Origin of the sequence: Streptomyces bicolor (genome assembly GCF_000719285.1) — a bacterium.
In the GTDB taxonomy this organism is placed as follows: Bacteria; Actinomycetota; Actinomycetes; order Streptomycetales; family Streptomycetaceae; genus Streptomyces; species Streptomyces bicolor.
This window is the reverse complement of record NZ_JOFS01000007.1, coordinates 173,015-230,685: the sequence shown is the minus strand read 5'-3', so window position 1 is coordinate 230,685 and position 57,671 is coordinate 173,015. Positions and strand designations below refer to the sequence as shown.

The 57,671-nt window shown below is 71.3% G+C and carries 39 protein-coding genes and 2 pseudogenes (2 of these 41 running past the window's edge); 17 read left to right on the top strand and 24 right to left on the bottom strand.

Going from position 1 to position 57,671, the window contains the following annotated elements:
- The 7 genes from IF78_RS43535 to IF78_RS0111360 form a co-directional block, all read right to left on the bottom strand.
- Window positions 1–459, bottom strand: partial view of a non-ribosomal peptide synthetase gene (locus tag IF78_RS43535; protein ID WP_078662402.1) — the 5' end (the start) only. Its footprint begins 2,040 nt before the window's first position; 459 of the gene's 2,499 nt are visible here — the first part of the coding sequence; it begins with the start codon at window positions 457–459; its stop codon lies off the left edge, out of view.
- A complete protein-coding gene (locus IF78_RS45395; protein WP_063762162.1) occupies window positions 456–8,456 on the bottom strand; it encodes a non-ribosomal peptide synthetase in 8,001 nt (2,666 codons plus the stop codon). The genes IF78_RS43535 and IF78_RS45395 overlap by 4 nt, the downstream gene beginning before the upstream one ends.
- Window positions 8,457–8,599: 143 nt before the next feature.
- A complete protein-coding gene (locus IF78_RS0111380) occupies window positions 8,600–10,744 on the bottom strand; it encodes an ABC transporter ATP-binding protein (RefSeq protein WP_063762163.1) in 2,145 nt (714 codons plus the stop codon).
- A gap of 316 nt (window positions 10,745–11,060) precedes the next feature.
- Window positions 11,061–12,002, bottom strand: coding sequence for a ParB/RepB/Spo0J family partition protein (locus IF78_RS0111375; protein ID WP_031480377.1), 942 nt, complete (start codon window positions 12,000–12,002; stop codon window positions 11,061–11,063).
- Window positions 12,003–12,296: 294 nt separating this feature from the next.
- Window positions 12,297–13,574: a sensor histidine kinase gene (locus IF78_RS0111370; RefSeq protein WP_051827700.1), complete on the bottom strand. Its 1,278-nt coding sequence runs from the start codon at window positions 13,572–13,574 to the stop codon at window positions 12,297–12,299.
- A 6-nt stretch (window positions 13,575–13,580) separates the two neighbouring features.
- Window positions 13,581–14,234, bottom strand: a complete 654-nt coding sequence (locus IF78_RS0111365; RefSeq protein WP_031480381.1) for a response regulator transcription factor — start codon at window positions 14,232–14,234, stop codon at window positions 13,581–13,583.
- A 384-nt stretch (window positions 14,235–14,618) separates the two neighbouring features.
- Window positions 14,619–17,444: an AAA family ATPase gene (locus tag IF78_RS0111360; RefSeq protein WP_051827698.1), complete on the bottom strand. Its 2,826-nt coding sequence runs from the start codon at window positions 17,442–17,444 to the stop codon at window positions 14,619–14,621.
- Window positions 17,445–18,067: 623 nt separating this feature from the next.
- On the opposite strand from IF78_RS0111360, the gene IF78_RS0111355 reads away from it, so the two are divergent.
- Window positions 18,068–19,444, top strand: a complete 1,377-nt coding sequence (locus IF78_RS0111355; RefSeq protein ID WP_031480385.1) for an MbnB/TglH/ChrH family RiPP precursor modification enzyme — start codon at window positions 18,068–18,070, stop codon at window positions 19,442–19,444.
- 53 nt (window positions 19,445–19,497) lie between these two features.
- Here IF78_RS0111355 and IF78_RS0111350 read toward each other — a convergent pair whose 3' ends face one another.
- Window positions 19,498–19,896, bottom strand: a complete 399-nt coding sequence (locus IF78_RS0111350; RefSeq protein ID WP_031480387.1) for a winged helix-turn-helix transcriptional regulator — start codon at window positions 19,894–19,896, stop codon at window positions 19,498–19,500.
- Window positions 19,897–19,973: 77 nt separating this feature from the next.
- Here IF78_RS0111350 and IF78_RS0111345 point away from each other — a divergent pair, with 77 nt between their 5' ends.
- From IF78_RS0111345 to IF78_RS0111330, 4 genes are all read left to right on the top strand, one after another.
- Window positions 19,974–20,909 carry a zinc-binding dehydrogenase gene (locus tag IF78_RS0111345; protein WP_031480389.1) on the top strand — a complete coding sequence of 312 codons (936 nt, stop codon included), beginning with the start codon at window positions 19,974–19,976 and terminating at the stop codon, window positions 20,907–20,909.
- A 317-nt stretch (window positions 20,910–21,226) separates the two neighbouring features.
- Window positions 21,227–22,021 (top strand): DUF4142 domain-containing protein, encoded by a 795-nt coding sequence (locus IF78_RS0111340; RefSeq protein WP_031480391.1) that lies wholly within the window; start codon window positions 21,227–21,229, stop codon window positions 22,019–22,021.
- 96 nt (window positions 22,022–22,117) lie between these two features.
- On the top strand, window positions 22,118–22,915 hold the full coding sequence (locus IF78_RS0111335; RefSeq protein WP_031480393.1) for a TIGR04222 domain-containing membrane protein: 798 nt from the start codon (window positions 22,118–22,120) through the stop codon (window positions 22,913–22,915).
- A 123-nt stretch (window positions 22,916–23,038) separates the two neighbouring features.
- Complete coding sequence (locus IF78_RS0111330) at window positions 23,039–24,721, top strand: alpha/beta hydrolase (RefSeq protein WP_031480395.1); 1,683 nt, start codon at window positions 23,039–23,041, stop codon at window positions 24,719–24,721.
- A 116-nt stretch (window positions 24,722–24,837) separates the two neighbouring features.
- On the opposite strand, the gene hemQ is transcribed toward IF78_RS0111330, so the two are convergent.
- Window positions 24,838–25,569, bottom strand: a complete 732-nt coding sequence (gene hemQ, locus IF78_RS0111325) for a hydrogen peroxide-dependent heme synthase (RefSeq protein WP_031480397.1) — start codon at window positions 25,567–25,569, stop codon at window positions 24,838–24,840.
- Window positions 25,570–25,574: 5 nt separating this feature from the next.
- Window positions 25,575–27,035 carry a protoporphyrinogen oxidase gene (gene hemG / locus IF78_RS0111320; RefSeq protein WP_031480399.1) on the bottom strand — a complete coding sequence of 487 codons (1,461 nt, stop codon included), beginning with the start codon at window positions 27,033–27,035 and terminating at the stop codon, window positions 25,575–25,577.
- A 161-nt stretch (window positions 27,036–27,196) separates the two neighbouring features.
- On the opposite strand from hemG, the gene IF78_RS0111315 reads away from it, so the two are divergent.
- A complete protein-coding gene (locus IF78_RS0111315; protein ID WP_031480401.1) occupies window positions 27,197–28,207 on the top strand; it encodes a DUF4349 domain-containing protein in 1,011 nt (336 codons plus the stop codon).
- A gap of 27 nt (window positions 28,208–28,234) precedes the next feature.
- Window positions 28,235–29,656: an FAD-dependent oxidoreductase gene (locus IF78_RS0111310; protein ID WP_031480403.1), complete on the top strand. Its 1,422-nt coding sequence runs from the start codon at window positions 28,235–28,237 to the stop codon at window positions 29,654–29,656.
- Window positions 29,657–29,770: 114 nt separating this feature from the next.
- Here the strand turns inward: IF78_RS0111310 and IF78_RS0111305 are convergent, their stop codons facing one another.
- Window positions 29,771–30,100, bottom strand: a complete 330-nt coding sequence (locus IF78_RS0111305) for a hypothetical protein (RefSeq protein ID WP_031480405.1) — start codon at window positions 30,098–30,100, stop codon at window positions 29,771–29,773.
- Window positions 30,101–30,238: 138 nt separating this feature from the next.
- Here IF78_RS0111305 and IF78_RS0111300 point away from each other — a divergent pair, with 138 nt between their 5' ends.
- Window positions 30,239–31,057 carry a rhomboid family intramembrane serine protease gene (locus tag IF78_RS0111300; protein WP_031480407.1) on the top strand — a complete coding sequence of 273 codons (819 nt, stop codon included), beginning with the start codon at window positions 30,239–30,241 and terminating at the stop codon, window positions 31,055–31,057.
- A gap of 7 nt (window positions 31,058–31,064) precedes the next feature.
- Here IF78_RS0111300 and hemE read toward each other — a convergent pair whose 3' ends face one another.
- Window positions 31,065–32,126: a uroporphyrinogen decarboxylase gene (hemE, locus tag IF78_RS0111295; RefSeq protein ID WP_031480409.1), complete on the bottom strand. Its 1,062-nt coding sequence runs from the start codon at window positions 32,124–32,126 to the stop codon at window positions 31,065–31,067.
- A gap of 135 nt (window positions 32,127–32,261) precedes the next feature.
- Here hemE and IF78_RS0111290 point away from each other — a divergent pair, with 135 nt between their 5' ends.
- The 3 genes from IF78_RS0111290 (at window position 32,262) to IF78_RS0111280 (ending at window position 35,386) form a co-directional block, all read left to right on the top strand.
- Window positions 32,262–32,939: a DUF3000 domain-containing protein gene (locus IF78_RS0111290; protein WP_078662400.1), complete on the top strand. Its 678-nt coding sequence runs from the start codon at window positions 32,262–32,264 to the stop codon at window positions 32,937–32,939.
- A 212-nt stretch (window positions 32,940–33,151) separates the two neighbouring features.
- Complete coding sequence (locus IF78_RS0111285) at window positions 33,152–33,814, top strand: response regulator transcription factor (RefSeq protein WP_003997051.1); 663 nt, start codon at window positions 33,152–33,154, stop codon at window positions 33,812–33,814.
- Between the two features lie 291 nt (window positions 33,815–34,105).
- Window positions 34,106–35,386: a ribonuclease D gene (locus tag IF78_RS0111280; RefSeq protein WP_078662399.1), complete on the top strand. Its 1,281-nt coding sequence runs from the start codon at window positions 34,106–34,108 to the stop codon at window positions 35,384–35,386.
- A gap of 21 nt (window positions 35,387–35,407) precedes the next feature.
- Here IF78_RS0111280 and IF78_RS0111275 read toward each other — a convergent pair whose 3' ends face one another.
- From IF78_RS0111275 to IF78_RS0111265, 3 genes and pseudogenes are all read right to left on the bottom strand, one after another.
- On the bottom strand, window positions 35,408–36,238 hold the full coding sequence (locus IF78_RS0111275) for a carbohydrate ABC transporter permease (protein WP_031480416.1): 831 nt from the start codon (window positions 36,236–36,238) through the stop codon (window positions 35,408–35,410).
- Window positions 36,235–37,182 (bottom strand): carbohydrate ABC transporter permease, encoded by a 948-nt coding sequence (locus IF78_RS0111270; protein WP_031480418.1) that lies wholly within the window; start codon window positions 37,180–37,182, stop codon window positions 36,235–36,237. Before IF78_RS0111270 ends, IF78_RS0111275 begins: the two co-directional genes overlap by 4 nt.
- Window positions 37,182–37,916 (bottom strand): annotated as a pseudogene (locus tag IF78_RS0111265) (extracellular solute-binding protein); the annotation flags it as partial. The gene IF78_RS0111270 and the pseudogene IF78_RS0111265, both read right to left, overlap by 1 nt.
- A gap of 2 nt (window positions 37,917–37,918) precedes the next feature.
- On the opposite strand from IF78_RS0111265, the pseudogene IF78_RS0111260 reads away from it, so the two are divergent.
- The 4 genes and pseudogenes from IF78_RS0111260 to IF78_RS0111245 form a co-directional block, all read left to right on the top strand.
- Window positions 37,919–39,331, top strand: a pseudogene (locus IF78_RS0111260) (glycoside hydrolase family 2 protein); the annotation flags it as partial.
- Window positions 39,328–40,353, top strand: coding sequence for a LacI family DNA-binding transcriptional regulator (locus IF78_RS0111255; protein WP_031480422.1), 1,026 nt, complete (start codon window positions 39,328–39,330; stop codon window positions 40,351–40,353). The pseudogene IF78_RS0111260 and the gene IF78_RS0111255, both read left to right, overlap by 4 nt.
- A 135-nt stretch (window positions 40,354–40,488) precedes the next feature.
- Window positions 40,489–41,715 carry a thiolase family protein gene (locus tag IF78_RS0111250; protein ID WP_031480424.1) on the top strand — a complete coding sequence of 409 codons (1,227 nt, stop codon included), beginning with the start codon at window positions 40,489–40,491 and terminating at the stop codon, window positions 41,713–41,715.
- Entirely contained in the window at window positions 41,712–43,841 is a 2,130-nt protein-coding gene (locus tag IF78_RS0111245; protein ID WP_031480426.1) for a 3-hydroxyacyl-CoA dehydrogenase NAD-binding domain-containing protein, read from the top strand. Before IF78_RS0111250 ends, IF78_RS0111245 begins: the two co-directional genes overlap by 4 nt.
- A 65-nt stretch (window positions 43,842–43,906) precedes the next feature.
- Here IF78_RS0111245 and IF78_RS0111240 read toward each other — a convergent pair whose 3' ends face one another.
- Window positions 43,907–44,923, bottom strand: a complete 1,017-nt coding sequence (locus tag IF78_RS0111240) for a PLL family lectin (RefSeq protein ID WP_031480429.1) — start codon at window positions 44,921–44,923, stop codon at window positions 43,907–43,909.
- Between the two features lie 95 nt (window positions 44,924–45,018).
- On the opposite strand from IF78_RS0111240, the gene IF78_RS0111235 reads away from it, so the two are divergent.
- Both IF78_RS0111235 and IF78_RS0111230 read left to right on the top strand, forming a co-directional pair.
- Window positions 45,019–45,915 carry an NAD(P)-dependent oxidoreductase gene (locus IF78_RS0111235; RefSeq protein ID WP_031480431.1) on the top strand — a complete coding sequence of 299 codons (897 nt, stop codon included), beginning with the start codon at window positions 45,019–45,021 and terminating at the stop codon, window positions 45,913–45,915.
- A gap of 126 nt (window positions 45,916–46,041) precedes the next feature.
- Complete coding sequence (locus tag IF78_RS0111230) at window positions 46,042–46,413, top strand: PIN domain-containing protein (protein WP_031480433.1); 372 nt, start codon at window positions 46,042–46,044, stop codon at window positions 46,411–46,413.
- 59 nt (window positions 46,414–46,472) lie between these two features.
- On the opposite strand, the gene IF78_RS0111225 is transcribed toward IF78_RS0111230, so the two are convergent.
- The 8 genes from IF78_RS0111225 to IF78_RS0111190 form a co-directional block, all read right to left on the bottom strand.
- A complete protein-coding gene (locus IF78_RS0111225) occupies window positions 46,473–47,933 on the bottom strand; it encodes a glycosyltransferase family 39 protein (protein WP_031480435.1) in 1,461 nt (486 codons plus the stop codon).
- 94 nt (window positions 47,934–48,027) lie between these two features.
- Complete coding sequence (locus IF78_RS0111220; RefSeq protein ID WP_031480437.1) at window positions 48,028–49,551, bottom strand: amino acid permease; 1,524 nt, start codon at window positions 49,549–49,551, stop codon at window positions 48,028–48,030.
- Window positions 49,552–49,712: 161 nt separating this feature from the next.
- Entirely contained in the window at window positions 49,713–51,641 is a 1,929-nt protein-coding gene (gene dxs, locus IF78_RS0111215) for a 1-deoxy-D-xylulose-5-phosphate synthase (RefSeq protein WP_031480439.1), read from the bottom strand.
- Between the two features lie 231 nt (window positions 51,642–51,872).
- Complete coding sequence (locus IF78_RS0111210) at window positions 51,873–53,165, bottom strand: sugar ABC transporter permease (RefSeq protein WP_031480441.1); 1,293 nt, start codon at window positions 53,163–53,165, stop codon at window positions 51,873–51,875.
- Window positions 53,162–53,953, bottom strand: coding sequence for an ATP-binding cassette domain-containing protein (locus IF78_RS0111205; protein ID WP_031480443.1), 792 nt, complete (start codon window positions 53,951–53,953; stop codon window positions 53,162–53,164). Before IF78_RS0111205 ends, IF78_RS0111210 begins: the two co-directional genes overlap by 4 nt.
- Window positions 53,954–54,159: 206 nt before the next feature.
- Complete coding sequence (locus tag IF78_RS0111200; protein WP_031480445.1) at window positions 54,160–55,260, bottom strand: sugar ABC transporter substrate-binding protein; 1,101 nt, start codon at window positions 55,258–55,260, stop codon at window positions 54,160–54,162.
- A 133-nt stretch (window positions 55,261–55,393) separates the two neighbouring features.
- Window positions 55,394–56,593: an ROK family transcriptional regulator gene (locus IF78_RS0111195; RefSeq protein WP_031480447.1), complete on the bottom strand. Its 1,200-nt coding sequence runs from the start codon at window positions 56,591–56,593 to the stop codon at window positions 55,394–55,396.
- Between the two features lie 208 nt (window positions 56,594–56,801).
- Window positions 56,802–57,671 carry the 3' portion of a carbohydrate ABC transporter permease gene (locus IF78_RS0111190; protein ID WP_031480449.1) on the bottom strand. Its footprint extends 57 nt past the window's final position, so 870 of the gene's 927 nt are visible here — the last part of the coding sequence; its start codon lies beyond the right edge, outside the window — the gene reads right to left on this strand; the stop codon is at window positions 56,802–56,804.

The window sequence follows — 57,671 nt, the reverse complement described above, 5'->3', positions numbered from 1 at the left end:
CAGGACAAGGCGGTGCCGGCGGGTGCCGAGGCGTACGAGGAGCAGCCGCAGCAGCGGTGCGACCGCCGGGTCGATCCGTCGGGCCCGCTCGCCGCGCACGAGGCGGTCCAGCTCGGCGTCCGCGGCGGCTTCCGTGTGGTCCGACAGGTCGGCCTCGGTCCACGGCAGTGTCACCTCCCGCATGACGAGCTGCACGGCTTCGCCTGAGGCGCGCCGGTGGAAGCTCGCTCGGAGGGCGGGGTGGCGGGCGATGAGCGCCTGCCACGATGCCCGCAGCAGGGTCGCGTCCAGTGGGCCGTCGACGGACAGGACGGACTGCACGGTGTAGATGTCGGGGTGGTCCTGTCCGTCGAAGTCGGCGTGGAAGAGCAGGCCCTGCTGCAACGGCGACAGTGGCCATACCTCCGCGAGGGCGGACCTGGGGGCAGCGGCTCCTTGACCGGCCGTGGGTGCCTTCACAGCGACCGTCCTCCTTCGAGTCCTTCGAGTCCTTGGATTCCTTCAAGTCCGTCGAGCGGGCCGGGCTGGCCGCCGGGCCCGGCCAGTCGTGCCGCGATCGCCTCGAACTCCTCGACCTCGTCCTGGGCGAGGTCGAGGAGGGTGAAGTCGGACGGGGTGTGTCCGCCCGCGGTGGGGTCCGCGGTGTGGCCGGCCAGGGCGGTGAGCAGGTCCAGCCAGGTCCGGCCGAGCCGGTCGGCCGTCGCCTCGTCGAGGACCGAGCCGGGCCAGCTGAGTGTGAGACCGAGCTCGGGTCCCTCCGGGGTGTCGCGGACGGCGGCGGCGGCTTCGACGATGTGGGCCGCGGGCAGGTCGGGGGCGGCCGAGCCGCCGATCGGTGTGCGTCCCGCCAGCTGCCAGGGGGCCACGGCCCCGGTGCTGGGGGCGGTGGAGAATCGTCCCAGGTAGTTGAAGCCCACCTGAGGGGTGGGCAGTGCGGCCAGGACCGGGGCGGTCTCGGGGCCCAGGTGGCGCAGCAGGCCGTAGCCGAGGCCGTCGCCGGGTATCGCCCGGGCCTGTTCCTTGACCGTCTTCAGAAGGGCGCCGACGGCCGGTCCGCCGGCCAGTGCCTGGTCGAGGTCGACGCGGGCGAGGTCGAGGCGTACGGGGTGCACGCTGGTGAACCAGCCCACGGTGCGCAGCAGGTCGGCGCCGCCGAGCGAGTGGCGTCCGTGGCCTTCCACGTCGACGAGGACGATGCCGGTCCCGTCGCCGGGGTGCCGTGCGGCGTCCGCGGGCGCGTCGGCGGCGGGGCGGGGGCGGACGAGGCGGACCGCGCCCGCCAGGGTGGACAGGAGCACCTCGTGGACACCGCAGTGGAACAGGAGCGGGGTCTCGCCGACCAGGGTGCGGGCCTGCCGCGCGGGCACCGTCCACCTCGCGCGGCGCACGGTGGCCGCGGTGTCGCGGAGCGGGTCGAGGTTCCGCCTGCCCAAGGGGGGTTCCGCGTGGGCCACCACAGCGCCCCAGCCCTCGAGTTCGGCGGTGCGTTCCGGTTCGCTGGCCTGTCCGGCGAGCAGGCTCGCCCAGCGCCGGAACGACGTTCCCACCGGGTCCAGGGCGGGCTCGCGGCCGGCCGCGGCGGCCTCGCAGGCGGACCGCAGATCGGGGACGAGGATCCGCCAGGACACCCCGTCCACGGCCAAGTGGTGCACGGCCAGGACCAGCCGGCCGGTGCGTGCGGGCCCCGCGTCCAGCCAGACCGCCCGGACCATGACGCCGGACGACGGGTCCAGGCGCCGTACCGCCTCGCGTGCGGCCCGGTCCGCGGCCTCGTCCAGGTCCGGCTCGGCCACCTGGGCCGCGTCGGTCCTGGTGACCAGTTCCGCCGCGGACACCGCGCCCTTCTCGCGTACGACGAGGCGTGTCTGCGGCCCGGTTTCTTCGGTCCGGGCGCGCAGCATGTCGTGGGTGTCGAGCAGGGCGCGCAGGCCTGCCGCCAGCGTCTCGGTGCCCAGTCCGGCCGGTGCGCCCAGGGTCACCCACTGGGCGAAGCCCGCGCCGGTGACGCGCTCGCCGAGGGCCCGCATCACCGGGGTCCACGGCACCTCGCCCACGCCGATGTCCCAGGCGGCCTCCGTTCCGGTGCCGAGCCGGGCGACGGGTGCGAGGTCCGCGGCCGTCGGGCGCTCGAAGACGTCCTGCGCGGTGAACGACACCCCGGCGCCGCGCGCCCGGCTGACCAGTTGCATGGAGGTGATGGAGTCGCCGCCGAGGCGGAAGAAGTTGTCGTCGGCGCCGACCCGTCCCAGGCCGAGCACCTCGGCGAACAGGGCGCAGAGGATCTCCTCCGCGGCGCCCTCGGGGGCACGCCCCACGGCGCGTTCGGCGAAGTCGGGGGCGGGCAGGGCCGGGAGGTCGGTCTTGCCGTTGGGGGTGACCGGCAGGGTGTCCAGCACCATGACCGCCGCGGGCACCATGTGGGCGGGCAGGATGTCGGCGACGGCCTCGCGGACCGACTCGCCGTCCAGGAGCCGTCGTTGGGGCGTCGTGGAGGCGCTTTCGTCCGCGGCGGCCGGGGTCACGTAGCCGACCAGGCGCCGCTCGCCCCTGCCGTCCCGCCTCAACGCCACCACCGCGCGGCCGACCCGGGGATGTGCGGTGAGGGCCGCCTCGATCTCGCCGGGTTCCACGCGGAAGCCGCGCACCTTCACCTGTGCGTCGGCGCGCCCCTCGTACACGAGGTCTCCCGCCCGGGTCCGGCGCACGAGGTCGCCGGTGCGGTACATGCGCTCGCCGGGTGCGAACGGGCAGGCCACGAACCGCTGGGCGGTGAGCCCGGGCCGGTCCAGGTAACCGCGGGCCAGACCGGCACCGGCGAGATACAGCTCGCCGACCGTGTCGGGGCCCACCGGGTGCAGGAAGCCGTCCAGCACGTAGGCGGCGGTGCGGGCGATCGGGCGGCCCGTGGTGGGGCGGTCCTCGGCGTGCAGCGGGCGGCTCGCCGTCGACGTGACCGCCGCCTCGGTGACGCCGTACTCGCTGTGCACGTCCCGTCCGGCGACGGTCCAGCGGCGACGCAGGTCGTCGGGCGCGGTCTCCCCGCCGATGATCAGTACGCGCAGCGCGGGCAGGTGCCGGGGCGGCAGTTGCGCGAGCATCGTCGGAGTCATCGCCGCGTGGGTCACCCGGGCGGTGCGCATCAGCTGTACGAGGTCCTCGCCGCTCGCGTGCCGCCGTGCGGGCGGGGCGAGCACCAGGCGTCCGCCCGCGCACAGCACGGGCCAGATGTCGGCCATCGACACGTCGAAGCTGGGCGAGACGAGCTGCAGGACCCTGCCGGAGGCGTCGAGCGCGTAGCGCCGCGCGTGGTCGGTGACGAGGTTGCGCAGGGCGCCGTGCGGGACGACCACGCCTTTGGGGGTGCCGGTGGAGCCGGACGTGTGGATCGTGTAGGCGGCGTGCGCCGCCCGCAGCGGTGTCCGGCGGTCCCGGTCGGTGACGGGTCCGGCGGCGTGCCCGGCGATCGTCAGGGCCGTGGCGGGGTCGTCGACGACCACCACACGTCCGGGGTGGTCGGGTGGTACGGCGTCATGGGTCGCGCTTGTGCACACCACGACCGGCGGCGCGACGTCGTCGAGCATCCGGCGCAGCCGTGCCGGCGGGTGGCCGGGGTCGAGCGGTACGTGGACGCCGCCCGCCAGCGACACGGCCAGCAGCGCCGTGACCAGCTCGACGGACCGGTCGGCGAGGACGGCGACCCGCGACTCCGGCCCGACGCCCTCGCCGATGAGGTACCGGGCGAGACGGGCCGACGCGGCTGCCAGCTCGGCGTAGGTGACGGTCCGTCCGTCCGCCTCCAGGGCCACGTCGGTGGCCGCCTCGACGGCCCGGCGCGTGAAGGCGTCGGGTACCAGGACGTCGTCGTGGGTGCCGGACGAGCCGGTCTCCTCCGTGGCGCGAGCGTGTGCCACGGCGAGCGCGCGCTCGCCGGTGCCCAGGACGGCGACGCGTCCAAGGGGCTGCGCCGGGTCGGCCGTCAGCTGTTCCAGGACCCGGGTGAGCCACCGGACCAGTTCCGCGACGCGTTCGGGCGCGATCACGTCGGGCCGGCCGACAAGGTGTCCGCGCAGCCGCTGGTCGGGTACCACGATCAGGGCCAGCGGGTAGTGGCCGCGGTCCTCGGGCTCACCGACGGTCCGCATGGTGAGCGCGGTCTCCCGGTCGGCGGGCACGAAAGGCGCCTCGGGCAGGTTCTCGAACACGACGAGGGTGTCGAAGACGGCGCCGTCGCCGGCGGTCCTGCGGATCTCCTGCAGGCCCAGGTGCTGGTGGGGCATAAGGGCGACGTGACGTTCCTGCAGCTCGGTCAGCAGTTCGGCGACCGGCCGGTCCGGAGCCAGTGCGGCACGGACGGGCAGGGTGTTGATGAACGGCCCGACGATCGACTCGATACCCGGCAGGTCGGCGTGCCGTCCGGCCACCGTCGTCCCGAAGACGACATCGGTGCGCCCCACGAGCCGGGCGAGCACCAGCGCCCACGCGGCCTGCACCACGGTGTTGACCGTCACGCCGTGGGCGCGCGCCAACCTGCCGACGGCGTGGGTGAGTTCGTCGCCGAACTCGAACCGCACCGGACGGGGCACGACCGGCGCCCTGACGGCCTCCTCGGGCACCACCAGCGTGGGCTCCCCGGTTCCCGCGAGCGCCGACCGCCAGGCGTGGCGTGCCGACTCCCGGTCCTGCCGGGCCAGCCAGGCCAGGTAGGCGCGGTACGAAGTCGGGGCGGGCAGCGTCCGCCCGTGACCGTCGCCCTCGGCGGCGTAGGCCTCGGCCAACTCGCCGAAGACGACCGACATGGACCAGCCGTCGAGGAGGGTGTGATGGCTGGTGATGACCAGGCGGTGCCGCCGCTCGCCCAGCCTGATCAACAGCAGCCGCAGCAGGGGGGCCGTCGCGAGGTCGAACCGTTCGGCCTTCTCCCCCTCCGCGAGCCGTGCGGCCTCGGCCGCCGCCGCGGGGGCGGGCAGCGCCGACACGTCGGCGTCGCGCCAGGGCAGCGGCACGTCCCGCACGATGACCAGCACCTGCGCGCCGGAGTCACGCCGGCCGAAGGAAGCGCGCAGTACGGCGTGGCGGTCGAGGAGCAGCTGCCAGGAGGCGCGCAGTCGCGCCACGTCCAGGGGCCCGTCGAGGGCCAGGACGCGCTGGCTGGCGTACACGTCGGGGCTGTCGTGGTCGAACGTCGTGTGGAAGAGCATGCCTTCCTGGAGCGGGGACAACGGCCAGACGTCCACGAGGCCGGGCCGCTCGGCGCGCAGCCGGGCGAGTTCGTCCGGTGCCAGGTCCGTGAGGAGGGGTTCGGTGTCCGGGACGCCTGTCTCCCCGTGTCCGTTCGGCCGCGCCGCCTCCGCTGCCTCGGTCAGGGTGGCCACGGCCGCGAGGCCAGCCGGTGTCTCGTTCTCGAACACGTCCTGCGCGGTGCAGAGCAGGCCTGCGCGGCGCGCCTGCGCGGCCAGCTGCATCGCCATGATCGAGTCGCCGCCCAGGGCGAAGAAGCTGTCGTCGGCGCCGACCTCGTCCAGTTTCAGTACGACGGCGAACAGTTCGCACAGGGCGGCCTCGACCGGCGTCCTGGGAGCGCGCCCGGTGACCTTGCCGGCGAAGTCCGGCGCGGGCAGGGCCGTACGGTCGACCTTGCCGTTACGGGTGACGGGCAGTGCGTCCAGGGCGCACACGGCGGCCGGGACCATGGGGTCGGGCAGCAGTCCGGCGGCGTGGGCGCGTACGGCGTCGGTATCCACTCCGGCCGCGCCATCCACGCCGTCGGCTCCCTCGGCTACGACGTATCCGACGAGACGACGCTCGCCCGGGGAGTCCTCCCGGACGGTCACCACCGCCTGGGCGACGGACGGATGCGCGGCAAGCGCCGCCTCCACCTCACCCAGCTCCACCCGGAACCCACGGATCTTCACCTGCGCATCCGCACGCCCGACGAAGACCAGTGAGCCGTCATCGGCCCAGCGCACCAGGTCGCCCGTCCGGTACATCCGCTCACCCGGCACGAACGGACACGCCACGAACCGCTCCGCCGACAAACCCGCCCGCCCCCAGTAACCGCGTGCGAGGCCGGCGCCGGCGACGTACAACTCACCGACCAGGCCTGGCTCCACGGGTCGCAGGAAGGCGTCGAGGACGAAGGTGTGCCGTCCTGGCAGGGCGCGCCCGATGGGCAGCACCGGGTCCGTCGCATCACCAGGCCGGATCAGATGCCAGGTCGCGCAGAGGGTGGTCTCGGTCGGGCCGTACAGATGCCGGACGGTCACCTCGGGGCAGACCTCCCGCACCCGGGCGACCGAGGCGGTGGGCACCACGTCGCCGCCGGTCAGTACCTCGCGCAGACCGGTGAGGCTGTCCGGCTCCTGGTCCGCGAGGACCCGGAACGTGCCCGCCGTCAGATGCAGCCGGGTGACGCCCGCGGCCACGTACGCGCGTACCCGCTGCGCGTCCACGGGTCCCGGCTCGGCGACGACCACCCGGGCGCCCGCGGCGAGCGGCACCCACACCTCGTACAGGGAGGCGTCGAATGCGTGCGGCGCGTGCATCAGCACCGTGTCGTCCGGGCCCACCTGCCACTCGCGCTCGCCGGCCAGCGCGGCCACGGCTGCGTACGGCACGGCCACGCCCTTCGGGGCCCCCGTCGACCCAGAGGTGTACATCACGTAGGCCACGTCGTGCGGGCTCGCGGGGATGAGGGGGGCGTCGGCGTGGGCCGGCTCCCCCGCGGTGGCCAGGCCGTCGAGCATCACCACCCGGGCGCCGCTCTCCGGCACCGTCGCACGGGTCGTCCCGGCGCACACCACCACGGACGGGGCGCAGTCGACGAGGACCCGCGCCACGCGTTCGGCCGGATGGCCGGGGTCCACGGGGACGTAGGCCGCCCCGGTCCGCCACACCCCGAGCAGCGCCACCACCAGATCCGCGGAGCGCTCCAGCACGACGGCGACCCGGTCGCCGCGGCCCACGCCCGCGCCTACCAGATGCCGGGCGACCTGCCCGGCCCGCCGCCACATCTCTCCGTACGTCACGGAGTCCGCGCCGTCCGTGAGCGCCACCGCGTCGGGGCGGCGCAGCGCCTGTCCGGCGATCAGCTCCGGTACCAGCGGGGTCCGCACCGGCTCGGCCGCGTGGGTGGCGGCGGGCCGAGGGCGGGCCGCGGCGTCGATCCGGCCGATCGGCGCGGACGGGTCCGCGACCAGGCGTTCCACGAAGTGCACCAGGGACCGGTGACTCCCGCGCGCCCATTCCTGGTCGTAGTGCGCGGGGTTGGCCTCCAGGGAGAGGGCCATGCCCTGGTCGTCCGACCAGCCGCTCACGACCACGCTGATTTCCTCGACGCGGCGGTTCGACAGGTCGCGGACGATGCCCCGGCAGTCGCCGAAGCGCAGGTTCTCCCCGAGGGGCAGGATGTTGACGAAGGGGCCGAAGTGCCAGCGGCCGCCGTCCGGCCAGGCCAGTTCGCGGCGGAGCCGTTCGCCGCGGTACCGCTGGTGCCGGAGCAGTCCTGCGGTTTCGGGCCCGGCCGCGCGGGCCAGGTCGTCGAGGCTCGTGTCCGGGGTGGCGCGCAGCCGGAAAGGCAGGACGTTCGCCATCGTGCACGGGGTGCGTCGCGCCGGGCCCGTGAGGCGTGCGGCTACCGGCAGGCTCAGTACGGCCTCCTCGGCGCCCGTCATCCGGCAGGTGAACGCGCCGACCGCCGCGACGACCAGCCGGGGCCAGCTCACCTTGGCGCGGGCCGCCGCCTCGTGCAGGGCGCGCACGGCGGGCGGCGGAAGGTGGCCGGTGGCCAGTGCGGCGGCGTCGGAAGCGGCGGGGCGGTGGCCCGGGATGGCGATGAGCTCGGGCCGGTCGGCGAAGTGGTCGTGCCAGTAGGTGCGGTCCCGGGTGCAGTCCTCGGAGTCGCGGTAGACGGACTCCTGCTCCAGCAGCTCCCGCAGTGGCGCGTGACCGGCGGGGCGGGGCGCAGTCGCGTCCAGCGCCGCCGTGTACAGCTCGGCGACGCGGCGTGCCATCAGCGAGCAGCCGAAGCCGTCCATCAGCAGGTGGTTGTAGCGCTGGTACCACACATGCCGGCCGGGTGCGAGGGTGAGCAGCGCGTACGCGAACAGGGAGCCGTCGGGGGACGCCGTCCGGTGCAGTTCGGCGCGCATCCAGGCCTCGGCCGCGGACCAGGGATCCTCGTGCGCGGTGAGGTCGACCGCCGTAAGGTTCAACCCGGATGACGGGCCGGCGAGTTGGGAGACGCCGCCGGGTTCCTCGACGAACCGCACGTGCAGGATCTCGGTCTCCTCGACGGCCCGGCCCAGCGCGTCCTGGAAGGCTCCGGTGTCCAGCGGCCCGAGGATCTCGATGTGCTGGCCGATGGTGTAGAAGCCGCGCGAGCTCTCGATGCGCTGGGCCAGCCAGATCCCCTCCTGGCTCTCGGACAGGGGCAGGGTGGAATCCGCTTCGCTGCTCATCGCTCTCCCTTCAGCGCGCGGCGGTGCGTGTCTCGTGGGTGTGCGTGGGCCGGCGGCGCCCGGTCGGCTCGGCCGGGTCGGTCGGCCCGGCGGGCGTCGGTGGGCTCGCCGGGCGTCCTGCCGCCCGGCGGCGCTCCGTCGGCTCAGGGCTCGTCCGGCTCGCCGCGGCGGCGCACCTTGTACTCGCCGCCGCCTCCCGGCGGCATGCCGCCGCCGAGTGCGAGTCCGTCGCCCCCGGCCATCTGCCCCGCACCGGGCATCGGCCCCGTGCCGAGCATCGGGCCGCCGCCCAGGACCGGGCCGTCCCCGAGGGACATGACCTGCGGCCTGGCGCGGACGCCGTTGTGTGCTTCGGGGCCTTCGGCCCCGGGCTGTGGTCCCGCGCCGTTGGCGCCGACGGCCGGCCGGTCGAACTGGGTGCGGTGGAGCTCCGCGTACAGTTCCCCGGCCGCCAGGAGCTCCTCGTGCGTGCCGTGTTCGCGGACCCGGCCCCCGTCGATGACGAGGATCTGGTCGGCCTCGCGGATGGTGGACAGACGGTGCGCGATGACCAGGGAGGTCCGGTCACGCAGCGCGGTGGTCAGCGCCCGCTGGACGGCCGCCTCCGACTCGGAGTCCAGATGGGCGGTGGCCTCGTCGAGGATGACGACGGACGGGGCCTTGAGTATGAGCCTGGCCAGGGCCAGCCGTTGCTTCTCGCCGCCCGAGAGGCGGTAGCCGCGGTCGCCGACGACGGTGTCGAGGCCGCTGGGCAGCGAGCGGATCAACTCCCCTATCTGCGCCGCGTCACAGGCCTGCAGGAGATCGCGTTCGGTGGCCTCGGGACGGGCGTACAACAGGTTCGCCCGGATGGTGTCGTGGTAGAAGTGCGCGTCCTGGGTGACCACACCCACGGTGTCGCGCAGGGAGTCGAGGGTGACATCCCGCAGGTCGTGGCCGTCCATGCGGACACTGCCCGAGGTGGGGTCGTAGAGGCGGGACACCAGGTGCGTCATGGTCGTCTTGCCGCCTCCCGACGGCCCGACGAGTGCGGTGAGTTGTCCGGGCGGCAGCTCGAAGGACAGTTCGTGGAGCACCTGCGGGCTCTTCCTCGAACGGTCCTCCGGGGACTGCGTGTTGGCCTCCAGCGAGGCCAGGGAGACCTCGCTCGCGCTCGGGTAGCGGAAGGACACCTGGTCGAACTCGATGCGCGGGGCGGGGCCGGTCCCCGGCGACGGCAGCGGGGTGGCGGCGGGCTTCTCCTCGATGAGCGGTTTGAGGTCGAGGAGTTCGAAGAGGCGGTCGAAGCTGACCAGCGCGGTCAGGGCGTTCGCCTGCATGCCCGACAGCTGGGTGATGGGGCCGTACAGCCGGCCGAGGAGTACGGCGAGGGCGACGAGGGTGCCGATCCGGAACACGTCGTCCAGCACGAGAGCCCCGCCGGCTCCGTACACCAGCGCCGTCGCGAGGGCGGCGAGCAGGCCCATGGAGATGAACGACAGCCGGCTGAACACGGTCCACTTCACACCGACGTCGCGCACCTTGCCGGCGCGTGCCGAGAAGGCGGCGGCCTCCGCCTTCGGGCGGCCGTACAGCTTGGCCAGCATCGCGCCGCTCACGTTGAACCGCTCCTGGACGACGCCGGCCAACTCCGCGTTGGACTGCATCTGTTCCCTGGAGTAGCGCTGGAGGCGCCGGCCGACGTAGACGCCCGGTATGACGAACAGCGGCAGCAGGGCCACGGCGATCAGGCTGATGAGCCAGGACAGGTAGAACATCTCGGCGAGGACCAGCAGCACCGTCAGCACACCGGTCGCCGAGGTCAGCAGCAGACCGAGGGCCTGCTGGGCCAGCATGACGTCCGCGTTGAGCCTGCTGGTGAGCAGCCCGGTCTGGGTGCGGGTGAAGAACGCCATGGGCTGACGCTGGACATGGGTGAAGGTCTGGACGCGCAGATCGTGGCTGACCCCCTGGCCGATGCGGCCGGAGAAATAGCTCTGGCCGAGCTGCATCACCGCGTCGACCACGGCGAGTCCGGCGGCGGTGAGGGCCAGGGCGATGACGAGCCCCAGGTCGTCCTTGAGGATTCCCTCGTCGATGATCTCCTTGAGCAGCAGGGGCGTCGCCACGATGACGAGCGAGTCGACCAGGGTGGTGAGCAGCAGGAACAGCAGGGAGCGCCGGTGCGGCCGCATGTAGGTGAGCGCGCGGCGCAGTGTGCCGGGCCGCAGGGACTGCCTCTTGTGCTCGGTGTCGGACGAGTTGGGGTCTCCGACGGTGATTCCACCAGGACCTTGGCTGATTAACACGCGACGGAAACCTTCCTTGGATATGTAATTCCATCGGCTTCACACGTACCGGGACACTACCGTTCTGGATTTTCGCCGACCAGGCTTCCCGGTGGGCAGTTCGAGCGGCCGTGAAGTCTCGGAAAGTGCATGCCCGTGCGTCTCGGAAAAGAGAGGTCCGGAGCGTCCGGAACCGGGTGAGTATGATCAGGTGAATTCTCCGAAAAGGGTCGCCTCGAAGGGGCAGGGCAAAGGTCAGAGCTGGGCCCTGAATGTTTTCTCCTCATGGCCCCACTGTCCGACCGCGCGAATTGGACGGTTGGACACCCGTGCCGCGCTATGCCCTATCGGCGGCCTTCCGCTGTACCCGCTCCGCGAACTCCGCCCACATCTCGGCGCATTCCTTGGCGAGGTGGGCGACGACGCCACCGCAGTGCGGCGGGACGCGGTCGACGATCCGTTCCCATTCCTCCGTGTCGAGGGTGTGCAGGTTCAGCAGCCTCAGCAGAGTGCGCCCCGTCTCGCTGAACCGCAGTGCCGGGTCCGCCTTCAGTCGTTCCACGAGCGCGGCCCGGTCCTGGGCCGAGGCGCGTGTGGCCACGCCTACGGGCCCGAGTGCAGCACGGTTCGCCCTCTCCTCGTGCTGCGGCTGCCTTCTGCCCTGTGGCTGCGGGTCCTCGCCGCGCATCATGCGGTTGCGCACGTCGCGGACGGTCTCGGGCGAGATGTGGGCGGCCCGGGCCACCTGACGCAGCGACAGACTCGGGTTCTCGGCGATGATCTCGCTGGCCAGCCTGCGGCCTTCGGCTCCGCTGACCGGACGGACCCGGCCGTCCTGGCCGATCCTGCTCGTCCGTGCCTCGCCGTCGTCCCGGGACCGCCGGCGTATGTCGGCCACCGTGCCCGGCGCGATGCCCGTGACCGAGGCGATCATGCGGTCCGACCACTGCGGATGCGTGCTGATGATCCGGTCCGCGGCGCGCTTGCGGTCCGCGGTCGTCAGCGGCAGCCCGTGGGCGATGTTGGACTCCACGGCCAGTACGAACGCGTCGGCGGCGTCGCCGTCGAAGAACCTGGCCGCGATCTTGCTCTGGCCGCGCAGTTGCGCGGCGCGCACCCGGTGCACGCCGTCGATGATCCGCATCGTAGGGCGGTGCACGGTGATCGGCGGCAGCGGTGTCTGCACCGCGGCCAGGGCTTGCACATGTTCCTCATCGGCTCCGGAGAGCCTCGGCGAGTCGCCCGTCGACAATGAACTGATCTCGACTTCGACGACCATGAGTCGATCGATGCGCGGATGGCCAGGTATCGCCAACTCAATTCCCCCTAGTGACTCGGTCCGCTCCCCACGCATGCGCACCGAAATACGGAGAGAACCCGTCATTCCCGCCGCCGCAGGCCACGTTGAATCCGTAGCAGAACGTTTCGCCGAGTCTCTGAATCCTGCTCGTGCCCATTGCCACTTACCCGGTTCGCATTACCCGATGCGAACACGATGACCCTAACAACGGCTTTCCGGGCTTGGACACCCCTACCCACCCCTACGGGGCCCTTCCCGTCCGTCCGCTCGCCGTCACATCTGGGCGAGGGCGGGAACCACGGCGTCATTGCGCAGCGGGAAGGCGACCTCCACCACCAGGCCGCCGCCCGGCCGGGCGCGGGCGGTGAGTGCGGCGTCGTGGGCGGTGGCGATGGTGCGCACGATGGACAGACCCAGCCCATGGTGGCCCCCGCCGGCGCTGCGGCCGAGCCGCTGGAAGGGCTCGAAGAGCCGCTCGACCTGGTCCGGCGGCACCTCGGGCCCCGTGTTGGCGACCGTCACCACCGCGTGCCGCCCCCTCGTGCCGGTGGTGATCTCGACGCGTCCGCCGGGGACGTTGTAGTCCACGGCGTTGTCGACGAGGTTGGCCACCAGTCGCTCCACGAGCGCGGTGTCGCCGGTCACGGGGGCGGGCGCGATCCTGATGTCCACGTCGAGGTCGCGGTGTTCGGCGTCCGGGCGCGGGATGCCGACCGCCTGCTCGGCGGCGTCGGCGAGGTCGACGGCTTCGCGGCGGTCCAGGCCGCGCTCGCTGCTGGACAGGGTGAGGAGCGACTCCAGCAGGCGTGCCTGCTGCCGGCTGCTCGCGAGCAGCCGCTCCATGTTCGAGCGGTACGACTCCACGGTGGCGTCGCGGTCCATGAGCGACTCCTCCACCAGCGCGTGCTCCAGAGTGAGCGGTGTGCGCAACTCGTGCGCCGCGTTGGCGACGAAGCGCCGGTGGGAGTCGAGGGCGACCTCCAGCCGGCCGAGGAGGCCGTCGACGGTGTCGGCGAGGTCCTTCAGCTCGTCGGCGGGCCCGACGACGGCGAGGCGCTCATGCACGTTGCGCGCGGAGATACGGCGGATGGTGCCCGTCATGGTGCGCAGCGGCCGCAGTACCCGCCCGGCGACCAGCCAGCCGAGCACGATCGAGATCACCGCCATGATGGCGAGCGCGATACCCGCCTGCACCAGCAGGTTCTCCAGCCCCTCCTGGTGCTGACGGTAGGCGTGTTCCCGCAGGTTCCCCATACCGGCGTCCAGGTTGGGCGGGGTGCCCTCCGTCAGTCCGACGGATGTGCCGGAGTCCGGGCCGCGGCTCAGGCGGGACACGTCGCCGCCCTCCGTGCCGACGATGACGTTCGACGAGGCATGCGTGACGAGCAGGTAGGTGATCGTGAGCAGCACCGCCCCGGAGGCGACGAACAGCACGCCGTACAGCAGCGTGAGGCGCATGCGGACCCTACGGGGCGTCAGACGGCGTACGGTCGCGGCGAGCAGGCGGGCGGCGCCGGCGAGCGGCGCCGCCGTGGGCTTCGGCAGTCGCATCGTGCCTCAAATCCGGTAGCCGCCCCGGGGGACGGTCTCGATCAACGGCGGGTCGCCGAGCTTGGGACGCAGCCGGTTGATGGTCGCCTTGACGGTGGTGGTGAAGGGGTCGGCCGCCTCGTCCCACACCCGTTCCAGCAACTCCTCCGCCGACACCACCCGCCCCTGGGCGGCGAGCAGGTACTCCAGGACCGCGAGTTCCTTCGGGGTGAGCGCGAGCCGCCGCGAGGCGCGCGTGGCGATCCGTCGCGCCGGGTCCAGACGCAGATCGCCGTGGACCAGCACCGGGGGCACGGCCGGCTGCGAGCGGCGGCCCAAAGCGCGGATGCGGGCGACCAGTTCGGCGTACGCGAAGGGCTTGGGCAGGTAGTCGTCCGCGCCGAGGCTGAGCCCCTCGACCCGGTCGGCGATGGTGCTGGACGCGGTCAGCATCAGCACCCTGGCGTGGACCGGCTCGTCGGCCAGCCGGCTGCACACCTCGTCGCCGTGCACACCGGGCAGATCCCGGTCGAGGACGACGACGTCGTACTCGACGACGGCCGTGCGCTCGAGCGCGTCCGCGCCGTCGTACACCACGTCCACCGCCATGCCCTCACGGCGCAGGACCCGCGCGACCGACTGCGCGAGTTCGACGTGGTCCTCGACCACCAGCACCCTCATCGACCCTCCTGGCGCCGGACCGGGCCGGGCGGCCCGCCTGATCACACCGCACGACGCTGCCCGATCCCCCGTCACGCACCGGTCACAGTCCGCTTGTCCCGGTTCCCCGGTCCCTTGGTCCCTTGGTTCCCCGGATCGCAGGGTACCGACGCGAACTCCCCGTCCACAGGCCCGGATCAGGGCACATCCGTCTCCGGTCGGACTCCTGTGACCCACCGACTCCTGTGACCCGCCCGCGCTTTCGGACCGCGCTGTGACCGCCCGCCCCGTAGAACAACCGGAGCGGAACCGACCGTAACGCCCGCCCGGCAGGGAGTCGTGACCTCGCAGATGACCGAAGGACCCCTCTTCTCGCACGCGCCGCACCGGGTGTTCTCGGACCTGTCACGCCGGGTGGCGAGCCGCGCGGTGACGGCGCTTCGCGGGCTGACCAGGGCTCGCGGCCGAGGTGATCTTGGCCATCAGGTCCGTACGGCGCTGGACGTCCAGTTTGCGGTAGGCGCGCGTCAGGTGCTGTTCGACCGTGCTCACCGTGATGAACAGCTTGTCGGCGATCTCCCGGTTGGTCAGTCCGCGGGCGGCGAGCGTCGCCACCCGCAGCTCCGCGTCGCTGAGCTCGACGGGCTGCTGTCGTGGCCGAGCCGCCCCCGTGCCGTCCCGGTCGGGGGACGTGCCGGTGTCGGACGGCGGCGCCTCAGGGGCCGGCACACCGCATTCGCCGGCCAGCTGGCGCGCCCTGCGAGCCAGGGCGCGGGCCTGCCCGGCGTCGCCGAGCTCGCGGTGGGCGCGGGCCAGCTCGTCGGTGGCACGGACGAGTTCGAGCCGGTGCCCGGTCTCCCGCAGGATCTCCACGGCCTCCCCCAGCAGCGGCAGCCGGCGCGCGGGGGCGAGGGTGCGGGCGAGGACCCGCAGCGAGACACCGCGCGTCCACGTGGCTCCGGGTCCGACCAGCGCGAGCTGTTCCTCGGCCAGGGCGCGGGCGCGGCGCTGGTCGCCGAGCGCCAGGTGGGCGAGGGCGGCGTCGGTGCGCCAGGGGACCAGGGCGGGCAGGTCGAGGCCCCAGCCGGTCATGGTGTCGCCGCAGGCCCGGAAGTCGTCGAGCGCCGCGTAGGGGCGTCCGGCCGCGAGGTAGTAGCAGCCGCGCGCCCACAGATAGAGCAGTCCGTCGGGGGTCCGGAACGCCGCCTCGGTCACGGGCACGCCGAGGTGGTCGGCCGCCTCGCCGAGCCGGCCCATGGCCGTCTTCACGTACACGGCGACGGCGACGAGCGACGCGAGGGCCACGCCCCAGCCTTCGGCCGGTACGAGTGCGTTCGCCGTACGGACGGACTCCTCGGCGGCGCTCAGCCCGCCCAGCCGCACCTCCATCCGGGACTTCACGGCGGCGAACCGGGCCTGCCACATGGGGGCACCGCGCTCGGTGGCCTCCTTGGACAGCGTCTCGCACCAGTACGCCGCCTCGTGGAGGTGGTCGGCGAGGACGAGGGAGTCCAGGGTGGCGACGAGCATGGGGACCGTGTGGTCGTCGAGGCGGGTGCCCTGGAGGATCTGTTCCGCCCGCACCACGACGTCGTCCCTGCTGGGGTCGGACGCCGCCCGGGCCAGGGTCGCCACCCGGTCATGGACGCTGCGCGCGGCCGAGGGCGCCCGCGACACGTCACCGGTCGCGTCGGGCAGGTCGGCACGGGGCAGTCCCGGGTAGGTGCGGTCCATCCACAGCCGGATGTCGTCGAGCCGGTGGCGCAGTCCCGCAGCCGCGTCGCCGCGTCCGGCGGTGTGCAGCACGGCGAGTGCCTGGTCGACCTCGCCGAACCACAGCAGGTGTTCGGCCAGTTCGGCGGACTGCCGGTGTCCGAGGCGGCCCGCGAGGGCCGCGGCCGTGAGCTCGGGCAGGTAGCGGGCGCCGATGGCCGGGTTGACGCGCCAGGCGGCCCGGGTCAGCGCAGCCTTGACGTCCAGGGACTGGCCCTCGTCCGTGCAGAGGTCGCGGGCGGCGCGCAGGCAGGACAGCGCCAGGGCGACGTCGTCGTCGGTCAGGGCCCGGTCTGCCGCCTCGATCAGGGTCGGCAGCGCCCACGCGTCGTCGATGCGCTGCGCGAGCATCAGATGCCGCGCGACCACGGTCGCGGCCCTGCCGTGCTCGTGCAGCACCGTGGCGACGCGGGCCTCCAGGCGGGCCCGGTGCGCGGGCTCCATGCTGTGCAGCACCGCGACCCGGCCCGCCTCGTGCCGGAACCAGCCGGAGCCGGAGCCGAGCAGCCCCATCGCGCCGAGGGCGGTCAGGCCGCGGTGCACCGATTCGCGGCTTGCGCCCAGGACTTCGGCCAGTTCCGCGGGCGAGGCCTGCGGGCCGAGGACGGCGAGTGCCCAGGCGATGGGCTGCAGCGCGGGGTCGACGCGGTACAAACACGCGGTGACGGCCCGCTCGAAGGCCTCGCCCGGCACACAGGCGGCGAGCCCGCCGCCGTCGCCGTCGGCGAGCGACGCCGCGGTGTCCTCCAGGAGCGCTTTCGTCAGCAGGGGGTTGCCGCCACCGGTCCGGTGCAGGTGCGTGACGAGCGGGCGCGTCCGCCACCGCTCCCCGCCGTAGGCGCCGGCCATGTCGCCGACGCCACGTCGGGTCAGCGGGCCGAGCCGGATATTCCGGCAGCCCGGAAGGCGTAGGAAATCAACCTGGAAGCGGGTGTTGTCGGATAAACCTGTGAAGCTTTCCGCGAGCACCATCAGAATGCGTTTTCTGTTCAGCCTTCGCGCCAGATAGAGAAGGCATTCAAGCGAATCCTGATCTATGTGATGAACATCGTCGACGATGACCATCACAGGCCTTTGCCTTGCCTTTTCAAGGACAATCCCGCACTGCTCGGTGACCACCGCGGCGGGAAGCGGCACCCGCGTCCGCCGTCCCGATCCGGCCATCGCCGCTGCACCCTGCGACCGCGACGCACCGGCCATGTCCTCCTCGGGCGACCCGACCCCGAGCAGCAGTTGCCCCATCACCCCAAGGGGCATGTCGCGCTCCGCGTCCGACGCCGTGGCCTGCAGCAACAGCGCTCCGGCGGCAGCCGCCCGCTCCCCGAAGGCACGCAGCAGCGCGCTCTTCCCGCTCGCGACCGCGCCGCTCACCAACAGCACGCCGCCCTGTCCGGCCATCGCGGCGTCGAACATGCCCTCCATGACCGACAGTTCCTTGTCCCGCTCCACCAAGTTCATGAGCCGACTTATCCCCCAGTCCCGACGGCTGATTCTCGCGCGGTACGGACGGCCGATCAGATGCAGCCTTTCGGACGAGACCGCCCTCCCCTGTGAAGATTCTCCCATAAGGAAAAATCAACTACCAGCCCGATTCGATGCAGAGACTTCGGGACAACACTGAATTCACGCCATTCAGCCCGCAAACGGACCACCAAATTCCGAATTGAATGGCACTTCTTGCGCGGTTTTCAGGTGGCGAAAATCAACTGACCATTCGGTCGGCCGGTGGCCCGAATGCATCTGACCTGGCACGCTGGCCGGACCACGCGCCTGCGGGTGACCGATCCGCCTGCCCGGGCGCACCGGCGGCGCTGGTGTAGTCCTCCGCGAGGAACGCTTTCTGTCGGCTTTCGGTCAGCATTGCTTGAACATCCCCGGCGCCCCGCGCGTACGACGGTGCAGTGGCCGTCGGCGACGCGGAGGAGGCGCCGGGCACAACCTCAAATGTTGCTCTGAAGGTGCCCGCCCGGGGGTTCGGGCCGAGCCCCGGGGGCCATACCCCCGTCACGTCCGAACGTCCGACACGTCGAAGGAGACGGGACAGCGGATACGGAAGAGGCGAAGAGGCCGAGGAGGGGACGATGCAGCGACTGGGCACGGGGATCGGGTGGCGCCCGGAGATCGCGGACGCCGTGGAGCGCATGCCGGGCATCGACTGGGTCGAGACCGTCGCCGAGAACGTCTGCCCCGGGCACCTGCCCGAGTCGCTGGCACGGCTGCGCCGGCGCGGCGTGACCGTGATACCGCACGGCGTCTCGCTGGGCCTCGGCGGCGCGGACCGACCCGACGCCGACCGGCTGACCGCGCTCGCCGAGCGGGCGTCGGCGCTGGGATCGCCGCTGGTCACCGAGCACATCGCGTTCGTACGGGCGGGCGGCCCGCTGACCGCGTCCCCGCGGCTGGAGGCGGGGCACCTGCTGCCCGTGCCGCGCACCCGCGACGCCCTCGACGTACTGTGCGAGAACATTCGCATCGCTCAGGACGCGCTGCCCGTGCCGCTCGCCGTGGAGAACATCGCCGCGCTCATCTCCTGGCCGGGCGAGGAGATGAGCGAGGGACAGTTCCTGTACGAACTCGCCGACCGCACGGGCGTACGCCTCCTCATCGACGTGGCCAACCTGCACACCAACCACGTCAACCGCGGCGAGGACCCGGCCAAGGCGCTCGCCGAGCTGCCCCTGGAGGCGATCGCCTACGTCCATGTCGCGGGCGGCTTCGAACGCGACGGCGTCTGGCACGACAGCCACGCCCACCCGGTCCCCCGGCCGGTCCTCGACATCCTGACCGACCTCGCCTCCCGGGTGTCCCCGCCTGGCGTCCTTCTGGAGAGGGACGAGAACTTCCCGGAACCTGCCGAGCTGGAGCGGGAGTTGGGGTCGATACGGGGGGCTTTGGAGAAGGGCGACGCCGAGAGGCGGACTTCCGCGGAGGGCGCCACGGAGGGGGCGGCGCTCGCGGAGGGGGCATCGGAGGCAGCGACGCTCATGGAGGGCGCATTCGAGCAGGCGGTGCCGGCGGAAGCGCGGGCCGGGGCCGGCACGGACCCCGCCCGGCAGCGCCTCGCACTCGCGCAGGCCGCCCTGCTGTCCGCCCTCGTCGCCGGTACGCCGGTGCCGGAGGGGTTCGACCGGGTGCGGCTGGGCGTGCAGGCGCGAGCGCTCGCCGGGAAGCGGGCGGATGTCGTGGCGAAGGTCGCGCCGGAGTTGCCGGTGATTCTCGGGCAGGGCTATCGGCGGGGCTTCCTCGCGTACGCGCACGGGCACCCGATGACCGACGGCTATCGGCGCGACGCGCTCGACTTCGCCGGGTATCTGCTGACGGAGGGGCGACTGGAGGACGAACGGGTGCGGGCGGAGTTGCGGGAGTGGTGGCTGGAGCGGTCGGGCCCGAGGCCGCGGTCACGGCGGCCGGGCGTGCGCCTGGCGCGGGCCACGCGCCGGGTGCTGCTGCGGCGGTGAGCGGTCGGCCGGGCGTTGCGGACTCGCACAAGTGCGAGCCGGTCCGGGCCCGTTCAGTCGGTGTCGGGGCTCTGCTCCGCCGCGGTGTCGTAGGCGGCACGGGCCTCGGCGATGGCGGACCGATGCCGCTCGGCCCAGCCCACCAGAGCGGTCAGTGAGGTGTGGAGCTCCTGGGCCATGGGCGTGAGGCTGTACTCGACCTTGGGTGGCACGGTCGGATACACCGTGCGGACGAGCAGTCCGTCCCGCTCCAGCCTGCGCAGGTTGAGGGTGAGCATCCGTCGGCTGATGCCGTTGATGGCGCGTTCCAGCTCGGTGAACCGAACCGGGCCGTGGGCGGCGGCGATCAGGATGCCGATGCTCCACTTGCCCGCCACCCGGTCGAGCACCTCGGTGACCGGGCAGGCTTCGTCCCTGAGCGCCTCGGTAACACGGGTGTGACTGCGTGACACGAAAGTGCCTCCTTCCGATGACCAGCAAGGTTATCGATGATGACTGCTGTCACAAGTCGTGAACCAAGGGGGACGACATGTCTGTTCGCGCTCTGGTCGTCGATCCGTCAGCATCCGCGGCGGCCGTCCGCCTCGCCGAGGTGCCCGACCCTGCGCCCGGGCCGGGCCAGGTCCTGGTGGCCGTCTCCCACGCCTCGTTGAACTACGGCGATCTCAACGACGCCCGCTCCGGGCGGATCCCTGTGGGTGCGGTGCTCGGTTCGGACGCCGCCGGAGTGGTCGTCCGGGCCGCAGCCGACGGAACCGGCCCGGCGGTGGGCACCGAGGTGGTGGCCCTGACCTCGGGAGCGTTCGCCGAGCGCGTCGCGATCGACGTGGGTGCGCTGGCCGAGGTGCCGAAGGGACTGGACCTGGCACGGGCGGTGGCCCTGCCGGTCGCCGGAGTGGCGGCACTGCGCTCGCTGCGGGCAGCCGGACTCGGACCGGACAAGAGGGTGTTGGTCACCGGGGCCTCCGGCGGGGTCGGCCGGTTCGCCGTCCAGCTGGCGGCGCGGGCCGGTGCCCACGTGATCGCGTCCGTGGGCTCGGCCGCCCGCGGGGAGGGGCTGGCCGAGTCCGGCGCCGACGAGGTGCTGATCGGACTGGAGGGACTCCAGCGCCCGGTCGACGTGGTCATCGACAGCGTCGGCGGCCCCCAACTGGTCGCGGCATGGAACCTGCTCGCTCCCGGGGGCAGCGTGCAGAGCGTCGGCTGGACGTCCGGGCAGCCGGCGGTCTTTCCGCCGTATGCGACGGTCGGCCCGGCCAAGTCGCTGACCTCCTTCGTCATCGAGGGCGATGTCGGCGCGGACCTGGCCATTCTCACCGAACTGGCCGCTGAAGGGGCCCTCACCGTCGAGATCGGCTGGCAAGGATCCTGGGACCGCTTCGACGAGGCGGCGCAGGCCCTTCGCGGACGCCGCATCCCCGGAAAGGCGATCCTGGAGGTGGCAGGCGCGCGCAGGGTTCGGTGAGCACGACCAGCGGCACGGTCGGGTGGCCAGCCGGTCGATGGACTCGCGCGGCTCGTCTTGGCAGGCCGCCGCACGAACGGCCCAGCTCCTCATCGAGGCGGCCCCGACACCCCAGCCCTGCAAGGCGGTCGACTCCCCCGAATCATCCCGTTTACCCCTGTCCGCCACCCACCCCAACTCCCGATTCACCCGTAACCATACCCTTTGCAACGATTCGCTCCCCTACGACAGTTGGCGTAGACCCCAAGTACCCCGAAGTAATATGCCAACCCAACCCTCGAAGCGCACTGACGTGCGGTGCCGCAACAGGAGGCACCATGCGACCTCGACCCCCGATCAACGGCCGAGGCATCTTCAGCGGCACCGGGCTCATCATCACGGGCCTGACGGCGACCCTGCTGGCGATGATCTTCCCGATCTGGTCGTACGCCGACCGGTCCGGGACCGGCGTGGACGTGCTCAACGCCGAGACCGTCTCGACCGGGTACGGACCCCTGTCCGGTCTCGACCGCGATTTCATCACCAAGGTCCGGCTGGCCGGGCTCTGGGAACTGCCCGCCGGGCAGCAGGCACTGCAGAAGGGCACCACCCCGGCCGTGCGGACCGCGGGGCAGCACCTCGTCGAGGGGCACACGTTCCTGGACGAGCGGGTGCGTGACGTCGCCGCCAAGCTCGGCCTGGAGCTGCCCAACGAGCCCAGCGTGCAGCAGCGGGAGTGGCTGGCGACCCTGGACTCGGCCCAGGGCGTCGAGTACGACAGGCAGTTCGCCAACATCCTGCGGCTGGCGCACGGCAAGGTGTTCTCCGTCGTCGCCCAGGTGCGGGCCGGCACCCGCAACTCCCTCGTCCGCGCGCTCGCCGACGACGCCAACACCACTGTCCTGGACCACATCACGGTCCTGGAGGCAACCGGCTACGTCGACTTCGACGCCTTGGCCCAGGACATGGCCGCCGGCAGCACTCCTCCGCTCAACCCCTCCCCCGCCCCGCCCGGCCCGACCCTCGACCCCGCGCCGGCCGTCCCGGCGACCCCGACCACGGCCCCGTCACCGACGTACACACTGCCGCCGGCCGCCACCAGCCGCCCACCGGACGATCCCGGTAATTCCTGAAAATCCGCCCTAAAACCGTAACCATTAATGGAGAAACCCCCACGGCGAGCAACCAACTCCGCGAAAACGGCGGCGGTTCAGCCGCAAAATGGTGCCATGTTCTGGGTGCTTCTTCTGCTGCTGGCCTGGGCCGTCGCCGGAACGGCGTGCACGCGGCTGTGTCTGGCCGCCGCGCACGCCGCTGCCAGGGACACGAAAGAGGCGACGGCAGGCCGAGGACACGATCTGACGTTGTACGAGGCCGCGTTCCTGTCCGGCGGACCCCGACGGGTGGCCGACCTGACGCTCGTCTCCATGGCGCTGCAGCGGCGGCTGCTGCTCGCGCACACCGGCTGGGCGACGGTCGTCGATCCGCGTGGGCGCGACGAGATGGAGCGCTCGGTCATAGGGGCCATCGGGCCGGAGGGCCAGTCCCGGATCGAGCCGGTACGGGACGCCGCGGCCGCCGCCGACGCGGTGGGCAGCCTGGGCGACCGGCTGGTGAGCGCGGGTCTCGCCGTGCCCGACGGGGCGCGCGGCGGCGTCGCGGAGACGATCCGGCAGGTGCGGCTCGCCGCACTGGCCGTCGTGGCGCTGGGCGTGACCGCCCTGCTCGCCCCGGCCCGGTCGGACATGCCGGCGCATCTGGTGGCCCTCTGGTTCGCGCTCCCCTTCGTACTCACGCTGAGCTGCCTCGCCATCGCCCGGATCGAGATCAGCCCGTACTCGCGGTGGGCCTCCCCGGCCGGACAGCGGCTGCTCAGCGCCCTGGTCCGGAACTCCGAAGGCGGGGACCACCGTACGTACCTCACCTCCGTCGCGGTCCGGGGCGTGCGGGCGATCGGCGAGCCGGAGCTGCGCGCGGCCTTCGCACACCGCGAACCGCATCACGCCGCGTTCCACCGCCGCGACTGATGGCCGGGCGGTCGGTGACGCATCGGGGGCATTGACGCCGACACCGGCAGCACGGTGCTTGCCTTCATCAACAGACGAACGAAATATCCCTTTTGTTGCTGCCGTGCACTGAAGGGATACGCGATGAGAGCTCCCGCCCTCTACTCGGTCGCCGGAGCGCTGCTCCTGACCGCCCTCTCCAACGCCCCGACCGGCAGCACCGCGGCCGCCGCCCCGGGCACGCCCACGCAGGCGGACGAAAGGCTGGGCACGGCGGTGGCCGCCGCCCGCGCCGAGAAGGCAGGCATCACCTTCGGCAGGTGCGCCAAGGGCCTGGAGCTGCCGACCGACGTGAAGTGCGGCACCGTGTCCGTCCCGCTCGACTACACCGACCCCTACGGCAAGCAGATCCGGCTCACCGTCAGCCGGGTGCAGGCCACTCACAAGGACCCGCACAACAGCAAGCGCCGGGTCCCCCGCCAGGGCGCCCTGGTCTACAACCCCGGTGGGCCGGGCGCCTCCAGCCTGCACTTCCCGCTGATCGGGGTCCTGCCCGCGTGGAAGCGGCTGGCGGGAGCGTACGACCTGGTCGGCTACGCCCCGCGTGGAGTGGGGCCGTCCGCGCCGGTGTCATGCCAGGACCCCAAGCAGTTCTTCAACGGGCCCACGCTCGCGCCCACGCACCCCTCCGAGGCGTACAAGCAGCACCGCATCGCCCGGGCGAAGGCCTACGCACGCGGCTGCGCCGTGCGCACCGGCAGCGCGCTGCGGCACTACAACTCCCTCAACAACGCCCGTGACCTGTACGTCCTGCGCGCCGCGCTGGGCGAGGAGAAGCTGACGTTCATGGGCGCGTCGTACGGCACCTACTTCGGGGCGCTGTACGCGACCCTCTTCCCCTCACATGTACGGCGCATGGTGTTCGACTCGGCGGTGAACCCCGACCCTGCGCAGATCTGGTACCGCAGCAACCTCCTGCAGTCGGCCGCGTTCGAGGGACGGTGGGCGGACTTCCGGGAGTGGGTCGCCAAGCACCACGCCGTGTACGGCCTCGGCAAGACCGCCGACGAGGTGCTGCGCAACTACGAGAAGGTGCGGGAGCGGCTGGCCGTGAAGCCGGCCGGCGGGAAGGTCGGGCAGGGCGAGCTGCAGGAGGCGTACCTGCAGGCCGGGTACTACGACGACTACTGGCCCGCGCGGGCGCAGGCGCTGTCGGCCTATCTGAAGGGCGACGCGAAGCCGCTCGCCGAGCTGGCCTCGCCGGTCGCGGACGCGGCGGTCCAGGAGGAGAACACCAACGCGGTCTACACGGCCGTGGAGTGCAACGACGCGTCCTGGCCGACGAACTGGGCGGTCTGGGACCGGGACAACACCCGGCTCGCGCGCGTGGCGCCGTTCGAGACCTGGGACAACGTGTGGATGAACCTGCCGTGCGCCTACTGGCAGGCAACCCGGCAGCAGCCGCTCGATGTGCGGACCGGGCCGGGTGAGCTGCCGCCGGTTCTGATCCTGGCCGCCGAGCGGGACGCCGCCACGCCGTACGACGGGGCGCTGGAGATGCACCGGCGGCTGTCGGGCTCGGTCCTGGTGACCGAGCGGGACGCCGGCACGCACGGCATCGCGTACGGCCCGAACGCCTGCGTCAACGGCTACATCGACGCCTACCTGCTCTCGGGGCGCCTCCCGGAGCGGCGGGCGGCGTGCGAGGGGCACCCCGAGCCGAAGCCGGGGCGTCCGGACGACCGTCAGGCGAAGAAGCTGAGCAAGCAGACCGAGACGAAACCGGGCGGCCGCCCCCAGCAGGCCGCCGCCCGTCTCCCACACTGATCAGGCGAGCCGGGCGACCGACTCGCCACGGACTTCCGACGCCCGGTGCTGCACCTCCCGGGGGGACAACCCACCCCGGGCCCTCCGGCCGACCTCGCCTCACCGAAAAGAACCGGTCAGGCGAGCCCGGCCACCAACTCGGCCACGGACTTCCGGCGCCCCGTGAAGAACGGCACCTCTTCGCGGACGTGCATCCGGGCCTCCGAAGCCCGCAGGTGGCGCATGAGGTCGACGATGCGGTAGAGCTCGTCGGCCTCGAAGGCCAGGAGCCACTCGTAGTCGCCCAGCGAGAACGAGGCGACCGTGTTGGCGCGGACGTCCGGGAAGCCGCGGGCCATCTTGCCGTGGTCGGCGAGCATGCGGCGGCGGTCCTCGTCGGGCAGCAGGTACCAGTCGTAGGAGCGCACGAAGGGGTAGACGCTGACGTAGTTGCGCGGCGTCTCGTCGGCGAGGAACGCCGGGATGTGCGAGCGGTTGAACTCCGCGGGGCGGTGCAGCGCCATGTTCGACCAGACCGGCGTGAGCGCGCGGCCCAGCTTGGTGCGGCGGAAGAGGTTGTACGCCTCCTGCAGCTGGTCGCTGGTCTCGGCGTGCCACCAGATCATGACGTCGGCGTCGGCGCGCAGCCCGGACACGTCGTACGTGCCGCGGATCTTCACGTCCTTGGCGGCGAGCTGGTCGAACAGCTCCTGGACCTCGTCGGCGTAGCCCGCGCGGTCCTCGGGGAGCACGTCCTTCAGCTTGAAGACGGACCAGAGGGTGTAGCGGATGACCTCGTTGAGGTCCTTGGCCAGCTTGCCCTTGTTCGGGATCCTGCCGGACTCGGTGGTGGGGGCGTCGTCACTCATGTCCCCTATTCTCCCGCTCCGCCGTGCAGACTCTGCACCGGGTTGGCGGTGAGCTCCTCCACACCGCTCAGGTCTCCTTCCAGCTGGTCCACCGCCGCGTACGCGCTCGCGATGCACGCCGGGATGCCCACACCGTCGTACTGCGCGCCGCACACCGCGAGGCCGGGCAGCTTGGCGACGTGCTCGCGGACGCGGGCCACGCGCGCGTAGTGGCCGACGGGGTACTGGGGCAGGCCGTCGGTCCAGCGGGTGACGCGGGTCTCCAGGGGGGTGGCGTCGAGGCCGGTGGCCTCCTTGAGGTCGTGTCGTGAGACGTCGACGAGGTGGTCGTCCGCGCGCTCCAGGATCTCCGTCTCGCCGTACCGCCCCACGGACGTGCGCAACACGACCACGTCCGGGTTCTCGTCGGCGATCCAGCCCCACTTCTGGGAGGCGAAGGTCGACGCCTTGATGGTGCGCCCGTCGACCGGCGGCACCAGGAAGCCGCTGCCGGCGGGAAGGCCGGTGTCGGCGCGGCGGAAAGCGAGGGTGACCAGAGCCATCGAGGCGTACTCGATCCCGTCCAGCTCGGTGGCGGCTTCGGGGGCCTCGGCGCGCAGGAGGGCGGCGGCGGCCGGTGCGGGTACGGCGACGACGACCGCGTCGGCGTGCAGCACCCGGTCGCCGGTGACGACGCGCCACCCGGCGGGTGCCACACGGCGCAGCTCCGTCACCGGCGCCCCGGTCACGATCTCGCCGCCCCGCGCGCGGACCGACTCGGCGACGGCGAGCGGGAGCCGGCCCACCCCGCCCTCGATGCCCATGAACACCGGCCCGGTCTGCTGGTTGGCGGCGGCCTTGGTCTGGATCTCGCGGACCGCCTCGGTGAGGGAGTCGTGCGTCCGCGCGGCCTGGTAGAGCTGCGGGACCGCCGAGCGCATCGAGATGCGGTACGCGTCGCCCGCGTACACGCCGCCCAGCAGGGGCTCGACCAGGCGGTCGACGACCTCATGGCCGAGCCGTGCGGCCACATACTCGCCGACCGCCACGTCGTCCCCGACCTCCGTGCGGGGGAGGTCGGCGTCGCGGTCGATGCGGGCCAGGCCCTCGTCGGACAGGACGCCGGAGAGGGCGGACGAGGTGCCGGGAACCCCCATCACATGCCCCTTGGGCATGGGGCGCAGGGCACCGCGGGTCCAGATCGAGGCGGTCGCGGTGGCGGGCGGCTGGAGGCGCTCGGCGAGACCCACCTCGCGGGCTAGGGCGACGGCCTCCGGGCGGCGGGCCAGCATCGATTCGGCGCCGAGGTCCACGCGGACGCCCGCGATCTCGCCGGGCAGCAGCTTGCCGCCGACGCGGTCCGACGCCTCCAGGACGGTCACCTGCCGGCCGGCGTCCAGCAGCCGGTGGGCCGCCGCGAGCCCCGCGATCCCGCCCCCGATGACGACGACCCGGCCCGTACCCGAACGACTCTCCTCTTCGCGCATGTCCACAGCCTCTCAGACCCCACTGACAATCCCTGCGCGCCCCGGTGTCCTTCACGAGTCCTGACCGTGACCGCATCGGGACCGATCACCGCCAACGTTCCGCCTGACCCCGGCGTCGAAGAAGCGTCAGTCGTCACGACGACCCTCGGGGGTACGCCCACATGCGCACACAACGTTCCGTACGACCGGTTCAGGCCCTGGCCGCCATCCTGCTGGCCGCTGCCCTCGCGCTCACCGGCTGCAGCGCCTCGGACGACTCCGGGTCGGGCGGCGACAGCAAGGCCGCCGCGGGAGAGGCCGCGCAGGCGGACTCACAGGCAGGGGCGAAGGAGGGCGCCCCGGACAGCGGCTCCGGCGCCGACAAGGCGAGCGCGGCGCCCAAGGTCACCACGAGCCACATCATCCGCACCGCCTCCCTGACCGTGCAGGTCAAGGACGTACCGAAGGCCCTCGACGAGGCCCGCACCACCACCGAGGACGCGGGCGGCTACATCGGCAACGAGACCACCACACGCGACGAGGAGGGCCACGAGCACACCCGCGTCGTCCTGCGCGTACCCGTCGACCGGTACGCCGAGGTCCTCACCGAACTCGAGGGCGCGGGCAAGCTGATCGAGCGCAGCGCCAAGGCGCAGGACGTCACCGACCAGGTCGTCGACGTGGAGAGCCGCATCAAGTCGCAGCGCGCCAGCGTCGCCCGGATCCGTGAGCTGATGGACCAGGCGACCAAGCTCAGCGACGTGGTCACGCTGGAGGGCGAGCTGAGCAGCCGCCAGGCCGACCTGGAGTCGCTGCTCGCCCAGCAGTCGTCCCTGAAGGACCGCACCAGCCTGGCCACCATCACCCTGACCCTGTCGGAGACACCGGTGAAGAAGGCCGCCGCGAAGGACGACGACCCCGGCTTCCTGGACGCGCTCGCGGGCGGCTGGAACGCGTTCGTGACGATGCTGCGCTGGATCGCGGTGGCCTTGGGCGCGGTGCTGCCCTTCGCTGCGGTGGCGGCGCTGATCGTGCTGCTGTGGCTGAAGGTCCTGCGGCCCCGGCTGCCGCGCCGCCCCGCCACGGCGCCCGCGACGGCGACATGGGGCCCGCTTCCCACCGCCCGCCAAGCGCCGGGCCCCACGCGCGCGGACGACGAGTCCGGTGGCGAACAGAGCGGCCCGCAGGCCTGAAATGCCAGGCGCCCGTAGCGTGTTCGCATGAGCATGAGCGCTGCGCGGAGTGATGCGAGGGGTGTGCCGGGGACGCGGGAGCGGCTGGTCGTGATCGGGGGCGACGCCGCGGGGATGTCCGCGGCGTCGCAGGCGCGGCGGCTGAGGAGCGCCGGGGAGCTGGAGATCGTGGCGTTCGAACGCGGCCACTTCACCTCCTTCTCGGCCTGCGGCATCCCGTACTGGGTGGGCGGCGACGTCCCCGACCGCGACCAGCTGATCGCGCGTACGGCCGAGGAGCACCGCGCGCGGGACATCGACCTGCGCATGCGCACGGAGGTCACGGAGATCGACGTGCCGGGCGGCCGGGTACGCGCGCGTGACGTCGATTCGGGCGCGGAGTCCTGGACGTCGTACGACAAACTCGTGATCGCGACCGGTGCCCGCCCGATCCGCCCCGACATGCCGGGCGTCGACGCCCCCGGCGTCCACGGCGTGCAGACCCTCGACGACGGCCAGGCCCTCATCGACACGCTGGCACGCACGCGTGGGCGGCGCGCTGTGGTGGTCGGCGCCGGCTACATCGGGGTGGAGATGGCCGAGGCGCTCATCAACCGCGGCTACGAGGTGACGGTCGTCAACCGCGGCAGCGAGCCCATGGCGACGCTCGACGCGGACATGGGCCGCCTGGTGCACGAGGCCATGACGGGCCTGGGCATCACGATGGTCAACGACGCCGAGGTCACCAAGATCCTCACGGGCGGGGACGGCCGGGTGCGGGCGGTGGCGACGGAGGACGCCGAGTACCCCGCGGACGTGGTCGTCCTCGGCATCGGAGTCCGCCCGGAGACCACCCTCGCGCGGGCCGCGAGCCTCCCCCTCGGCGACCACGACGGTCTGCTGACCGACCTGGCCATGCGGGTGCGCGGCCACGAGAACATCTGGGCGGGCGGCGACTGCGTGGAGGTCCTCGACCTGGTCTCCGGCCGGGAACGCCACATCGCCCTCGGCACGCACGCCAACAAACACGGCCAGGTCATCGGCACGAACGCGGCCGGCGGCTACGCCACGTTCCCCGGCGTGGTCGGCACGGCCGTCAGCAAGGTCTGCGACCTGGAGATCGCCCGCACGGGCCTGCGCGAGAAGGACGCGCGCAGGGCGGGCCTGCAGTTCGTGACGGCGACGATCGAGTCCACGAGCCGCGCCGGCTACTACCCCGACGCGGCCATGATGACGGTCAAGATGCTCGCGGAACGCCGCACGGGCCGGCTGCTGGGCGTGCAGATCGTGGGCCGGGAGGGCGCGGGCAAGCGGGTCGACATCGCGGCGGTGGCACTGACGGCCGGGATGACGGTGGAACAGATGGTGTCCCTGGACCTGGGATACGCGCCCCCGTTCTCACCGGTGTGGGACCCGGTGCTGGTGGCGGCCCGCAAGGCAGCGAAAGCAGTGAACGCCGCAACTTCTTGACGGGCGGCGCGGGCCCCCAGGGCGCGGGCCTGTATCGATGTGCGGCTCCGCCGCGGGGGCGCGACCAGCCACAACGAGCCCACAGCCGCCCAACTACCCGCGCCCATGCGGCGACTAGGCGGATCCGTTGATCCTCTCGATGGCCTGCCGAGCCTGCTCCGCCGGCGGCCGAGAAGGCAACGACGACACGGACGCACTCACACTCGGCATCGCGGCGGCAGCCGGCTGCTCCCCCGCCGGCTTCGCATGCGCAGCACTCCGCGCGGAGCGCAACCGATGGCTGACGGCCTCGTCCAACGTCACCGGCCGCTGCATCTGCGAAGCAAGCCGTCCGGCCTCCTGGCCCAGCCGGGCCACGTCTTCCCAGGGCAGCCGCAGCACCACGGCGAGTTCGGCCTCACCGTCGGGCAACGCGTGGATCGGAGGATTAACTCGGTCGTTCATCGCCTGTTCCTCACGTAGTCCCCGCGACCCGCCTTCCCCGTGCCGCGGGCGGTTGCCGAGACATACGCACGCGGCGACGGCCACGTTCACCGACCCACCGCACGTATTCGCGGCCCGCATCCCGGGCAGATACCTGTCGTGGTCATCCCCGTCCATGACGTGAACCCGGTCCGCCGCACCCCCTGGGTGACCTACGCGCTGATCGCCGCGAACGTCCTCGTCTTCCTCTCCACGCCTGGCATAGCCGGCTCCGTGGCCGGTGAGAGCAGCCTGGCGCAGCTGTGTCATCTGCAGGCGTTCCTGGACCATTACGCGGCGGTGCCCCGGGAACTGATCCACGACCAGTTGCCCAGGGCGGTCCCCACGGGCGACGTCGCCGTCGGGCCACAGGGCCCCGGCTGTGTGATCGGCCCGCCGGACTACGCCAAGTCCCCCGTGCTGTCGGTCTTCACGGCGATGTTCCTGCACGGCGGCTGGCTGCACCTGCTCGGCAACATGCTCTTCCTGCTGATCTTCGGCAACAACATCGAGGACCGCATGGGCCACGTGCGGTACTTCCTCTTCTACGTGGTCTGCGGCTATGCGGCGTCGTACGGCTTCGCCCTCCTCAACGACGATTCCGCCGACCCGCTGATCGGTGCGTCCGGGGCGATCGCGGGTGTCCTGGGCGCCTATCTCGTGCTGTACCCGAGGGCCAGGGTCTGGGTCCTGGTGCCGTTCCTGATCTTCCTGCCGCTGCGGCTGCCGGCCTGGCTGGTGCTCGGGTTCTGGTTTGCGCTGCAGGCGGTGTACTCGTCCGGCGAGGGCGTCACGGCCGCGGGCACGGTGGCGTACGCGGCGCACATCGTGGGTTTCCTGTCCGGCATGGCGCTCGCCTGGCCGCTGCGCCCCGGCACGCCGCCGCCACCGGAGCCGCGCGGCCTGCTGTTCGGCAGGCGGGCGCGGCCGACGTGGTGAGCGTTTTCTAGCTAGCCGTCTGCGTGTGGACGTACTCGACGAGCCGGGTCAGCGCGTCCGGGTCCGTGGACGGCATGACGCCGTGGCCGAGGTTGAAGACGTGACCCTCCAGGCCCGCCGCCGCGTCGAGGACCTCGCGGGCCTTGGCCTCGATCGCCTCGGGGGTGGTGAACAGGACGGTCGGGTCGAGGTTGCCCTGGAGCGCCTTGCCGGGGCCGACGCGGCGGGCGGCCTCGTCGAGCGGGACGCGCCAGTCGACGCCGACGACGTCCGCGCCGGCCTCCCCCATGAGCTTCAGGAGCTCGCCGGTGCCGACACCGAAGTGGATACGCGGGACGCCGTACCCGGCCACGGCGTCGAAGACCTTCGCGGAGTGCGGCATCACCGAGCGCCGGTAGTCGGCCGGGGCGAGGGAGCCGACCCAGGAGTCGAAGAGCTGGACCGCGGAGGCGCCGGCCTCGATCTGCACCTTGAGGAAGGCCGCGGTGATGTCCGCGAGGCGGTCGAGCAGGTCGGCCCAGAGCTCGGGGTCGCCGTACATCATCGCCTTGGCGTTCTCGTACGTACGCGACGGGCCGCCCTCGACGAGGTAGCTCGCGAGGGTGAAAGGCGCGCCGGCGAAACCGATGAGCGGGGTCGAGCCGAGCTCGCCGGTGAGCAGGCCGATCGCCTCGGTGACGTACGAGACGTCCTCGGGGGTCAGGTCGCGCAGCCGGGCCAGGTCGGCGCGGGTGCGGATCGGGCGCTCGACGACCGGGCCGACGCCGGGCTTGATGTCGAGGTCGATGCCGATGGCCTTGAGCGGGACGACGATGTCGCTGAAGTAGATCGCCGCGTCCACGTTGTGCCGGCGCACGGGCTGCAGGGTGATCTCGGTGACCAGCTCGGGCCGCATGCAGGACTCGAGCATGGGAATGCCCTCGCGCACCTTGCGGTACTCCGGCAGCGAACGCCCGGCCTGCCGCATGAACCACACCGGCGTGTGCGGCACGGGTTCACGCCTGCACGCCTTGAGGAAGGCGGAGTCGTAGGTGGCTGTCGGCGGCGTCGGCTGCGTGTTGGCACTCACGGTGGCAAGTCTCGCACGACGCCGGTCCGCGTCTTTCAGCCCGTCCGGCACGAGGCGCCCGGCGACGGCCACGCCGGCACCGGGAACGGGGTGTCTAGCCCAGCACGAAGCCCCGGTTCCCCTTAACCTTCCGGCATGGCTGCGGCTCAGGGAAGACTGTCGGACGGTACGGGCGGAATGGATGAAGCGAAGGAGGCCGGGGAGGGGGACCGGCATTCGCACAGTGCGGCTCCAGCGGCATTCCGGGCCGCGGTCGAGGCCCTGCGCAACAGTCGGCTGCGCCCGCAGATCGAGGTCGAGCAGACCAAGGCGCCCCAGCGCCTCGCCCCGTACGCGTACGCGCTGGAGGCCACGGTCGTCGACGGCGAGCAGGATCTCGCCGACGGCCGGCTGGTGCTGCTGCACGACCCGGCCGGGCACGACGCCTGGCAGGGTGCCTTCCGGCTGGTGACCCTGGTGCGCGCGGAGCTGGAGCCGGAGATGGCCGCCGACCCGCTGCTGCCCGAGGTGTGCTGGTCCTGGCTGACCGGCGCGCTCCAGGCGCGCGGGCTGTCGTACGGCGAAGCGAGCGGCACCGTCACGCGCGCCGGCTCCCACTACTTCGGCGGCCTGTCCGAGCGCCCGGCGGCCTCGCAGATCGAGATCCGCGCCTCGTGGACGCCCCGCGAGGGCCTCGGCGGCGTTCCGGACACGGCGGCCCACCTGGCGTCCTGGTGCGATCTGCTCGCCCAGGTCGCGGGGCTGCCGCCGGCGGGCCCGGGCGACGCGTCGGTGGTGACGCTGCCGCAGCGCCGTGATCCTCAGTCCCGCTGACCGCCACCGTCTTGACCGTCACTTTGTCGATACGGCCACTTTCGGTCAGGAACAGTCCTTGATCGAGCCGATGTGCTCACCGAACGATCGACCAAGCGTCCGAATTGCCCCAATTGTTACTCACTAAATCGTGATCTTTCTCTAAAGGGCCACAGGTTTGGTGCCGAAGACGACTGTGACCTTGAAGTCGTCCCCGCACCCCAGGAGGCCTGGTGTCCGTTCTCCTCGAGCAGCCCGCAAGCCTGGTCGCCTACCGCCCGAACAAGCCGACCGCCATGGTGGTCGTGGCCGATCCCCGCGTCCGCTCCACCGTCACCCGCCACCTGTGGGCGCTCGGTGTGCGCGACGTCATCGAGGCCTCGTCCATCGCGGAGGCTCGTCCCCGCATCGGCAACCCCCGCGACATCTGCGTCGCAGATGTCCACCTGCCCGACGGCTCCGGCCTCACCCTCCTGTCGGAGACCCGCGCCGCGGGCTGGCCCAACGGCCTCGCCCTGTCCGCCGCCGACGACATCGGCGCCGTGCGCAACGCCCTCGCCGGCGGTGTGAAGGGCTACGTCGTCACCGGCACCCGCACCAACGTCGGGCTCCCCACCCGGCCCGGTGCCGCCCCCATCGGCGCTGCCGCCGCCCGTATGCACCGTCGCCACCCGGGTGCCCCGAGCCACCCGGGCGGCTACCGCGAGCTCTCCGGTCGTGAGGTCGAGGTGCTGCGGCTGGTGGCGGAGGGCCAGTCGAACAAGGCGATCGGCGTCTCGATGGGCCTGTCCGCGCTGACCGTCAAGAGCCACCTCGCCCGGATCGCCCGCAAGCTCGGCACCGGTGACCGCGCCGGCATGGTCGCCGTGGCCCTGCGGACCGGGATCATCCACTGACGGTCCACCGAACACTGGAATGAGCCGCATCACGCACCCTTGAGCCGCACCCCCAACCCTTGAACCGCACCCCAGACCTTGAGCCGCGTCACAGAACCTTGAGCCGCACCCCAGGCCATTGAACGCTTGATCATTCACTGACGTGAACGGGATCGGCCGCTGATCCCCGCCCACGTCCGCACCTGTCGTGAACCGGATCCATCACTTACCTGACTGGTTTACGACCCTCAGGCGCCCGCCGACGGAACGTTCCGTCGGCGGGCGCTGTCCATACACAGATACCCTTGACATGTGACCGACGCCCAAGAGACCGCAGCAGACAGTTCACTGCGAACCACCGGAGGCGCCCCTCCGGACGACGGCGGATCTTCTGTTACGGAGGCGCCGATCCCTTTGCTGGAGCCCCGCGAGGGCATTCCGCCCGTGATCGCCGACGAGGCGGCGCTCACCGACGTGATCGCCGCCTTCGCCGCGGGCTCGGGCCCGGTGGCCGTCGACGCCGAACGCGCGTCCGGTTACCGCTACGGGCAGCGCGCCTATCTGGTGCAGCTGCGCCGCGCGGGCGCCGGGTCCGCCTTGATCGACCCCGTGGCCTGTCCCGATCTGTCGGGACTCGGCGAGGCGCTGTCCGGAGTGGAGTGGGTGCTGCACGCGGCCACCCAGGATCTGCCCTGCCTGCGCGAGATAGGCATGGTGCCGAGCCTGCTGTTCGACACCGAGCTGGCCGGGCGGCTCGCCGGGTTCCCCAGAGTCGGCCTCGGCGCGATGGTCGAGAGCGTGCTCGGCTTCGTCCTGGAGAAGGGCCACTCGGCCGTCGACTGGTCGACCCGGCCGCTGCCCGAGCCGTGGCTGCGGTACGCGACGCTGGACGTCGAGCTGCTCGTGGACCTGCGTGACGCGCTGGAGAAGGAGCTGGACCGGCAGGGGAAGCTGGAGTGGGCGCGGCAGGAGTTCGAGGCGATCGCGGCCGCGCCGCCGGCCGAGCCGCGTAAGGATCCGTGGCGGCGGACGTCGGGGATGCACAAGGTGCGGCGGCGTCGCCAGCTGGCCGTGGTACGGGAGCTGTGGCAGACGCGGGACCGGATCGCGCAGAAGCGGGATGTGTCGCCGGGCAAGGTGCTGAGTGACGCGGCCATCGTGGAGGCCGCGCTCTCGATTCCGGCGAATGTGCATGCCCTTGCGGCGCTGAATGGGTTCGGGCATCGGATGGGGCGGCGGCAGCTGGAGCAGTGGCAGGCCGCGGTGGATCGTGCGAAGGCGTTGACCGAGTCGCAGATGCCGGCGCCCGGGCAGCCCGTGACCGGGCCGCCGCCGCCTCGTGCCTGGGCCGATAAGGACCCTGTGGCCGCGGCTCGGCTTTCCGCTGCTCGGGCTGCGGTTTCCGCGCTCGCCGAGCAGCTCGACATGCCTCAGGAGAACTTGATCACTCCGGATACCGTGCGGCGGGTTTGCTGGGAGCCGCCGAAGGTCGTCGATGCCGGGTCGGTCGCGGAGGCGTTGGCTGGATATGGGGCTCGGCCTTGGCAGGTTGAGCAGGTCACGCCTGTTCTGGTGGCCGCTTTGTCCGCCTAGTTCCCCGCGCCCCTGAGCACCTCACCTGGTCGCACCTCGCATGAACCCGTTGTAGATGAACCGCTGCAGCAGCAGGAACACGATCAGCGTCGGCAGGATCACCAGCACCGCTCCTGCCGAGATCGTTTCCCAGTGGGCGCCGAACGGGCCCTTGAAGCGGAACAGGGACGTCGAGATCACGCCAAGGTCTTCCGAGGGCAGGTAGAGGAACGGGATGTAGAAGTCGTTGTAGGTGGTGATGCCCTTGACGATCACCACCGTCGCGATCGCCGGCTTCAGCAGGGGGAAGATGATCCTGCGGTAGATCGTGAAGGCGCCCGCGCCGTCCAGGCGGGCCGCCTCGTCCAGTGAGGTCGGGATCGAGCGGACGAACTGCAGGAAGATGTAGATCGAGACGATGTCCGTGCCCATGTAGAGGACGATCGGCGCCCAGAGGTTGTCGAACATGCCGAAGCTATTGACGATCTGGAAGGTCGCCACCTGGGTCGTGACACCGGGGACCAGGGCGGCGACCAGGAACAGGGCCACGACCAGCTTCTTGAAGCGGAAGGTGAACCGGTCGATGGCGTACGCCGTCATCGAGCCGATCAGGACCGTGCCTCCGATGGCGAAGAGCAGGATGACCGCCGTGTTGGCGAACGCCGAGAGCATGCGGCCGTCCTGGAACGCCGTCGCGTAGTTGTGGAAGTTCAGCAGGTCGTCGGGAAGGGCGAGGGCTCCGCCGTCGTTCGCCATCTCCTGCTCGGACTTGAGGGATGTCAGGAGTACGGCGGCAAGGGGCAGCAGGACCACCAGCGTCGCGGCGATCAGGGACAGGTACATCAGCGTGCGGGCCACTGCGCGACGAGTCATGCGAGGTCCACCTTGTCGTCGGGGACGAGGCGCCGCTGCACCCAGGTCACCGCCAGGACGATCAGCAGCAGCACGACCGCGGCCGGCGAGGCGAGCCCCGTCTTGTTGAACTGGAAGGCCAGCTTCACGGTCTGGATCACGAAGGTCTCGGTGCCGGTCGCGCCGCCGGTCATGATGTACGGGATCTCGAAGACCGACAGGGAACCCGAGATCGAGAGGATCACCGTGAGGGACAGCACCGGCTTGATGCCGGGCGCGATGATGTAGCGGAACTGGTGCCAGCGGTTCGCACCGTCCAGTTCGGCCGCCTCGTACAGCTCCCCCGGGATCGACTGGATCGCGCCGAGGAAGAGGACGAAGTTCAGGCCCAGGTAGCGCCAGACCGAGACCGCGGCGAGCGAGGTGTTCGCCGACGTCGGGGTGCCGAGCCAGGCTCGGTCGGTCTCCACGCCGAAGAGGCTCAGTACGGAGTCGAGGGTGCCGCCGTCCTGGAAGAAGTAGAGGAAGACGAAGCCGATCGCGACCCCGTTGATCAGATACGGGAAGAACAGCACGCCCTTGAAGAAGTTCCGGAAGCGGACGTCGAAGCTGAGGATCGTGGCGAAGTAGAGGGCCGCGACGATCTGGAAGACGGACGCCGCCAGGTAGTAGCCGCTGACCCAGAAGACCTCGAACAGTTCGGGGCGGGTGAAGAGTTCGGCGAAGTTCTCGGCGCCCGTGTAGTGGAGTTCGGGGCTCACGCCGTCCCAGTCGGTGAAGCTGTACGCCACCATGTTGGCGATCGGCGCGTAGGTGAAGGTGATCAACAGGGCGTGCGGGGCGAGCAGGAAGAGCCACGGGGTGGCCCCGCGCCGCAGGCGTGTCGTGCGCGGGACGGGGGCCGGTGCCGGGGCGGCCGGCCCTGGTGCGGGCTCGACGGCCGCCTTCTCGGTCGTGTCCGTCATCAGGACCCCAGGGACTTCTGGGTCTCGGTCCACTTCTCGCCGAGGCCGTTCAGGAAGTCGTCCAGGCTGCCCTTGGTTGCGCCGCGGGCGAGGTCGACGAGGTCCTGGCGGTAGTCAGGCTGGTAGATACCGACCTCGGACTGGTTGTCGATGAACTTGACCTGGGCGCCCTTGCTGTCGTCGAGGTCGAGGATCTTGACGCGCTTCTCCTCGTACGGCTTCAGGACGTCGGGCAGCGGGGCGTCCTTGAGCGGGGACAGGGCCAGGTTGTCCGCCGCGTAGCCGGACTTGTCGGTGAACCAGTCGATCCAGGCCCGGGCCGCCTCCTTGTGCTCGGAGTGGATGTTGACGGCCTGGTTGTAGTCGGGCTGCGCCACCGCGCAGAACGTGCCGTTCTTCTGGGCCGGGAAGGGCATGAACCCGATGTCGTCAGGGTCGGCCCCGGCCTGCTTCGCCGCGCCCTGCATCTGGATGACCGCCCAGGAACCGAGCCACATCGTGGCGATCTCGCCCTTGGCGATACGGGGCTTGGACGCCTCCCAGTTGGTGGTCGTGGGGTGCTTCTCGATGAGGCCTTCGCGCACGATGTCGTACAACAGCGTGTCGGCGGTGCGCAGATCGGCGCCCTCGGCCCACGGGTCTCCCTCGGCGAGCCTGGTGGTGGCCTGATCGTCGCAGCTGACCGAGCCGTTGACCTGCGTCCACTGGGTGAGCGGCCACATGTCCTTGAAGTTGCCGGACGCGGCTGCGCCAGGCGGCCGACGCGGGCGTGGATCTCGTACGGATCTGGGGCGGCGGGATCTATGAGCGCGCGGACTTCTACGACGCCTGCGACGAGTTGGGGCTGCTGGTGTGGCAGGACTTCCCGTTCGCCTGCGCGGCCTATCCGGAGGAGCAGCCGCTGCGCGGGGAGGTGGAGGCCGAGGCCCGGGAGAACGTCGTACGGCTGATGCCGCATCCCTCACTCGTGCTGTGGAACGGCAACAACGAGAACCTGTGGGGGTTCCGGGACTGGGGCTGGGAGCCGCGGCTGGCCGGGGACTCCTGGGGGGAGGGGTACTACCTGGGCCTGCTGCCGCGGGTGGTGACCGAGCTGGATCCGACGCGGCCGTACACGGCGGGCAGTCCCTGGTCCGGGTCGTGGGAGCGGCATCCGAACGATCCGGCGCACGGCACGCATCACTCCTGGGAGGTGTGGAACCGGGAGGACTACGCCGAGTACCGCGCGAGCGTGCCGCGGTTCGTGGCCGAGTTCGGCTGGCAGGCGCCGCCCGCGTACGCCACGCTGCGGCGGGCGCTGCCGGGTGAGGTGCTCGCGCCGGACTCGCCCGGCATGCTGCACCACCAGAAGGCGGACGACGGGAACGAGAAGCTGAGGCGGGGCCTCGAGCGGCATTTCGCCTTGTCCGAGGGGGATCCGGAGGGGGACTTCGACCGCTGGCACTACCTCACCCAGGTCAACCAGGCGCGGGCCGTCGCCGCCGGAATCGAGCACTGGCGGTCGCACTGGCCGGTGTGCGCGGGCACGGTGGTCTGGCAGCTCAACGACTGCTGGCCGGTGACGTCCTGGGCGGCGATCGACGGGGACGGGCGGGAGAAGCCGCTGTACCACGAGCTGCGGCGGCTGTACGCGGACCGGTTGCTGACGCTTCAAGTGCGGGAGACGAGGCTGGAGTTGGCGGTCGTCAATCAGGCGGCGCAGGAGTGGGCGGGGGCGGTGCGGCTGCGGCGGATGTCCGTCGAGGGGGTGGTGGCCGGGGAAGCGAGCGTGGGGTTCGGTGCCGAGGGGCGGGCGGTGGCCCGGGTCGCCGTACCGAAGGAGCTGGAGCCTGTCGGGCCGAAGGAGTTCCTCGTGGCGGACGCGGACGGTCTGCGTGCCGTGCACTTCCCCGCGCCGGACCGGGAAGTGCCGTATCCCCGGCCGGAGTTCGAGGTCGCTCTCGTGCCCGGTGGAATCGCGGTCAAGGCCCGCACCCTCGTACGGGATCTGCTGCTCCAGGCCGACCGGCTGCACCCCGATGCCCGGGCCGACGGGGGGCTCGTGACACTGCTGCCCGGCGAGGAGGTGACCATCGGTGTGCGCGGCTGGGAGACTCCTGACGCCGAGACCGCCCGATCCGCCCTGTACTGCATGGAGCCCTCCCGATGACGACCTCCCGCGTCACCATCAAGGACGTCGCCGCCCGCGCCGGCGTGTCCAAGGGCGCCGTCTCCCTCGCCTTCAACCACAAGCCGGGGCTGTCGGAAGCCACCCGGGACCGGATCTTCCGGGCCGCGCGGGAGCTGGGCTGGGCGCCGAACCTCACGGCGCGGACGCTGGCCGGTTCGCGGGTGGACGTGGTGGGGCTGGCGATCTGCCGGCCGGCCCGGCTGCTCGGCCTCGAACCGTTCTACATGGAGTTCGTCTCGGGCGTGGAGAGCGTCCTGGCCGAGCACTCCTGCTCGCTGCTGCTGCGGCTCGTGCGGAACGTGGAGGAGGAGGTGGGGTTGCAGGACGTCTGGTGGCGGGGGCGGCAGATCGGCGGGGCGATCCTGGTCGACTTCCGGCCCGACGATCCCCGGGTGGCGGCGGTCGAGCGGCTCGGGATGCCGGTGGTGGCGGTCGGGCACCCGTCGCTGACGGGCGGGCTGACGTCGGTGTGGACCGACGACGCGACCGCCGTGACGGAGGCGGTGCGGTATCTGGCCGCGCTGGGGCATCGGCGGATCGCGCGGGTGGGGGGTGCGGCGGCACTGGGGCACACCGCGATCCGTACGGCCGCCTTCGACGAGGCCGCGGGGGCGCTGGCGCTGGCCGGGGCATGGCAGGTCGCGACCGACTTCTCGGGCGATGCGGGCGCGCGGGCGACGAGGTCCCTGCTCACGGCCGCGCCGCCCGATCGGCCGACGGCGATCGTGTACGACAACGACATCATGGCGGTGGCGGGGCTGTCGGTGGCGGCGGAGATGGGGCTGTCGGTGCCGGGGGATGTCTCGTTGCTGGCGTGGGACGACTCTCAGCTGTGCCGGCTGACGCATCCGACGCTGTCGGCGATGAGCCATGACGTGCACGGGTTCGGGGCGGACGTGGCGCGGACGCTGTTCGGGGTGATCACGGGGGACGGGCCGGGGTCGCATCCCGTACCCACTCCCGTACTGACTCCGAGGGGCTCGACGGCACCCCCGAGGTGAACACCGGGTGTGACCTTCGCCGCTCCCGCCTCCAGGACTGTGCAGCTACGTTACCCACAAGTAGCATGAACCTGAGCGCGCGCTCAGCGCTTGCGCAGTGCAGCAGTGCCATCCCGCATCTGGAGGAGAGCCATCGTGCCTCGTACCGTCAGGGACGTCGTCTTCGTCGACGGCGTCCGCACCCCGTTCGGCAAGGCGGGCCCGAAGGGCATCTACCACGAGACCCGCGCCGACGACCTTGTCGTGAAGGCGATCCGGGAGCTGCTGCGCCGCAACCCCGGTCTCGACCCCAAGAAGATCGACGAGGTCGCCATCGCAGCGACCACGCAGATCGGTGACCAGGGGCTCACCATCGGCCGTACGGCCGGCATCCTCGCCGGTCTGCCGCAGTCCGTGCCCGGCTACTCCATCGACCGTATGTGCGCCGGTGCCCTGACCGCCGTCACCACGGTCGCGGGCTCCATCGCCTTCGGCGCCTACGACGCCGTCATCGCCGGTGGTGTCGAGCACATGGGCCGCCACCCGATGGGCGAGGGCGTGGACCCGAACCCGCGGTTCGTCAGCGAGAAGCTGGTCGACGAGTCGGCGCTGTTCATGGGCATGACCGCCGAGAACCTGCACGACCGCTACCCGCACATCACCAAGCAGCGCGCCGACGAGTACGCGGTGCGCTCGCAGGAGAAGGCCGCCAAGGCGTACGCCAACGGCAAGATCCAGGCCGACCTGGTGCCGGTCTCGGTGCGCCGCACCAACCCGGAGGCCGGCGAGACGGGCTGGGGCCTGGTCACCGCCGACGAGCCGATGCGCCCGGGCACCACGCTGGAGAACCTCTCCGGTCTGAAGACGCCGTTCCGCGTGCACGGCCGGGTCACCGCCGGTAACGCGGCCGGTCTGAACGACGGCGCCACCGCCTCGATCATCGCGTCCGAGGACTTCGCCCGCGAGAACAACCTCCCGGTGAAGATGCGCCTGGTCTCCTACGCCTTCGCGGGCGTCGAGCCGGAGGTCATGGGCTACGGCCCGATCCCGGCCACGGAGAAGGCCCTCGCCAAGGCGGGTCTGTCGATCGAGGACATCAACCTCTTCGAGATCAACGAGGCCTTCGCCGTCCAGGTGCTGGCCTTCCTCGACCACTACGGCATCGCGGACGACGACGAGCGCGTCAACCAGTACGGCGGCGCGATCGCCTTCGGTCACCCGCTGGCCTCGTCGGGTGTGCGTCTGATGACGCAGCTTGCCCGCCAGTTCGAGGAGCAGCCCGAGGTCCGCTACGGCCTGACCACCATGTGCGTCGGCTTCGGCATGGGCGCGACGGTCATCTGGGAGAACCCGAACCACAAGGACGCCGGAGGCGACAAGTGAGCACCACCGCTGAGCTCCTGAAGGGCGCGGCCGAGCTGTTCCCGGACGAGGTCGTGACGTCCGCGCACGTACGCCACCTCGACCTGCCGTTCGGCGCCGGGCGCTTCGCGCTCATCACGCTGGACAACGGCTTCGACCACACCAAGCCGACCACCTTCGGTCCGCAGTCGCTGGCGAACCTCGACAAGGCCATCGACCAGGTCGAGGCCGAGGCCGCCGCCGGTGACATCGTCGGTGTCGGCATCACCGGCAAGCCGTTCATCTTCGCCGTCGGCGCCGACCTCAAGGGCGTCGAGCTGCTGAAGGAGCACAAGGACGCGCTGGCCATCGGCAAGGGCGGCCACGAGGTCTTCAAGCGCCTCGCGGCCCTCGCCGTGCCGACCTTCGCGTACTACAACGGTGCCGCGATGGGCGGTGGCGTCGAGGTCGGTCTGCACTGCAAGTACCGGACCGTGTCGAAGGCGCTCCCGGCGTTCTCGCTGCCCGAGGTCTTCCTCGGCCTGGTCCCCGGCTGGGGCGGCTGCACGATCCTGCCCAACCTGATCGGTGCGGACAAGGCAGTCCAGGTCATCATCGAGAACAGCCTCAACCAGAACAAGCAGCTCAAGGGCCAGCAGGTCTTCGACCTCGGCATCGCGGACGCCATCTTCGAGGGCGCCGACTTCCTGGAGCAGTCGCTGATCTGGACCGCCCAGGTGCTGAAGGGTGACGTCGAGGTCGAGCGTCCGGTGATCGACCGCGGTGAGGCCTGGGACCAGGCCGTCGCCAAGGGCCGCTTCATCGCCGACGGCAAGGTGCACGGCGCCGCTCCGGCCGCCTACCGCGCCCTCGACATCATCGCCGCCGCCAAGAACGGCGACCTCCAGCAGGGCTACGACGCCGAGGACAAGGCCCTCGCCGACCTGATCATGGGCGGCGAACTGCGTTCCGGCATCTACGCCTTCAACCTGGTCCAGAAGCGCGGCAAGCGCCCGGCCGGTGCGCCGGACAAGAACCTGGCGCGTCCCGTCACCAAGGTGGGCGTGGTCGGCGCGGGTCTGATGGCCTCGCAGCTGGCTCTCCTCTTCCTGCGCCGCCTCGAGGTGCCGGTCGTGCTGACCGACATCGACCAGGAGCGCGTGGACAAGGGTGTGGGCTATGTCCACGCCGAGATCGACAAGCTGCTCGGCAAGGGCCGTATCAACCAGGACAAGGCCAACCGCCTGAAGGCCCTGGTCACCGGTGTGCTGGACAAGGCCGAGGGCTTCGCGGACGCGGACTTCATCATCGAGGCCGTGTTCGAGGAGATCGGCGTCAAGCAGCAGGTGTTCGCGGAGGTCGAGGCGGTCGCCCCGGCGCACGCCATCTTCGCGACGAACACCTCCTCCCTCTCCGTCTCGGAGATGGCGTCGAAGCTGAAGAACCCCGAGCGGGTCGTGGGCTTCCACTTCTTCAATCCGGTCGCGGTCCTGCCGCTGCTGGAGATCGTCCGCGGCGAGAAGACCGACGACGCCTCGCTGGCCACGGCCTTCGCCGTCGCCAAGAAGCTGAAGAAGACCGCGGTGCTGACGAAGGACGCCCCGGCTTTCGTCGTGAACCGCATCCTCACCCGCTTCATGGGCGAGATCCAGAACGTCATCGACGAGGGCACGCCGGTCGAGGTCGCCGAGAAGGCCGTCGAGCCGCTCGGTCTGCCGATGTCGCCGCTGGTGCTGCTCGAGCTGGTCGGTCCCGCGATCGGTCTGCACGTCTCGGAGACCCTCAACCGGGCCTTCCCGGACCGCTTCACGGTCTCCCCGAACCTCGCGGCCGTCGTCAAGGCGGGCAAGCGCGGCTTCTACGTCTACGACTCCGGCAAGCCGGAGCTTGACCCCGAGGTCGCCGCGCTGCTGAAGCAGGGCGATGTCGTCCTGACGGAGGAGCAGGTCCGCGACCGCGTCCTCGACGCCGTGGCGCAGGAGATCGGGCTCATGCTCGACGAGGGCGTCGTCGCCGAGGCCCAGGACATCGACCTCTGCCTGATCACGGGCGCCGGCTGGCCCTTCCACCTGGGCGGCATCACGCCGTACCTGGACCGCGAGGGTGTCTCCGAGCGCGTGAACGGCAAGAAGTTCCTGGCGCCGGGCGTGGCGTCGGTTCCGGCGTAACACGACTCGCACACCAGTGAGGGCCCCTGCTCCGGCAGGGGCCCTCATGCGTGTGCGGGCGGTCGTCAGACCTCCCGCCACGTCTCCAGCGCCAGCCCCGGCTCGTCCTTGCGCCGGCTGACCAGCAACTGCCCGGTCGACGGCGACAACGTGGCCGCCACCACCCGCTCGTCCTCGTCCACCGCCAGCGCGACCACCGCGTCCGCCGGAAGCTGCGGGCCCGATTCCGTCCACCACGCGCCCGCCGACTCCTGCTGCGTCGGATACGCGGCGAAGGCGACGCGGCCGCTCGCCGAGCGCTGGGCGAGCAGCGTGCAGTCGTGGCCGTCGAGTTCACAGCGGATCGCGGAGACCGGGCCGGGGCCGGCGGAGGCCAGCAGGGTGACCGGCTTGGTGCCCGGGCGCCAGGCGCACAGGTCGCCGGAGTCGTCGGCGTAGAAGAGGGTCGTGTGGTCCGCAGAAGTGGCCAGGGCGCGCAGGGTGCCCGGGCGGACCGGGGTCTCCATCGCCTCCTCCAGGACCGGGACACTGCCCGGCTTCTCCTGCCGCCAGTGCAGGAGGGCGCCGGGGACGGCCGCGTACAGCTCGACCCGCCCCGACTCCCCCGTCACGGCGGCCAGCAGGTCGTCGACCTCACGCCCCTTGAGGTCACGCCACGGCCCCCAGCCGCCGACCTCCTTCTGGCCCCGCATGCTCACTCCGCCCGCCCTGTTGCGGACGAAGACATGGGCCCGGCCCTGCGCGTCGACCGTCACGGCCGGCGTGCCGGTGCGGTCGCCGGACTGGTCCGGGTGGCCGATGGAGATCCAGTCCAGGGCGGCCAGGCGCGGCCGGAAGTGCGTGGAGTGCACCAGGCCCGCCTCACCCGGCTTGGTGGGACGCCAGGCGGCCAGATGGGCGTAGGCGTCGGCGCCCTGGCCGACCGCGGGGCCGGGGCGCAGCTTCTGGTCGCCGCCGACCTTGCGCGGGGGTTCCCAGGGGCCGCCGGGTCCGAGTTCCGCCCGGCACAGCACGGCGTCGTCGGTCGGCAGATAGACGCTGAGGCGGCCGTCGCGGCCGCGGATGAGCCAGTCGCCGTTCACCGGTTCACTCTATTCGGCGTGGGGGCGGCCCGGCGGCCCGACCCCGGGCAAGCTGGATCACGGCAACGTCCGTACGAGAACAGGAAGTCGACGTCATGACCGACAAGCTCACCGTGAGCGTCCTGGGCACCGGCATCATGGGGGCCGCGATGGCCCGCAACCTGGCCAGGGCCGGGCACACCGTCCGCGCCTGGAACCGCACCCGCGCCAAGGCCGAGCCCCTGGCCGCCGACGGCGCCCTGGTCGCCGACTCGCCCGCCGAGGCGGTCCAGGGCGCCGACGTCGTCCTGACCATGCTGTACGACGGCCCCGCGACGCTGGACGTGATGCGTGAGGCGGCGCCGGCACTGCGCTCCGGGGCGGCCTGGGTCCAGTCGACGACGGCCGGCATCGAGGCGATCTCCGACCTGGCCGCCTTCGCCCGCGAGCACGGCCTCGTCTTCTACGACGCCCCGGTGCTCGGCACCCGCCAGCCCGCCGAGGCAGGTCAGCTGACAGTCCTGGCGGCGGGGCCGGTCGCGGGGCGGGAGACGGTGACGCCGGTGTTCGACGCCGTCGGCGCCCGTACGGTGTGGACCGGCGAGGACGGCGGGGCGGGCACGGCGACGCGGCTGAAGCTGGTCGCCAACAGCTGGGTGCTCGCGGTCACCAACGCCGCCGGCGAGGTACTGGCCCTCGCCAAGGCCCTCGACGTCGACCCCCAGCACTTCTTCGAGGTGATCGACGGCGGCCCGCTCGACATGGGCTACCTGCGGGCCAAGACCGGGCTGGTGCTGAACGGCGGGCTGACCCCGGCCGCGTTCGCGGTGACCACGGCGGGCAAGGACGCGCGGCTCATCGTGGAGGCGGGTGAGCGGTACGGCGTACGCCTGGATGTGGCCACGGCGAGTGCGGAGCGCTTCGAGCGGGCGGCTGCGCAGGGGCATGGGCACGAGGACATGGCGGCGGCGTACTTCGCCAGCTTCGACGAGGAGGGGACGGCCGAGGAGTGAGCCTTACGGCTCCCGGACGCCGTGGGGCCCTGGCGGTGACGCCGCGGGGCCCCGGCCGTGAAGCTGTAGAGCTCCGGCCGTGAAGCCGTAGAGCTCCGGCCGTGAACGCCATGCGACCCTTGCCCCATGAATGAGGACGCTCCCCTGCTCGTGATCGTCGACGCCGCGAACGTCGTCGGGTCGGTGCCCGACGGGTGGTGGCGGGACCGGCGGGGGGCCGCGGAGCGGTTGCGGGATCGGCTGGCGGTGGACGGCGTGCCCGGGCGGCCGGGGGCCGTGGAGATCGTGCTCGTGGTGGAGGGGGCCGCTCGGGGGGTGGACTCCGTGCCTGGGGTGCGCGTGGAGGCGGCTGCCGGGAGCGGGGACGATCACATGGTCGAGCTCGTCGCCCGGGCCGGTGGGCGGCCCTGCCTGGTGGTGACCGCGGACCGGGAACTGCGGCGCAGGGTAACGGAGTTGGGGGCGGAGGTGGCGGGGCCGCGTACGGTACGGCCGTGAGTGCCCGGCGTGGGGGCTGAGCGGGGAGAGCGGCGCAGCCCGGGCGCAGGCTGCGTACGTCAGCCAGTACCCCTCCTCACGTACACCACCGCCCCCTCCACCACCCCCACCTCCTCATACCCCGCCGCCAGCAACCGCCGCAGACCCGGCACCCTCTGCGGCCCGTACGGCTTCCCCCGCGAGTCGTCGACGACCAGTGCCGGCGCCCGCTCGGTCATCTCCTCCCGGAAGACCGCCCAGGTCCCGTCGACGGCGTATCGCTCGCCGACCTGCGGTCCGTCCCGCCCTCCGCTGTAGTTGGTGAGGAGCCCGGCCGTCAGGTACCGGCTGGCGGGTCTGCGGTCGGCCAGCCAGTAGGTCTCGGGGTGTATGCCCCAGACCAGGACCCGGTCCCGTGGATCCGTCCGGCTCGCCATCTCGTCCGCGAGCCGCCTCGCGTGGTCGAGTTCGGGTCGGGGTGCGATCAGCCCCCAGCTCAGGAACAGGGCACAGCAGCAGGCCGAGGTCACAAGGGCGTGGGTCAGGCGGTCGCGCGGCAGGAGCTGGAGGGCGGCCGTGGCCAGCAGGGCCAGGGGCGGGAGGAGTTGCAGGTAGTAGTGGCCGAAGAAGTGGAAGCCCAGCGCGACCGCCCCGGCCGACGCGGCCAGCCACAGCCACAGGTCCGCCGCACCGGTGCGGGCCGGCCGCAGGGCCCGCAGCACCGGTGGGATCAGTCCCGCGCAGCCCAGCGCGAGGATCGCCGTGTTCGTCAGGCACCGTGCGAGGACGTGGATCTCGGACCCGGCGAAGGAGGCGTACGCCCCTGATCCCGTGACCGTCCAGAACAGGAACCCCGCCGGGTCGGTCACCGCGGCCACGCCCAGGACCGGCACCACGACCCCGGCGCCCAGCCGCGCCAGTCCCCCGGCCCGTACCTCCCCCGCCGACACGCACAGCCATACGACCGGCACCAGCACCGCCCCGCCGGTCTGCTTGGCGAGGAACGCGGCCGCGACGGCCAGGCCCGCCGCACCCCACCGGTGCCGGTCGGCGCACCACATGGCCGCCGCCGTGCAGGGCAGCATGAATACCCCGAAGGTCGCGGCCTGGGCATCCTCGGGGTTGAGCCCCACCGACACCAGCAGATAGAGCACCCCGGCGGTCCCGCCCGCCGTGTCGCCCCAGCGGCGGCGCGCCAGCGAGGCCAACAGCGCGGCGGTCAGCAGCTGAGCCGCGACCGCCAGGACCCGCACCGACGTGAGCGATCCGGAACCGGCCACCGCGAACGCGGCCTCGTACAGCCACGGCACCAGCGGCGGCTTGCGGTCGACGACCGTCTCGTACAGCTCTCCGCCCCGCGCCAGCATCCGTGCCTGTACGGCGAGATAGCCCTCGTCGGGATTCCACAGCGGCCGGGTGAAGGACGGGAGGCGGGTGACGCAGGCCAGCAGGGCCAGGGCGGGCAGCAGCCGTCTCCAGTAGCGACGTCCCGCGCGCGGTTCGGGCCCGGAGCGTGGCGGTGCGAGGAGCTCGGCGAGCATGGGGTGAACGCTATCCGGCCCCGCAGTCCCTGCCTGAGCAGGACATACGGGGCCGGAGAGTCGTGGTTGACCGCCCGTCGACCGGGCGGCTCGGCTACGGGGTGTCTCCCTTCGGCGGCTTGATGACCTCACCGACGGTGGTCTCCTCATGCCGTCCGAGGCGGCTGTGGGAGCGGCCGTAGAGGAAGTAGACGAAGAACCCGGCCGCCATCCAGATGGCGAACCGCACCCATGTCTCGGCGGGCAGGTTGATCATCAGCCACAGGGAGGCCAGCACCGACAGGATAGGGATGACCGGAACCCACGGGGTGCGGAAGGCCCGGTGCAGGTCGGGGCGGGTCCTGCGGAGGATGATCACGCCGATCGCCACGACCACGAAGGCGAACAGGGTACCGATGTTCACCAGGGCGGCGAGCTCGGTGAGCGGGGTGAAGCCGGCGAGGATGGCGATGACCACGCCGAGCAGGATGGTCGGCCGGTGCGGGGTCTTGTACTTCGGGTGGACGTGGGAGAAGAAGCGGGGCAGCAGTCCGTCGCGGCTCATGGCGAAGAAGACGCGGGTCTGGCCGAGAAGCAGGATCATGCAGACCGTCGTCAGGCCGACCGCGGCGCCGAAGCTGATGAAGCCCGCGAACCAGGGATGCCCGGTGGCCTTGAAGGCGTCGGCGAGCGGGGCGTCCACGGACAGCCGGCTGTAGTGCTGCATGCCGGTGACGACGATGGACACGGCGACGTACAGGGCGGTGCAGATGACGAGGGAGCCGATGATGCCGCGCGGCATGTCGCGCTGCGGGTTCTTGGTCTCCTCGGCGGCCGTCGCCACCACGTCGAAGCCGATGAAGGCGAAGAACACGACCGAGGCCGCGGTGAAGATGCCCATCACGCCGAAGTTGGAGGGCGCCCAGCCGAACATCAGCTGGATCAGTGGTGCCTGGAGACTCTCCCCGGCCTCCACGGCCTTCTGCTTCGGGATGAACGGGTCGTAGTTGTCGCCGTCGATGAGGAAAGCGCCCGCGATGATCACGGTCAGGACGACGGTCACCTTGATGGCGACGACGAGCGACGTGATCCGCGCGGACAGCTTCATGCCGAGTACGAGGATGAAGGTGAGGACCAGGACCAGCGCGGCGGCGAGGATGTCGAAGCCGAAGTCGCCGGCGCCCTCTCTGCTGCCCAGCGCCGCGGGCATCTCCCAGCCCGCGTTGTCCATGAGCGACTGGACATAGCCCGACCAGCCGACGGCCACCACCGCCGTACCGAGCGCGAACTCCAGGACCAGGTCCCAGCCGATGATCCAGGCGGGCAGTTCGCCGAGGGAGGCGTACGAGAACGTGTACGCGGACCCGGCGACCGGCACCGTGGACGCGAACTCGGCGTAACAGAGCGCGGCCAGCGCGCAGGCGACACCGGCCGCGACGAACGCCAGGGCCACCGCGGGCCCGGCGTTGTTCTTCGCGACGGTGCCGGTGAGCACGAAGATGCCGGTGCCGATGATCACGCCGACGCCGAAGACGGTCAGATCCAGCGCGGACAAGGACTTCTTGAGCGCGTGCTCTGGCTCCTCGGTATCGAGGATGGACTGCTCGACTCTCTTCGTCCGGAAGAGTGTGCTGCTCACGGTCATACCTCCCACGCTTGTCGTCCTCGACATGATCGAGAGGGGGCGTGGTACGCATGCCCCGGCACGGGTGGATTCACACAGATGGGCCGGTTTCGCCACCAGCATGAGTGGCGAACCGGCCCATCCGGCCGTACCGGTGTTGTGGTTTCCCGGTGGGGTCAGTCCCGGGCGGGCTCCACCGAGTCGACCTCGGCCGCCGTACGGTCGAACCGGCCGTCCAGCCTGGCGACCAGGCCGGTGACCTGGCGGGCGATGTCGGGGGCGGTCAGGCCGATCTCGGCCATCACCTCGGCGCGGGAGGCGTGGTCGAGGAAGCGCGGCGGGATGCCGAAGTCACGCAGCGGGACGTCGACGCCCGCGTCGCGCAGGGCCTGCGCGACCGCCGAGCCGACACCGCCGACGCGGCTGTTGTCCTCGACGGTGACGACCACCCGGTGCCGCTCGGCGAGCGGGGCCATGGCCTCGTCGACGGGCTTGACCCAGCGCGGGTCGACGACGGTGGTGGAGATGCCCTGCTTGTCGAGGAGCGAGGCGATCTCCAGGCACATGGGGGCCAGCGCACCGACGGAGACCAGGAGCACGTCGGGCGTGTCGGTGCCCGGCTCGCGCAGCACGTCCATGCCGCCCACGCGCCCCACGGCGGGTACGGCGGGGCCGACGGCGCCCTTGGAGAAGCGGACGACGGTCGGCGCGTCCTTGACCTCGACGGCCTCGCGCAGCTGCGCCCGCACCTGGTCGGCGTCACGCGGGGCGGCCAGCCGCAGCCCGGGCACGACCTGGAGGATCGACATGTCCCACATGCCGTTGTGGGAGGCGCCGTCGGTGCCGGTGATACCGGCGCGGTCGAGCACGAAGGTGACACCGCACTTGTGCAGCGCCACGTCCATGAGGACCTGGTCGAAGGCGCGGTTGAGGAAGGTGGCGTAGACGGCGAAGACGGGGTGCACACCGCCCGTCGCCAGGCCCGCCGCGGACACGGCGGCGTGCTGCTCGGCGATGCCGACGTCGTAGACGCGCTCGGGGAACCGCTTGGCGAACTTCTCCAGGCCGACCGGCTGGAGCATGGCCGCGGTGATGGCGACGATGTCCTCGCGCTCCTGGCCCAGCTTGACCATCTCGTCGCCGAACACGGACGTCCAGTCGGCGCCGCTGCTGCTGATCGGCAGTCCGGTGTCGGGGTGGATCTTGCCGACGGCGTGGAAGCGGTCGGCCTCGTCCTGGAGGGCGGGCTGGTAGCCGCGGCCCTTCTCGGTGAGGCAGTGCACGATGACCGGCCCGCCGAACCGCTTGGCCCGCGCGAGCGCCGACTCCAGCGCCTCGATGTCATGTCCGTCGATCGGCCCGACGTACTTCAGCCCGAGGTCCTCGAACATGCCCTGCGGCGCGATGAAGTCCTTGAGCCCCTTCTTCGCCCCGTGCAGCGTCTCGTAGAGCGGCTTGCCGACGACGGGCGTGCGGTCGAGGATCTCCTTCGTCCGGGTGAGGAAACGCTCGTAGCCGTCGGTCGTCCGCAGCGTCGCGAGGTGGTTGGCGAGGCCGCCGATGGTCGGGGCGTACGACCGCTCGTTGTCGTTGACGACGATGACGAGGGGGCGGTCCTTGGCCTCGGCGATGTTGTTCAGCGCCTCCCAGGCCATGCCGCCGGTCAGGGCGCCGTCACCGATGACGGCCACGACATGGTCGTCGCGTTTGCGCAGCTGGTTGGCTTTGGCGAGGCCGTCGGCCCAGCCGAGGACCGTCGACGCGTGGCTGTTCTCGATGACGTCGTGCTCGGACTCGGCCTGCGAGGGATAGCCGGACAGACCGCCCTTCATCTTCAGCTTGCTGAAGTCCTGGCGGCCGGTGAGCAGCTTGTGCACATAGGACTGGTGACCCGTGTCCCACAGCACCTTGTCCCTGGGCGAGTCGAAGACCCGGTGCAGGGCGATGGTCAGCTCCACCACACCGAGGTTCGGGCCGAGGTGGCCGCCGGTCTTGGAAACCGCCTCGACGAGGAAGGTACGGATCTCCTCTGCCAACTGGTCCAGCTGCTCAGGGCTGAGCCGGTCCAGATCGCGCGGTCCCGTGATGCGGGTCAGCAGCGGCACCCGTGCCTCCTTGCAGTAGAGCTGTTCGAGCTGTTGCCGGGCTTGTCGAGTCTAATGTTCCGCTCAGGCGGAAGGTTCCCGGGCCGGGGTTGGCACATCACGCAATCGGCCCTACCCAACAACGCGCTGTACTACAACGCCGCAAAGGGGCGCGGGGAACTGCGCGACCAGCCCACACGGACCGGCACCCGCCAGTTCACCCACGCCCCTACGGCGCCACGGCGTTCCGCGCTACGCGCGCCCCGCGGTCTTCTGCGTCTTGCGCGTGATGGAGTCGATGACCACTGTGGTCAACAGAACACCCGCGGTGATCATGTACTTCACCGGCTCGGCGATGGACTCCAGCTGCAGCCCGTACTGGATCGACACGATCACCAGCACACCGAGCAGCGCGTTCCAGGTCCGCCCACGCCCACCGAACAGCGACGTACCACCGATGACGGCCGCGGCGATCGCGTTCATCAGCAGGTCACCCGTACCGGCGCTCTGGTTGGCGGACGCGATCTTCGAGGCCAGGAACAGACCGCCGATGGCAGCGAACCCGCCCGAGATCGCGAACACCGAGATCCGCACCGCGGTCACGTTGATACCCGCACGCCGGGAGGCCTCGACGCTGCCACCGAGCGCGAAGATCTTGCGGCCGTACGACGTACGGCGCAGCACGAAGTCCGTGGCGACCAGGAACACGAGGAAGATCACCGTGGCGAGCGGCAGCCCCTTGTACTGGTTGTACATGAGCGCCGCGGCGAAGGAGACCACACCGAGCAGCACGGTCCGCAGGATCGTGTCGCTCAGCGGCCGGAACGGGATCCCCACGGCCTCGCGCCGGCGGTTGCCGAGGAACGAGGTGATGAAGAACAGCCCGGTCACCACGGCCGCCAGGCCGTACGCGGCGGCGACGTCCGTGAAGTAGTACGTGGTCAGCTGGCCGATCAGACCGTCGCTGTCGAGGTTGATCGTGCCGTTCTCGCCCAGCGTCTGGAGCATGAAGCCAAGCCAGAAGAGCAGACCCGCCAGGGTGACGGCGAACGCGGGAGCGCCGAGCACCGCGAAGAAGAAGCCGTGCGCCGCGCCGATGGCGGCGCCCGCGGCGACGGCGAAGAGCACCGCGGCCCACTCGGGCCAGCCCTGGTTGACGGCGAGGACGGCCGCGATGGCGCTGGACGCGCCGCTGACCGAGCCGACCGACAGGTCGATCTCGCCGAGCAGCAGCACGAACACGATGCCGACGGAGATCATGCCCGTGCCGACCATCGTGATGGTGATGTTGCTCAGGTTCTCCGCGGAGAGGAACGCCGAGTTCAGGCTCTGGAAGATGACACAGATGGCGATCAGACCGAGGACGACCGGGATGGAGCCCAGCTCACCGGCCTTCATCTTGCGCTTGAACTCGCCGATGTAGCCGGCCAGGCCCTGCTCCTGGACCAGGAGCCGGGGGTCGACCGCGGTCACCGCGGCCGCGGCGGCCTCGGTGTTCACGACCTCGTGGTCCTGCGGCGTGGTGGAGGTCTTGTCGATGCTCACTTGGAAACCTCCCCGGTCGTGCGCGCCGCACGGCGGGTCACGGCGTTGTCGGTGGCGCCGGTGATGGCGGAGATGATCTCCTCCTGCGAGGTCGTCTTGACCTCGAAGACGCCGTTGTTGCGACCCAGGCGAAGGACCGCGACCTTGTCCGCCACGGCCTTGACGTCGGCCATGTTGTGGCTGATGAGGATGACGGCGTGCCCGCGCTCGCGCAGCCGCTCCACCAGGTCGAGGACCTGGGCGGTCTGCTCGACACCGAGGGCCGCGGTGGGCTCGTCGAGGATGACCAGCTTGGGCTCGCCGAGCATGGAGCGGGCGATGGCCACGGTCTGGCGCTGACCGCCGGAGAGCGAGGCGATCGGGATCCGCACGCTGGGGATGCGGATCGACAGCGTCTGGAGCAGCTCGCGCGAGCGGCGCTCCATCTCGACCTCGTCGAGGACGCCGCGCTTCTTCAGCTCGCGGCCCAGGAAGAGGTTGCCGACGACGTCGATGTTGTCGCACAGCGCGAGGTCCTGGTACACCGTCGCGATGCCCAGGTTCTGGGCGTCGTGCGGCCGGTTGATCGAGACGGCCTTGCCGTCCCATTCGATGACGCCCTCATCGATGGGGTGCACGCCGGCGATCGTCTTGACCAGCGTGGACTTTCCGGCGCCGTTGTCGCCCACCAGGGCGACCACTTCACCGGCGTGGACCTCAAGCTCTACGTCGGTGAGCGCCTGAACGGCACCGAACCGCTTGGAGACCCCGCGCAACGCCAGCACGGGCGTAGCGGACACGTGAACCATCTCCTTCGCCGCCTGACCCGGCGGAAGGGTTGTGCAGAGAATGCAGGGTGGGTGGGCGGGGGTTACCCGCGGGGTTCCGTCCGGCGCCCCGCACCGAGCTTGCGGGGCTGACGTATGCGCGGGGCGCCGGAGGAGTCTGGAGCAGTCATGTCCCGTGCGGGAATTCGAGGATGAATTCCCGCACCTGGAAAGGGACCTGGGGCTGCTTACTTGATGCCGAGCTTGTCGCAGGCGGCCTTGTACTTGCCGGTGCAGATCTCAGCGGCCGTGTAGACGCCGTCCTTGATGACGGTGTCGTTGATGTTGTCCTTGGTCAGCGAGGTGACGTCCACGAGCACGGACGGAACGGCCTTCGCGCTGTCGCTGTCGACCTTGTCCTTGGCGATGGAGTCGAGCGACTTGCCCTGGGCGAGCGCGACGGCCATCTCGGCGGCGGCGCTGGCCTCGGGGGCGTACGGCTTGTAGACGCTCATGTACTGGTCGCCGGCGATGATGCGCTGCACCGCGGCGAGTTCGGCGTCCTGGCCGGTGACCGGGATGTCGCCGATGCCGGCGGCCTTCAGGGCGGTGATGATGCCGCCCGCCATGCCGTCGTTGGCGGAGTAGACGCCGATGATCTTGTCCTTGCCGATCGCCGAGATCGCCGACTCCATGTTGGAGTTGGCGTTCTCCGGCTTCCACTCCTTGGTGTCGTACTCCTTGCCGATGTTCACCTTGCCGTCGAGGGCGGAGTGCGCGCCCTCCTTGAACATGGCGGCGTTCGGGTCGGTGACGGAGCCGTTCATCATGACGATCTGGCCGTCCTTGGCCTTGTCGCCCAGGGCCTTCAGCAGGGCCTCGCCCTGGGTCTTGCCGACCTGCACGTTGTCGAACGAGGTGTAGGCGCTGATCGGGCCCTCGGCCAGGCGGTCGTAGGCGACGACCTTGATGCCGGCGTCGACGGCCTTCTGCACGGAGTTCTTGATCGCCTTGGCGTCGACGGCGTCCAGGATGAGGACGTCGACCTTGTTGGTGATCATGGTGTCGACCTGCTGGGCCTGCAGGTTGGCGTCCTGCTTGGCGTTGTTGTAGTCGACGGTGGCCTTGCCGTTCGTCAGCTCCTTGATCTTCTCCTCGATCAGGGGCCGGTCGAACTTCTCGTAGCGAGCGGTCTGGTTCTCGGGGAGCAGGAGACCGACCTTGATGTCGTCGCCCTTGGCGGCGGTGGCGGTGGAGTCGTTGTCGCCGCCCGCTTCCTCGGCGCTGCCACAGGCAGCCAGCGAGATGGCCATCGCACCTGCGGCAACGGCAACGGCGGCACGACGCATACGCGTGTTCACTTCACAAACCTCCCTGACGAGGCCGCGTCGTTGCGGCCGAGGTGGCTGGAAGTCAACTCGGCCACACGTGCGACGTCAAGAAGTAAATCCTTAACGGGTTGGCAACGGTGCCATCCGTTCTCTAAGTGAAGGCAGGCGCAGCCGCATGGAGAGTGCTGTCCAAAAGGGTTGAATCGCCCATCTCGCTGAGCGCGAGAGCGAGCGCTCCGAGCACCTCCGCACGACCGCCAAGTGCCCCGGGAAGAACGGACAGTTGACGTGCCGCGCTGGGAATGGCGTAGCGGCTCACGGACTCCCGGATCGGCCCGAGGACCAGCTCGCCGGCCTCGGCGAGATCACCGCCGAGGACCACCCGGCTCGGGTTCAGGAGATTGCAGAGATTGGCGACTCCACTGCCGATATGGCGGCCGACGTCGGCGATCACCCGACGGCAGCCCGGGTCTCCGTCCCTGGCCAGCCGTACGACGCCCTCCATGGTCAGATCGGTGCCGTGACTGGACTGGAGGAGCGGCAGCACATAGCGGGCGGCCGCGAAGGTCTCCAGGCAGCCCCGGTTTCCGCAGCGGCAGACCGGGCCGGATTCATCCAGGGTAATATGCCCGATTTCTCCAGCTGTGCCGCCGGGGCCCCGGTAGATCTTGCCGCTGATGACCAGACCGGCACCGACACCGCTGGCGACCTTGATGTACGCCAGATCCCGCACGCCCCGCCCGCTGCCCCAGACCAGCTCGCCCAGGGCACCCAGGTTGGCGTCGTTGTCCACGTGCACGGGCACGCCGAGCCGGCCACGCAGCTCCTCGGCGGGCTTGGTGCCGGTCCAGCCGGGCAGGATGGCGGTCGAGCCGAGGGTGCCCGACTCGACGTCGATCGGGCCGGGGACACCGAGACCGACCCCGGCGATCTTGGAGCGGTCGACGCCGGTCGCCGCGATCAGCCGGTTGACCAGCTCCTCGGCCCGGTCGAACCCCTGGGTCGAGGAGGCGTCGACGTCCAGCGGCTCGGACTCCTCGGCCAGTACCTGGTGGGCGAGGTTCCCCACCGCGACGCGCAGATGGGTGTGGCCGAAGTCGACCCCTATGACGATGCCGGCGTCCCCGCTCAGCGAGACGCTGCGGGCCCGTCGGCCACCCGCCGATGTGGGCGTGACCTCGACCGTTCCGCCGTCCTTGAGCTCCCGGACGATATTGGAGACCGTCGCCGCGGACAGACCCGTGGTCCTGGCGATCTCCGCCTGGGTGAGGGATCCGGCCAGCCGGACGGCCCGAACGACCCGCTCCAGGTTGGCTCGGTGCAGCGATGACTGCGACCCCGGAGTCTCCACGACGACCTCCTGCGCGCGGGGCCGCTTCGGTGAGACCCCGTTCGTGTCCAACTAGTGAACTCTAAGCTGAGCCGTTCGGGTTGCCTCCCGTCAAGAGGTTGAACCGGATCCGGGGATGTGCACACGCGCACGCGAGCCACCCCTGTGTGGGGTGGCTCACTATGACGCGGGGTGATGCGGCGCTTACGCCGAGGTAAACGGAGAGCGATTACTTCAACGCACCGGCCGTGAGGCCGGCCTGCACCTGGCGCTGGAAGACGGTGTACACGACGAGTACCGGGAGGGTCGCGATGGTCAGCCCGGCGAAGAGCCCCGACCAGTCGCCCTTGTAGCCCTGGCTGACCGCGAGTGTCGCGAGGCCCTGGGTGAGCAGATAGCGGTCCGGGCTCTCGGTGTTGAGGGCCATCGGCAGGATGTACTGGTTCCACTGGCCGAGGAAGTTGAAGATCCCGATGCTGATCAGGCCCGGTTTGGCCATGGGCAGCATGACCTGGAAGAAGACCCTGCTGTGGGAGGCGCCGTCGATCATCGCAGCCTCCGCGATGGACCCCGGCAGTGTGCGGAAGAACGCCGTCATGAAGAAGGTCGTGAAGGGCAGCGAGTAGGCGATGTAGACGAGGATCAGGCCGTGCGGGGTGTTCAGCAGGGCCAGGTTCTTCAGGACGAAGAACAGCGGGACGATCGCCATGATCACCGGGAAGGTCATACCGCCGACGAACAGGTAGTAGACGAACCTGTTGCCGGGGAAGTCGAAGCGCGCCAGGACGTAGGCGGCCATGGACCCGAGCAGCATCGTGCCGAGCACCGACGGGACCACCACGACCAGTGAGTTGACCGTGAACTGGCCGATGTTGGCCTTGGTCCAGGCGCGGGCGAAGGCGTCGAAGCTGATGCCGTCCGGCAGCGACCACGGGCTGTCCAGGATCTGCCCCGAAGTCTTGAAGGCGCTCATGAACGCCCACAGAAGCGGGCCCGCGGCCATGACGGCCCACAGGACGAGGAACGCGTGCGAGAACACGTTGAGCGTCCTGCCCTCACCCCCGGCCGACTTCCCGGACCGGCCGGCGACGGCCGCCGG

Bases quoted from the DNA above. Each gene is read 5' to 3' on its own strand.
- IF78_RS45395 (WP_063762162.1), bottom strand. From the start codon at position 8,456: ATGAGCAGCGAAGCGGATTCCACCCTGCCCCTGTCCGAGAGCCAGGAG.
- IF78_RS0111375 (WP_031480377.1), bottom strand. From the start codon at position 12,002: ATGGTCGTCGAAGTCGAGATCAGTTCATTGTCGACGGGCGACTCGCCG.
- IF78_RS0111370 (WP_051827700.1), bottom strand. From the start codon at position 13,574: ATGCGACTGCCGAAGCCCACGGCGGCGCCGCTCGCCGGCGCCGCCCGC.
- IF78_RS0111365 (WP_031480381.1), bottom strand. From the start codon at position 14,234: ATGAGGGTGCTGGTGGTCGAGGACCACGTCGAACTCGCGCAGTCGGTC.
- IF78_RS0111360 (WP_051827698.1), bottom strand. From the start codon at position 17,444: ATGAACTTGGTGGAGCGGGACAAGGAACTGTCGGTCATGGAGGGCATG.
- IF78_RS0111355 (WP_031480385.1), top strand. From the start codon at position 18,068: ATGCAGCGACTGGGCACGGGGATCGGGTGGCGCCCGGAGATCGCGGAC.
- IF78_RS0111345 (WP_031480389.1), top strand. From the start codon at position 19,974: ATGTCTGTTCGCGCTCTGGTCGTCGATCCGTCAGCATCCGCGGCGGCC.
- IF78_RS0111340 (WP_031480391.1), top strand. From the start codon at position 21,227: ATGCGACCTCGACCCCCGATCAACGGCCGAGGCATCTTCAGCGGCACC.
- IF78_RS0111335 (WP_031480393.1), top strand. From the start codon at position 22,118: ATGTTCTGGGTGCTTCTTCTGCTGCTGGCCTGGGCCGTCGCCGGAACG.
- IF78_RS0111330 (WP_031480395.1), top strand. From the start codon at position 23,039: ATGAGAGCTCCCGCCCTCTACTCGGTCGCCGGAGCGCTGCTCCTGACC.
- hemQ (WP_031480397.1), bottom strand. From the start codon at position 25,569: ATGAGTGACGACGCCCCCACCACCGAGTCCGGCAGGATCCCGAACAAG.
- hemG (WP_031480399.1), bottom strand. From the start codon at position 27,035: ATGCGCGAAGAGGAGAGTCGTTCGGGTACGGGCCGGGTCGTCGTCATC.
- IF78_RS0111315 (WP_031480401.1), top strand. From the start codon at position 27,197: ATGCGCACACAACGTTCCGTACGACCGGTTCAGGCCCTGGCCGCCATC.
- IF78_RS0111310 (WP_031480403.1), top strand. From the start codon at position 28,235: ATGAGCATGAGCGCTGCGCGGAGTGATGCGAGGGGTGTGCCGGGGACG.
- IF78_RS0111305 (WP_031480405.1), bottom strand. From the start codon at position 30,100: ATGAACGACCGAGTTAATCCTCCGATCCACGCGTTGCCCGACGGTGAG.
- IF78_RS0111290 (WP_078662400.1), top strand. From the start codon at position 32,262: ATGGCTGCGGCTCAGGGAAGACTGTCGGACGGTACGGGCGGAATGGAT.
- IF78_RS0111275 (WP_031480416.1), bottom strand. From the start codon at position 36,238: ATGACTCGTCGCGCAGTGGCCCGCACGCTGATGTACCTGTCCCTGATC.
- IF78_RS0111270 (WP_031480418.1), bottom strand. From the start codon at position 37,182: ATGACGGACACGACCGAGAAGGCGGCCGTCGAGCCCGCACCAGGGCCG.
- IF78_RS0111255 (WP_031480422.1), top strand. From the start codon at position 39,328: ATGACGACCTCCCGCGTCACCATCAAGGACGTCGCCGCCCGCGCCGGC.
- IF78_RS0111235 (WP_031480431.1), top strand. From the start codon at position 45,019: ATGACCGACAAGCTCACCGTGAGCGTCCTGGGCACCGGCATCATGGGG.
- IF78_RS0111230 (WP_031480433.1), top strand. From the start codon at position 46,042: ATGAATGAGGACGCTCCCCTGCTCGTGATCGTCGACGCCGCGAACGTC.
- IF78_RS0111225 (WP_031480435.1), bottom strand. From the start codon at position 47,933: ATGCTCGCCGAGCTCCTCGCACCGCCACGCTCCGGGCCCGAACCGCGC.
- IF78_RS0111205 (WP_031480443.1), bottom strand. From the start codon at position 53,953: ATGGTTCACGTGTCCGCTACGCCCGTGCTGGCGTTGCGCGGGGTCTCC.
- IF78_RS0111200 (WP_031480445.1), bottom strand. From the start codon at position 55,260: ATGCGTCGTGCCGCCGTTGCCGTTGCCGCAGGTGCGATGGCCATCTCG.